The sequence below is a fragment of the Plantibacter sp. CFBP 8798 genome (assembly GCF_014841195.1).
Taxonomy (GTDB): Bacteria; Actinomycetota; Actinomycetes; order Actinomycetales; family Microbacteriaceae; genus Plantibacter; species Plantibacter auratus.
In genome coordinates this window covers 516,109-573,042 of record NZ_JACYTS010000002.1, presented here as the reverse complement: position 1 = coordinate 573,042, position 56,934 = coordinate 516,109, and the positions used below count along the sequence as shown (strand labels likewise).

Here is a 56,934-nt window from a genome sequence, read left to right as displayed (position 1 = left end):
GTACGAGGTCAGCAACTGGGCGACGGACGACACGCACCGCTCCCGGCACAACCTCTCCTACTGGACCGGCGAGGACTGGTGGGGTGTCGGCCCGGGCTCGCACAGTCACGTCGGCGGGGTGCGCTGGTGGAACGTCAAGCACCCGGCGGCGTACGCCCAGCGGATCGCGGCGGGGGAGTCGCCGGCCGCCGGCCGGGAGACCCTGGACGACGAGACGCGGGAACTCGAACGCATCCTGCTGCTCACCCGCACGCGGGACGGCATCCCGATCCGGACGCTCGCCCCCGAGGCTCGCACGGCCGTCGCCGGGCTCATCGCCGAGGAACTGGTCGACGCACGGCAGGCCCTGCTCGGACGGCTGGAGCTCACGCGCCGCGGACGGCTCCTCGCCGACGCGGTCGTCCGCCGTCTGGTCGGCGACTGACCCTGCCCGAGGCGCAGAACAGCCCCGCCCGGCGGACCGGACGGGGCTGTTCTCGTGCGGCTCGACGGATCAGGCCTTGATGAACTGGATCGTGAGCGGGTAGCTGTACAGCTCGCCCTTGTTCGCCTTGATCGCGGCGATGATGCTGAACACGATCACCACGACGTAGACGGCGATGATGATGAACAGACCCACGACGACGATCGTCAGGATCGAGCCGACCACGAGCGCGATCAGCATCGTCAGCTGGAAGTTCAGCGCGGTGAGCGTGTGCGCCTTGATGAACGGGCCGCGGTCCTTGAGGACCAGGTAGCCGATCAGCGGCGGGATGAATCCGAAGAAGATCCCACCGATGTGGATGAGCGTCGACCAGAGCTTCTCGTCCGACGGGCTCATGGGCTGAGCGGCGGCGTACGGCTGCTGGTACTGCGGGGCGCCTGCGGGCGGCGGCGGGTAGGAGCCGGCAGCGGGCGGCGGCGGCGCGTAGCCACCGGCGGGCGGGGGCGGGTAGGCGCCTGCGGGCGGCTGCTGCGGAGCTGCGGGAGGGGGCGTCGCGCCGTCTCCTGCAGGCGGAACCGACCCGCCCTTCGCTGGGTCGACGGGCGGCTGAGCGTTCGGATCGGACATCTTCGCACCTTTCACGGAGAGTGATATTCAATTGGTCCAGCTGAGCGTATCGCACCAGGTGTTGCTCATCAGGGACCCACGCCTGCGGCCAACGGTATTCCCGCGGCACGGGGCCGCGCAAGGGACGGCCGCGCGGAGGCCACGATATGATTGGCAGTCAGGGTCTTCGAGTGCTGATGGTCGGCGCTCCGAGGTGGATGACGGGAGGAGATCGAGATGGTGTCGGATCGCGGTCTCGAAGTGCTCCGCGTCATCGTGCAGGACTACGTCGCCTCGCGCGAGCCCGTCGGTTCCAAGACGATCGTCGACCGCCACTCCTTCGGGGTCTCCGCAGCCACCATCCGCAACGACATGGCGCAGCTCGAGGACGAAGAGCTCATCGCAGCTCCCCACACCTCTTCCGGCCGGGTGCCCACCGACAAGGGTTACCGGATGTTCGTCGACCACCTGGCCGACCGCCGTCCGCTGAACAACGCCCAACGGACGGCGATCGAGACCTTCCTCGGCGCGTCCGGCGACCTCGACGAGGTCCTGCACCGCACGGTGCGGCTGCTCTCGCAGCTGACGAACCAGGTCGCGCTCGTCCAGTACCCGATGTTCTCCCGGGCACGCGTCCGGCATCTCGAGTTGGTGAGCGTCACCTCGAACCGAGTGCTCGCGGTCATCATCCTCGACAACGGCCGCGTCGAGCAGCGGCTCATCGAGACGGAGAGCCCGGTCGACGACGATCTCATCTCGCGGCTCCGCTCGCTGTGCAACGAGGCGGTCGCGGGCCGTCCACTCCTCGACGCCCACGACGCGATCGGCGACGTCCCAGCCGACATCGCCGACCTCGATCGCGCGGCGGCCGTCCGCATCGTCGACGCGGTGCGCGAGCAACTCTCGGCGCAGCGCCAGGACCGCCTCGTCATGGCCGGCGCCGCCAACCTCGCCCGCACCGAGGACGACTTCCCCGGCAGCATCTATCCGGTCCTGGACGCCATCGAGCAGCAGGTCGTGCTGCTCCGGCTCTTCGGCGAGATGGAGTCCGAGCGCGACGGCGTGGTCGCCAGCATCGGGCGGGAGAACGCGTCGTTCGGCCTCGAGACCACGAGTGTCCTCGCCGGGAACTACCGTTCCTCTGGTGGCGAAATCGCCCGGCTCGGCGTCCTCGGCCCCACGAGAATGGACTACGCGAGCAACATGGCTGCGGTCCGCGCCGTCGCCAGGTACCTCTCGCGCATCCTCGACGCCGAGTGACGCATCCTCGTCGCGTCCCCCAACACCTTCCGCACCTCGAACGAAAGGCCCTCAGTGGCTGACTACCCCGACCACTACGCAGCACTCGGTGTCGCCAAGGAGGCGACGCCCGAAGAGATCAAGAAGGCGTACCGCCGCCTCGCACGCGAACTGCACCCCGACGTGAACCCGGGTTCCGACGCCTCGGAACGGTTCAAGGAGGTCACGCACGCCTACGACGTGCTGAGCGACCCCAAGCAGCGCCAGCAGTACGACCTCGGTCCGCAGGCTGGTGGGTTCGGTGGCGGCGACGCCGGGTTCGGCGGCTTCGGCGACATCTTCGACACCTTCTTCGGCGGTGGCGGCCAGCAGCGCGGACCCAAGTCCCGTCGCGCACGCGGGGAGGACGCCCTGTTGCGCGTCGAGCTCGACCTCGACGAGGTCATCTTCGGCACCCACCGCGACCTCGAGGTCGACACCGCCGTGCTCTGCAGCACCTGCAACGGCTCCTGCTGCCAGCCCGGCACCTCACCGGTGACCTGCGACATCTGTCACGGCACCGGCTCCATCCAGCGGGCCGTCCGCTCGCTGCTCGGCAACGTCATGACGTCGGCGCCCTGCGGCACCTGCCGCGGCTACGGCACGATCATCGCGACCCCGTGCGTCACCTGCCAGGGTCAGGGTCGGCTCCGTGCCCGCCGCACCGTCTCGGTCGACATCCCGGCCGGCGTCGACACCGGTCTGCGTCTGCAGATGCCGGGGAGCGGCGAGGTCGGCCCGGCCGGCGGCCCGAACGGCGACCTCTACCTCGAGATGAAGGTCAAGCACCACGACGTCTTCAGCCGCGACGGCGACGACCTGTTGTGCACGCTCGAAGTCCCGATGACCGACGCCATCCTCGGCCGCCAGGTCACCGTCCACGCGCTCGACGGCGACGTCGAGGTCGAGCTGCGGCCGGGCGTGCAGAGCTCCGAGGTCATCACGGTCAAGGACCGCGGTGTCACCCGTCTCCGCGGGAACAGCCGGGGCGACCTCAAGATCGGCGTCCAGGTCGTCACGCCGACGAAACTCGACCACCGCGAACGCGAGCTGATCAAGAGCTTCGCCTCGGGACGACGCCAGGGTGCTCCGGCGCTCGCGCAGTTCCAGCAGGGCCTGTTCGCGAAGATCCGCGACCGCTTCCACGGCGTCGGTTGAGATGAGTTCGCTGTACCTCCGTGAGGATCTCGAATCGACCGGTGTCGGCGACTCGGTGACCCTCCGCGGGCCCGAGGCGAAGCACGCCGTCGCCGTGAGTCGGCTGCGGGTCGGCGAGACGACGTCGATCGGCAACGGCCGGGGCCTGATCGCGACCGGACCGGTCGTGCGCAGCGAGCCGGGGGAGTTGGAGATCCGCGTCGAATCGGTCGTGGTGCATCCGGAGAACCGTCCCGGGCTCGTCCTCGTGCAGGCGCTGGCCAAGGGTGATCGCGACGAACTCGCCATCCAGGCGGCGACCGAGCTGGGTGTCGACCGGATCGTCCCGTGGGGCGCCGAGCGCAGCATCTCGAGATGGCAGGGCGACAAAGCGGTCAAGGGCCGTGCGCGCTGGCAGCTCATCGTGCGGGAGGCGTCGAAGCAGTCGATCCGCGCACGGGTCCCCGAGGTGGCCGAGGTCGTCGACACCCGCGGACTCGCGTCGATCGTCGCCGGCCGGACCGTCCTCGTGCTCGAACCCAGCGCGGCACTCGCTCTCTCGGAGCTCGACCCGTCGGCCCTGCTCGCCGAGGAACTCGTGCTCGTCGTCGGTCCGGAGGGCGGCATCTCGCCGGCGGAGCGCGAACGGCTCGAAGCGGCCGGCGCCGTCGAGGTCCGGATCGGCTCGGGCGTCCTGCGCACCTCGACGGCAGGACCGGCGGCGATCGCCGCGCTCAACCTGCTGCTCGGTCGGTGGTGACGATCCACCAGCCCGCGCATGAGGCCGCCACGAACCTTAGACTGGTGGACATGAGTGAAGCACCGTCGGTATTCAGCCGCATCGTGTCGGGGGAGATCCCGACGACCCTCCTCGCCGAGACCGATCGGGTGATCGCGTTCGCCGACATCGCACCGCAGGCGCCCGTGCACCTCCTCGTCGTCCCGAAGACCGCCGAGTACCGCGACGTCGTGGAGTTGGCCGCTGGCGACCCCTCCTTGCTCGCTGAGATGGTCGAGGTGGCGTCGTCGCTTGCGAAGGAGCACACGGGTGGCGAGTTCCGACTCGTCTTCAACACCGGCGAGTCCGCCGGGCAGACGGTCTTCCACGTGCACGCGCATGTCCTCGGCGGTTCCCTGCAGGAGGGCACCCTTGGCGGAGCCTGAGTCCTCGAACCCCGACCGCTCCGTCGCTGCGCGGACGGAGGAGGTCGAGCACGTCCTCCTGGTGGACGGGCTCGCCATGGTCCGTCTCCTCGGCCCACAGGACCGCCTCCTGACGACCGTCGAGCGCGAACACCCCGGTGTCTCGGTGCACGTGCGCGGCAATGAGATCACCATCACCGGCCCGGCGCCGCAGGCCGACGCCGCCAGACGACTCGTAGAGGAACTCATCACCATGGTCCGAGAAGGACACGACCCGGGGCCGGCGGAGGTCAGCACCTCCGCCCGCATGCTCGGGCAGGACGGCTCGGCCTCCCCGTCGGAGGTGCTCGGGCAGGTCATCCTCACCTCGCGTGGGAAGACGATCAAGGCGAAGACCGTCGGGCAGCGGGCGTACGTCGACGCGATCGACGAGAACACGATCGTGTTCGGTATCGGCCCGGCCGGTACCGGCAAGACCTACCTCGCGATGGCGAAGGCCGTGCAGGCTCTGCAGCGCAAGGAGGTCAACCGGATCATCCTGACGCGCCCGGCCGTCGAGGCCGGCGAGCGACTCGGGTACCTCCCGGGCACGCTGACGGACAAGATCGATCCGTACCTGCGTCCGCTCTACGACGCGCTCAACGAGATGATGGACCCCGAGATCGTCCCGAAGCTGCTCGCGGCCGGCACGATCGAGGTCGCACCGCTCGCCTACATGCGTGGCCGCACCCTCAACGACTCGTTCATCGTCCTCGACGAGGCGCAGAACACCACGCCCGAGCAGATGAAGATGTTCCTCACCCGGCTCGGGTTCGGGTCCAAGATCGTCGTGACCGGCGACGTCACGCAGATCGACCTGCCGACCGGTGCGTCCGGTCTGCGACTCGTCACCCGCGTGCTCAAGGACGTCGACGACATCCACTTCGCCCACCTCACGAGCGAGGACGTCGTCCGCCACACCCTCGTCGGTCGGATCGTCGACGCCTACGGCGAGTACGACGCCGTCCGACAGGCGCAGCGGTTCGAGCGCGAGCAGGCCGCCGAGTTCGCCAACCGTGCCGAGCGTCGCGGCGCAGCCAGAGACCACCAGCCGAAGCGAGGACGCTCATGACCATCGAGATCAACAACGAGTCAGGCGTCGCCGTCGACGAATCGCGCATCCTCGCCCTGGCGTCGTTCGCGCTCGACGCGATGCACGTGAGCCCCGATGCCGAGCTCGCCATCGTCCTGGTCGACGAGGGCGCCATGGAGCAGTTGCACGTCCAGTGGATGGACGAGCCGGGACCGACCGACGTCCTGAGCTTCCCCATGGACGAGCTCCGTCCCGGCACCGAGGAGAACCCGACGCCGCCCGGGCTGCTCGGCGACATCGTGCTCTGCCCGCAGGTCGCCGAGACGCAGGCGGCCGCCGCGAAGCACTCGACGATGGATGAACTCCAGCTCCTCACCTGCCACGGTGTGCTCCACCTGCTCGGGTACGACCACGCGGAGCCCGACGAGGAGAAGGAGATGTTCGGCATCCAGCGGGACATCCTCCTCGCCTTCGCGCTCCAGGAGAGACGACGCACCAGCTGATGTCCCTCGTCGCCGTCTTCGTCATCGTCGCGTTCCTGCTCGTCGCGTTCGCGGGTCTGATGGCCGCAGCCGACGCCGCGATCGGCGTCCAGTCGGGCGCGGACATCCTCGACCTGGCAGAGGGCGCCCGCTCGGGATCCGCGCTCCGCGCCATCGCAGCCGACCCGGGTGCGCACGTCAACGCGATCAACTTCATCCGGATCCTGGCCGAGACCACGGCCGCCGTCCTCGTCACCCTCGCACTGGCCTCGTCGATCGACGAGTTGTGGCTCGTCCTCGTCCTCGCGGTCGTCATCATGACCGGCACCTCCTTCGTGCTCGTCGGTGCGAGCCCGCGAGGCGTCGGCCGGACCCACGCGAGCGGCGTGCTGCGCTTCAGTGCTCCCGCCATCCGTGCCGCACGCGTGGTCCTCGGCCCGGTCGCGAACGTCCTCGTCTCCCTGGGCAACCGGGTGACCCCGGGGCTGCCCCGTTCGGTCTCCTTCACCTCGGAGGAGCAACTGCTGAGCATGGTCGACGAGGCCGCCGCGCACTCGGTCCTCGAAGAGGACGACCGCGAGCTCATCCACTCGATCTTCGAGTTCAACGAGACGCTCGTCCGCGAGGTGATGATCCCGCGCACCGACCTCGTGAGTCTGCAGCGCGATCTCAGCGTCCGCGAGGCGCTCGAGGTGTTCCTGGAGACGGGGATCTCGCGGGCGCCCGTCAGCGACGGCGACATCGACGACCTGGTCGGCATCCTGTACCTGAAGGACCTGGTGCGAGCGATGTTCGGTGGCGACGGCGTCACCGAGGTGGGCTCGATCGAGCCGCTCCTGCGACCGGCGAGCTTCGTACCCGAGTCCAAGAAGGCCGATTCGCTCCTGCAGCAGATGCAGAAGGAGTCCAACCACATCGCGATGGTCGTCGACGAGTACGGCGGCATCTCCGGTCTCGTCACCCTCGAGGACCTCATCGAGGAACTCGTCGGCGACATCTCCGACGAGTACGACACAGACACCCCCGAGATCACCGACCTGCACGACGGACGGTTCCGGGTCGACGCCCGGCTGCCGGTCGACGAGCTGGGGGAGTTGTTCGGCCTCGAACTCGACGACGACGACGTCGACTCCGTCGGCGGCCTCCTCGCGAAAGCCCTCGGTCGGCTGCCCGTCGTCGGATCGACGGTGTCGACCAACGGCCTCGAACTCACCGCCGAGCGCGTCGAGGGGCGGCGGGGACGCATCCTCACCGTCATCGCCCAGCGCGACGACCAGCTGCAGGACGCCCAGCAGGCGTCCAACGACCACCGGGAGCACCCATGAACGACACCACCCCTCCGTCCGACTTCCGAGCGGGGTTCGTGTCCTTCGTCGGGCGTCCGAACGTCGGCAAGTCCACGCTGACGAACGCCCTCGTCGGTGAGAAGGTCGCGATCACGAGCTCGAAGCCGCAGACCACGCGTCGCGCGATCCGCGGAGTCGTGCATCGCGACCACGGCCAACTCATCGTCGTCGACACCCCCGGCATCCACCGGCCGCGCACCCTGCTCGGCCAGCGGCTGAACGATCTCGTGCAGTCAACCCTCTCCGACGTCGACGTCATCGGGTTCTGCATCCCCGCCAACGAGAAGCTCGGGCCCGGCGACCGCTTCATCAACGAGTCGCTCGACGGCTTTCCGCGCGCCAAGAAGGTGGCGATCGTCACGAAGACCGACACCGCCAGCCGGACGACGATCGCCGAGCAGCTGCTCGCGATCTCGGAGCTCCGGGACTGGGACGCCGTCATCCCGCTGTCCGCGGTGACCGACGACCAGCTCGACATCCTCGTCACCGAGGTGACGAAGCTCATGCCGCTCTCGGAACGCCTCTACCCGGCCGAGGCCACCACGGACGAGACGGTCGTCGACCGCGTGTCGGAGCTCATCCGTGAAGCCGCACTCGAGGGCGTGCAGGACGAGCTGCCCCACTCGCTCGCCGTGACCATCGACGACATGATCCCGCGCGAGGGGACCGACCTGCTCGACATCTACGCGAACGTGTTCGTGGAGCGCGACAGCCAGAAGGCGATCATCATCGGGAAGGGCGGCTCCAGGCTCCGCGACGTCGGGGCCCGGGCCCGCGCCGGGATCGAGCCACTCGTCGGATCGAGGGTCTTCCTCTCCATCCGCGTCAAGGTCGCGAAGGATTGGCAGCGCGACCCGAAACTGCTCGGTCGCCTGGGATTCTGACCCGGATCCGGTCGACCGTCGGCGCCGTGGGCCCGCGCGGATCCGGGCGGGTGGTCTCCGTTACCTGAACGTGACTTGCATGTCTGCTTTGGGCCCGCTGTGGAACCCGTCATCTGGCCGACAGGCTCGCGAGCGCGCGGACATACTGGTCCTCGGGGTCGCGAGAAGGAGTCCGAGTGTTCGACTGGTTGCTGGCCATCAGGCTGGATCGTCCGGAGCTCCTCGTCTGGGTCGGCGGTGCCGCCGTCCTCCTGGCGATCATCCTGTTGACCGGGCGCCGAACGGTTCGCGGCTGGCTGACGATGCTGCTCGTGGCGAGCGGTGGGGCGCTCCTCGCCTATGCCACGGCCTGGTTGCTCGGTGACGTGCTCGACGTCTTCGGGATCGAACTGACGCCGGTCACCCGTGCGTGGGCGGCGGTCGGGTTCGCCGGTGCCGCCCTCGCGATCGCGGCGATCGTGCGGACCCGGGCGTGGCGGGTCGTCGTGGCGAGCCTCGCCATTCCCGCCTTCCTGCTCATCGGGGCGATCGGCGTGAACCAGGACTTCGGTGAGTTCGCGACGGTGCGGGCGGCGTTGGGGATCAGTCCGTACCAGTCGTTCTCGGCCCTGCCTGCCGCCCGGGGGACGACCACGTCGTGGCAGCGACCCGCCGACCTGCCGAGCGGCGGGCGGGTCGAACACGTGGACATCCCGGCGACGACCTCCGGGTTCGCTCACCGGGACGCGCTCGTCTACCTGCCACCGGCCGCCCTGACCGCACACCCGCCGGCACTGCCGGTCATCGAAGCGTTCAGCGGTCAGCCGGGAGAGCCGGCCGACCTGTTCGCCTCGGCGGGCATCGCGGGGATCCTCGACCGCTTCGCCGCCTCGCATGCGGGTCTCGCTCCCATCGTGGTCGTGCCTGATCAGCTCGGCGCTCCGGACCACAACCCGATGTGCGTCGACGGGCCGCTCGGCAACTCGGCGACGTACCTCACGGTCGACGTCCCCGCGTGGATCTCGGCGCACCTCCCGGTTTCCGCATCGCGGACGGACTGGTTCATCGCCGGGTTCTCGCAGGGCGGGACCTGTTCCATCCAGCTCGGCGCCGCGCACCCCGAACGCTACGGCGGCATCCTCGACATCTCGGGGGAGGTCGTCCCGTCCATCGGACCGACGACGATCGCACAGGGCTTCGGCGGGTCGGCGACGGCGTACGAGGCGGCGGCCCCCTCCGCGATCCTCGCCGCACACACCCCGTACGCGGACACCGTCGGCGTCTTCGGCTACGGCAGCGACGACAGCCGCTACGGTCCCGGCGTCCGGCGTGTCGCCGCGATGGCTTCGGCAGCCGGCATGCGGACGACGACCTTCGTCTCCGATGGGACGGCGCACGACTGGCACACCGTCCACACGGTGTTCGAGCGTGCGCTCCCCGTGATCGCCGCACGATTCGGGCTCGCCTGATGCGCGCGGGGAGGGCGACGCCCTTCGGTCGACTCGTGACCGGCGTGCTCCGGTCGGTGCCGATGAGCATCGGGATCACGGCGCTGGTGCTCGTGGTCAGTGCGTTCGTCTGGCGCACACCGCCGGCGGCGACCCCCGGCTGGCGGACGGCGATCCGTGAGGTGGCCGGCGTGGGGTACGAGCAGGTCGTGGTCGACGGACACTGGTGGGCGCTCCTGACCGGTGCTCTGGGAACCGACGGGGTGCTCGGGCTCCTCGCATTCCTGCTGATCGGTGTCCCCGCACTGGTGCTCGCCGAGCGACGGTTCGGCGCAGCCAAGACGCTCCTGGCGGTACTGGTGACCGCGGTCGTCGGGAACGCGCTCGCCATCGGGCTCCAACTCCTCGGCACGCTCGGCGGCGAGTTCTGGAGCGGCGAGGTCGCCCGCATCGTGGCATTCGACCCGGTGGCAGGCGCGCTCGGCGCCCTCGCCGCGTCGAGTGCGTTCCACGGGCCGCTCTGGCGTCGACGGATCCGCGCGTTCGTCGTCGTCGGTGCCTTGATCGTGCTGCTGTACTCGGGCCTTCCGCAGGATCTCGCACGACTGTTCGCAGCGCTGGTCGGCGTCCTGCTCGGGATCGTGCTCGCCGGGGTCACCCCGTCGGTGCGACGCGTGCGGAGCTCGCACCACGAGACCCGGGTGCTCCTGGCATCAGTCGTCGCGATGATGGGCGTCGGGCCGCTCATCACCTTCCTGTCCGGTCGGCACCTCGGTCCGCTCGCGCCGCTCGTGCTCCTGCTCGAACAGAACATCCCGGACGCCGGACGGGTCATCGGGCAATGCCGCACGGTCGGCGTGTCAGCGCAGTGCCTGCGCGACCTCACGCTGGTGCGCGTCGACGGCTTCGGAGCGGTGCTCCTGTCGGTGGTCCCCATGATCGCCCTGCTCTTCGCAGCGTGGGGCCTGCTCCGCGGCAGACGCTTCGCGGTCTGGTTCGCCACGGCGATCATGGTGTCCTTCGCCGTCTTGAGTGCGCTGTCGCTCGGGGCTGGGGTGCGACTCCACCCGACGGGACACCCCTCGTCGTTGCTCGGGACGGGACACGGCGCGCAGCAGCGGTCCGTCGAGATCGCGATCGCGCTGTGGGCGGCGATCCTGCTCCCGCTCGTCGTGGCGGCGCTCCTGGTCGTGCTCCGTCGTGGGTTCCCCGTGCGGGCCACCCGGCGCAGTGCCTGGGGGTACCTCGCCCTGGTCGGCACGTCGTGGGTCGTGCTCGCCGCGCTCTTCGTGGTGGTCGCACTGCTGCAGCCCGGAGGATTCTCGCCGAGGCCCGACGTGTGGGAGGTCCTCCGTGCGGCGCCGGAGCGTTTCGTCCCCGCCGCGTACCTGCGGAACATCCTCCCGGGCTTCGTGCCGGTCGCCCCGCTCACCGGCGTGGTGTTCCACGCCGTCGGACCCGTCTGGTGGAGCATCATCCTGCTCGGCGCGGTCTGGCCGCTGAGCCGGGTCGCGAACGCCATCGCGCCGGCAGACGAGCGCCGCCTGCGCGAGCTCCTGGCCGAGGGCAGCGACTCCATCGGGCACATGGCCACCTGGCCGGGCAACCTCACCTGGTTCGACCCGGAGCGCAGCGCCGGCATCGCCTACCGGATCGTCGCCGGGGTCGCGGTCACGGCGGGCGGCTTCTTCGGGAGGGACCGGCACGAGCAGGGGGTCCTCGAGCGGTTCATCGAGCACTGCGAGGACTCCGGCCTGACGGTGGCGTTGTACAGCGTGGACGAGGAGACCGCAGGAGCGCTCCACCGGATCGGTTGGCGCACCGTCCAGGTCGCCGAGGAGACGGTCCTGCACCCGCAGGGCTGGAGCATGGTCGGCAAGCGCTGGCAGGACATCAGATCCTCCGTCAACCGGGCCGACCGTGCGGGGATCACCGCCGTCTGGTCCACCTACGGGGCGCTCGGCGTCGGGCTGGCGGCGCAGATCGCCGAGATCTCCGAGGAGTGGGTCGCCGAACGGAAGCTGCCCGAGATGGGGTTCACCCTCGGCGGGATCGACGAGCTCGTCGACGAGGAGGTCCGGCTCCTGCTCGCGGTCGACGAGCAAGGACGGCTGCACGGCGTCACGAGCTGGCTGCCGGTGCGGCGCGATGGTGAGCTGGTGGGTTGGACCCTCGACTTCATGCGACGTCGGACGGACGGTATGAACGGCGTCATGGAGTTCCTCATCGCCGAGGCCGCCGCGCGGTTCAAGGAGGACGGCATCGAGGAGATGAGCCTCTCAGGGGCTCCACTCGCGCGCTCGAAGAGCACCGAGCAGCCGGAGACGGACGGGATCGACCGGGTCCTGACCTACCTCGGGAACGTGCTCGAACCTGTCTACGGGTTCCGCTCGCTCCTCGCCTTCAAGGGGAAGTTCCAGCCGGAGGAGCGTCCGCTCGTCCTCGGCTACGCGGACCCGCTGACCCTGCCGGCGATCGGCATCGCGGTCGGGCGCGCGTACCTCCCGGACGTGTCCGTGCGGGACCTCGCCTCATTGGTCACCTGATCGGCCGCGCGGGGGAGTGCTATGCTGACGACGTGTTCTCCGGTCTGCTCCTCCTTAGCTGCCGCGACGAGTCCTAGTTCCAGGCCTCCCTCGTCGCGGAGTTCGTCATTGGCTCACCCCCAATCCCACGAGGAGATCCCAGGATCATGAAGAACACCCAGACCCCATCAGGCATGCCGGTCCACCGCTACCGCGCATACCAGGACCAGTTCGACGTCTCGCTGCCCGATCGCACGTGGCCTGACCGTCGGATCACCGAGGCCCCGCGCTGGTGCGCCGTCGACCTCCGCGACGGCAACCAGGCCCTCATCGACCCGATGAGCCCGGAGCGCAAGCGCATCATGTTCGACCTGCTCGTGAAGATGGGCTACAAGGAGATCGAGGTCGGGTTCCCGAGCGCGAGCCAGACCGACTTCGACTTCGTCCGCAGCCTCATCGACGAGGGTGCGATCCCCGAGGACGTCACCATCCAGGTGCTGACCCAGGCACGCGACCACCTCATCGAACGCACCTACGAGTCGCTGCGCGGGGCGAAGCAGGCGATCGTGCACCTGTACAACTCGACGAGCATCCTGCAGCGCGACGTCGTGTTCCGCAGCGACAAGCAGGGCATCATCGACCTCGCCCTCCACGGCGCCCGGAAGTGTCGCGAGATGGAGTCGACGGTCCCCGGGACGCAGATCTACTACGAGTACTCGCCGGAGAGCTACACCGGTACCGAGCTCGAGTTCGCCGTCGACATCTGCAACCAGGTGGTCGAGGTCCTCGAGGCGACGCCCGACCGCAAGGTCATCATCAACCTGCCGTCGACGGTCGAGATGGCCTCGCCGAACGTCTACGCGGACTCGATCGAGTGGATGAGCCGCAACCTGTCCAACCGCGAGAACATCATCATCTCGCTGCACCCGCACAACGACCGCGGGACCGCGATCGCGGCAGCCGAGCTCGGCTACCTGGCCGGTGCCGACCGGATCGAAGGGTGCCTCTTCGGGAACGGTGAGCGCACCGGCAACGTCGACCTCGTCGCGCTCGGAATCAACATGTTCACGCAGGGTGTCGACCCGCAGATCGACTTCAGCGACATCGACGAGGTCAAGCGGACGGCCGAGCACTGCAACCAGCTGCCGGTGCACGAGCGGAGCCCGTGGGCGGGCGACCTCGTCTTCACGGCCTTCAGCGGTTCGCACCAGGACGCGATCAAGAAGGGCTTCGAGGCGATGTCCGTCGACGCCGTCTCCCAGGGAAAGGACGTCGCCGACCTCGAATGGGCCGTGCCGTACCTGCCGGTCGATCCGCAGGACCTGGGGCGCAGCTACGAGGCGGTCATCCGCGTGAACTCGCAGTCGGGCAAGGGCGGCGTCGCATACCTGCTCAAGACCGACCACGCGATCGACCTGCCGCGTCGCCTGCAGATCGAGTTCTCCGGCGTCGTCCAGGCGAAGACCGACGCCGAGGGCGGCGAGGTGACGAGCGGTCAGATCTGGTCGATCTTCCAGGACGAGTACCTTCCGGCCGCGGTCGCGGACGCCAAGTGGGGTCGGTTCGAACTCCAGTCCACGAAGACGTCGAGCGATCTCGCCGGCACCGTGGTCCTCGAGGTCGCCCTTCGCGACGGCGAGCAGGTCGAGGAGCGCACCTCGACCGGCAACGGCCCGATCGCGGCCTTCCTCAACCTGCTCTCCGGGCGCGGCATCGAGGTCACGCTGTACGACTACGTCGAGCACACGCTGAGCGCCGGAGGCGACGCCGAGGCGGCCGCCTACGTCGAGCTCCAGGTGAACGACCAGCGCCTCTGGGGCGTCGGCATCGACGGCGACATCGCGACAGCCTCGCTCAAGGCAGTGGTCTCGGCGGTCAACCGGGCCGTGCGCACGCAGGTCGGGGCGCGGGAACTGGCCTCCATCTGACGATCCCGCTGCGCCGGGCCGGCCTTCGGGTCGACCCGGCGCAGCGCTGTCCTCCGGCGTACACCCGGAGGATGATCTTCCCGCGCGAGGACGGAGTGACCGGCCGCCAGGTCGTACGGTTGGAGGATGTTCCGCACGCTCCGGCCCGGCCAGCTGGCCCTCGACATCGCGCTGCCGTCGGTGCTGTTCATCCTCACCGCAGCTGCGTACATGACGCGTCCAGCCGGATACACCATCGTCCTGCTCGGCATGTGCGGTGCACTGGCGCTCCGCCGACTCGCTCCGGCGCTCGCGCTGTCCGTGGCCTGGGCCGCGGCGCTGCTGCAGCTCATCCTCCTGCTCGCGCCGGATCCCGCGAACTTCGCGATCCCGGTCGTGCTCTACGCTGCGGCGAGTTACGGCGGCCGGGTGGTGCGATGGGTCTCCTTCGCTTCCGCGTTCGTCGGTGCCGCGCTCATCGCGTTCTACGTGATCGTCGTCCCGAGTTGGACCACGGCCATCGGCGCGGAGATCAGTACCTTCGGCCTCGCGAACGACATGACACCGGTAGCGCAGGTGACGGTCGGGCTGTTCATGTTCCTCGCGTTCGCCGCCTTCTTCGGCCTCGCTTGGACCGCAGGTGTCCTGATGCGCACCTGGCGGCTCGCCCGTGAGAGCCGACAGGCGCAGCTCCTGGCCGAGCGCGACGTCGCCGTCGAGCAGGAGCGCAACCGGATCGCGCGCGACATGCACGACGTGGTCGCGCACTCCCTCGCCGTCGTCATCGCGCAGGCCGACGGTGCCCGATATGCGCTGGCCGCGGACCCGGACTCGGCCGACCAGGCGTTGCGGACGATCTCGAGCATCTCCCGCGAGGCCCTCGCCGATGTCCGGGTGTTGCTCGCGCAATTACGGTTCCAACAGACCGAGGGCCCGCAGCCGGTCATGGCCGACCTCGACCGGCTCTACGAGCAGCTGCGAGGAGCCGGGTTGGACGTGGTGGTCCAGCGCCACGGCCAGGAACGACCGGTCGCGACCGGTTCGCAGCTGGCCGTGTACCGGATCATCCAGGAGGCGCTCACGAACGCGCTCCGACACGGCGACCATCGTGGGCCGATCGACGTCCATCTCGACTGGACCGGACCCGAGCTGCAGCTCTGGGTCGTCAACCGGGCTAAGGTCGAACCGCCGAAGGCCGGCACGGGGCACGGACTCGCCGGGATGAACGAGCGCGCTACGCTGGCAGGCGGCAGGTTCGGGACGACCCTGGTGGACGGTCTCTTCACCGTCTACGCATCGATCCCGTACGCGACGGTGGGAGTGACGAGATGACCGATCCGAGCGACGCGACGGCAGCGGGGGCGATCACGATCGCGCTGGTCGACGACCAGGCGCTGTTCCGAGGCGGGATCCGCATGCTCATCGGTTCGCAGCCGGACCTCCGCGTCGTCGGCGAGGCCTCCGACGGGCGTCAAGCGGTCGAGCTGGCCGCACGGACACGTCCGCAGGTCATCCTCATGGACGTCCGGATGCCGGTCATGGACGGGATCGAGGCGACGAAGACGATCCTGGCGGAGGCGGACGCGCGCGGGGGCGAGCGGCCTCGGATCGTCGTGCTGACCACCTTCGACCTCGACGAGGCGGCCGCGACGGCCATCCGAGCCGGGGCCAGCGGGTTCCTGCTCAAGGACGCGGAGCCCGAGTTCCTGCTCGCAGCGATCCGCACGGTCCATGCAGGGAACGCGGTCATCGCCGCGTCGGCCACCCGCGAGCTGTTCGAGCACTTCCAGCAGGCTCCGGCAGCTCCGGCCGCACCGCAGCGCTATGCCGAGCTCACGGCGCGAGAGCGCGAGATCTTCCTCCTCGCGGCGCGCGGGCTGAGCAACTCCGAGATCGCTGCCGCCGAGTTCCTCAGCGAGGCGACCGTGAAGACGCACATCAGCCGGATCTTCGCCAAGCTCGAGGTGCGCGACCGGGTCCAGCTCGTCGTGTTCGCCTTCGAGCACGGCTTGGTCTGACCGCGGTCCAGCACGCACCCGCGGAGTGATCGAGGATCATCCCCAGGATGTACCCGGGTCGCTCGTGCGCCCGACGCGCACCCGGCACCGCACTCCGTAGCTTCGGAGCATGACCACTTCAGCACAGCCGTCCGTCGTCGCCAGCGTCCACGGACTCCGGAAGAGCTACGGACCCGCCGACAACCAGGTCGTCGCCCTCGACGGCGTCGACCTTGAGATCGAGCGGGGCCGGTTCACCGCCATCATGGGCCCGAGCGGCTCGGGCAAGTCGACGCTCATGCACATCATGGCCGGCCTCGACCAGGCCACCGCGGGGCGGGTGCGCCTCGGTGACCAGGACATCACGGACCTCGACGACGGGCAGCTCACGATCCTCCGTCGGCGTCGTGTCGGCTTCGTGTTCCAGGCCTTCAACCTGGTCCCGACGCTCGACGTCGCGGCCAACATCCGGCTGCCCTTCGAACTCGACGCCCGCCGTCCGACCGGTGAGGAGCAGAGCTGGATCGACGTGCTCGTGAGCACGCTCGGACTCGCCTCCCGACTCGGGCACCGCCCGCACGAACTCTCGGGCGGACAGCAGCAGCGCGTCGCGATCGCGCGTGCCCTCGCGACGCGACCCGAGCTCCTCTTCGCGGACGAACCGACCGGCAACCTCGACTCCCGCACCGGGCGGAGCGTCCTGGCCCTACTGGCGGCGGCCAGCACCGAGTACGGGCAGAGCATCGCGATGGTGACGCACGACCCGATCGCCGCGAGCTACGCGGACCGGATCGTGTTCCTCGCGGATGGGCGGGTGGTCGAGGACCGTCCCCGATCGACCGCCGAGCAGATCTCAGCGCTCATGCTCGGCATGGAGCGTGCGGCATGAGCCGGGCGGATCTCGGGCCCCGGGCCCGCGAGCATCGCGCGAGCCTCCTCGTCGCGACGCTCAGCGCCTCGTTCGGCGTCCTGTTGCTCATGGTCACAAGTGTGCTCTCCACCTTCATCCTGGCCGACGACGTCACGGGGTCCAGCGGCACCGTGGTCATCATGCTCATCCTCGCGGCCGCCGTGTTCGTCTCGTTGGCGGTGTACGTCGGTGCAATCGTCACGGCGAACACGTTCGCGACGATCGTCGCCGGGCGGACGAGGACGATCGCGCTGCTCCGCCTGATCGGTTCGACGGCGCGATCGCAGCGTCGCGCCGTCGCGAAGGAGGGTGTCGTCGTCGGCCTGCTCGGCGGGGGAGCAGGGTTGCTCGTCGGACTCCTCGCGACCTTCGCGCTCGTGCGGATCGGGGTCGCGACCGGTGTGCTGCCCGAGCTGCCGTACGCGATCGTCGAACCGGCCGTGCTCCTGCCGGTCGTCGCGGTCGTCCTGACCACGTGGCTCGCGTCCTGGATCGGCGCGCGTCGCGTCCTGACGGTCACTCCGATGCAGGCGATCGGAGGATCGCAGGAGTTGAGCCGGGAGGAGGCCACCGCGCGGCCCGCCCGGAACGCTGTTGCGATCGGTCTCTTCGCGGTCGGTGTCCTGCTCCTGCTCGCCGGTGTCGGCGTCGGGCTCGTGTCGCCGCTCGGCGTGCTCATCGGCATCGTCGGCGGGATCGTCTCCTTCTCCGGCCTCGTGCTCGGTGCGCACCTCGTGATGCCGCCGGCGCTGCGGCTGGTCGGCCGACTGTTCGGCACCTCCGCGACGGCTCGACTCGCCGCCGAGAACGCCGTCCGCTACCCGGAGCGCAGTTCTCGCACGACGATCGGACTGGTGATCGGCGTGACCCTCGTGACGATGTTCGCGGTCGCCGCGGCCAACTTCCAGGAGTTCGTGCTGAACGCACAGGCTGCGAATCCGGAGGTCTACGAGGGCACGCAGGCCGTGGTCGCGACGACCGTCGGCGTCTTCTCCGCCCTCATCGGGCTGAGCGCGCTCATCGCCGCGGTCGGGATGGTCAACAACCTCTCGCTCAGCGTCCTGCAACGCACCCGCGAACTCGGACTGCTCCGCGCACTCGGATTCTCGGCGGCGCAGATCCGTCGCATGATCGTGATCGAGGCGGCGCAGCTCACCATCGCGGCCGTCGTCGTCGGCCTCGTCCTCGGGACGTTCTACGGCTGGGCCGGTGCCCAGTCGATGCTCGGCGCGATCAACGGTTCGCCCGGGCTCATCTTCCCGGTCATCCCGTGGGCCATCGTCGCCGTGATCGTCGTGCTCGCCGCACTCCTCACGGCTGCGGCCTCGGTGGCACCGTCCCGTCGGGCGACCCGGATCGCGCCCGTCGCGGCACTCGCGGTCGACTGAGACGACTCAGCCGCGGGTCGAGCGGCGCCAGATCCGCCACCCGCCGATCTGGCGCTGCTCCGGCAACGTCCACCCGAACCGGACGGCCAGGAGGCGGATCACCGCGGTCGAGGAGACGCCGACGATGGCCGCGATCCCGAGCGGTGCCCCGAAGGTCACGGCGAGGACGAGGAGGGCGGTCCCGACCGCGGCCGCCACGGCGTAGAGCGAGCCGACGTGCATGAGGGCGACGGGGACACCGAGCATGACGTCGCGGAGCACCGATCCGCCGACGGCTGAGACGGTTCCGACGAAGATCGCCGGGATGACCGGCAGGCCGGCCGCCAGGGCCTTGGTGGAGCCGATCGCTCCGAACATGCCGATCGTCAGGGCGTCGAGACCGATGATGACCGGCCCGAGCCTCGTGATGGTGCGCAGGAGGAGCATCCCGAGCAGGGCGGCTCCCGAGGCGACGGGGAGGTACCAGTTGTTCTGGAGGGACGCCGGCACCTGTCCGAGGAGGATGTCGCGGATGAGACCGCCACCGAGTCCGACGACGACGCCGATGATGGCGACGCCGAGCCAGTCGAGTTGACGATCCTGGAATCTGGCCGCGAACATCGCGCCCTGGACGGCGCCGATCGCGACCGCCGAGAGGTCGACCCACAGCGGAACGACGAAGAGGACCTCGTTCACGGCTTCATCTCTCCAGGCGCTCCTTCGATCCCCGACGGCGGTTCCCGGGTCACGTTGTCGGTGCGAGGCGGGATAATCGATGCGTGCCGGTATATCGAGACGAAGTGGTGGTGTTGCGGACCCACAAGCTCGGCGAGGCCGATCGCATCGTCACCATGCTCTCACGCAGCAGGGGCAAGATCCGGGCGGTCGCGAAGGGTGTCCGTCGCACGGGCTCGAAGTTCGGGTCCCGGCTCGAGCCGTTCATGGTCGCCGACGTCCAGTTCTACGAGGGCCGCAGCCTCGACACCATCACCCAGGCCGAGTCGCTCGGCTCGTACGGCGCCGAGATCAGCGCCGACTACGGGAGCTACACGGCCGCGAGCGCGATGGTCGAGGCGGCCGATCGGCTGACGGAGTCCGAGGGCTCCCTCCAGCAGTACCTGCTGCTCGTCGGCGCCCTGCGGTCGCTCTCGAAGCATGAGCACGGTCCGCGGCTCACCCTCGACTCCTACCTGCTCCGGGCGTTCTCGCTCGCCGGTTGGGCACCGAGCTTCGGCGCCTGCTCGAGGTGCGGCACGGAGGGTGAGTACTCGCACGTGGTCGTGCAGCTCGGCGGGGTCGTGTGCGACGACTGCGCGCCCTCGGGGAGCCCTCGGCTCGACGCCGACACCCTCTCGCTCCTCGGAGCACTGCTCTCCGGCGACTGGGAGTACGCGGAGGCCGCCGCCGAGCAGACGGCCTCACGGGCGAGCGGATTCACCGCCGCCTATGCGCAATGGCATCTGGAGCGCGGCCTGCGGTCGCTCGCGCACCTCGAACAGGATCGGAGCCGCGGGTGACCCCGAAGCCCTACACCCACCGCGACGCGGTGCCGTTCAAACCGATCGACTGGACAGGTGAGGTCCCGCCCGAGTTCGCGAAGGGTGAGGTGCCGTCGCACGTCGCGATCGTCATGGACGGCAACGGCCGGTGGGCGAACCGGCGCGGACTCACGCGTGTCGAAGGGCACAAGGCGGGCGAGGCCGCACTCCTCGACGTCGTGGCCGGTGCCCTGCAACTCGGGATCAAGCACCTGTCGGTGTACGCGTTCTCGACGGAGAACTGGAAGCGCTCACCCGATGAGGTCCGCTTCCTCATGGGGTTCAACCGCGAGGTGCTCCATCGACGCCGCGACCAACTGAACGAGTGGGGCGTGCGCGTGCGCTGGTCGGGGCGTCGGCCGCGGTTGTGGACCTCGGTCATCAAGGAGCTCCAGACGGCGGAGGAGCTGACGCGCGACAACGACCGCCTGACGCTCACCATGTGCGTCAACTACGGCGGTCGCAACGAGATCGTCGACGCGGTGCGCAGCATCGCCGACGACGTCGCCGCCGGCCGCATCAAGCCGTCGGCCGTCTCGGAGCGTCTCGTCCAGAGCCGGCTCTACCTGCCCGACCTCCCGGACGTCGACCTCTTCGTCCGGAGCTCCGGAGAGCAGCGCACCAGCAACTTCCAGCTGTGGCAGTCGGCCTACGCGGAGATGGTCTTTCTCGACACCCTCTGGCCCGACTTCGGGCGGCGTCAGCTCTGGGAGGCCGTCGAACGGTACGCCGGACGCGACCGTCGTTTCGGCGGGGCGCGCGACGTGCCAGACGCCCCGGCGCCCTCGGGGGAATGACCGACGGGTGTCGGTGGTTGGCCCTGACATGAGTGAACCCATCAAGATCGACATCTGGTCCGACATCGCCTGCCCGTGGTGCTACATCGGCAAGCGCAAGTTCGAGCGGGGTGCGGCGGAGTTCGCGCAGCTCGGCGACGGACGCGAGGTCGAGGTCGAGTACCACTCCTTCGAGCTGGCACCCGACACCCCGGTCGACTTCGACGGCACCGAGATCGACTTCCTCGTGAAGCACAAGGGCATGCCGGCCGACCAGGTGCAGCAGATGCTCGATCGGGTGACGGGGATCGCCTCGGACGCCGGTCTCGAGTACGACTTCGGCATCCTCCAGCACACGAACACGGTGAAGGCGCACGAACTGCTGCACTTCGCCAAGGTGGAGGGGAAGCAGCTCGAGATGACCGAGCGCCTCCTGCGGGCCTACTTCACCGAGGGCCGCCATGTCGGGCGCATCGAGGACCTCGCCGACCTCGCCGTCGAGGTGGGGCTCGACCGGTCCGCCGTGGTCTCGGCGCTGGAATCCGGCCAGTACACGCAAGCGGTCCGCGAGGACCAGGCGACGGCACAGGGGTACGGCATCCAGGGCGTCCCGTTCTTCGTCATCGACGGCGCCTACGGGGTGTCCGGCGCGCAGGAGGCGGCCGCGTTCACGCAGGTCCTCGAGCAGGTCTGGACGGAACGCGCGAGCACCGAGCCGGTGCAGGCGTGAGCACGGAGACGACGTCGCCTGAGCGCAGCGTCGATGATCAGCAGCCGGCGACGGTCCGGCCGGCGCTCCGACTCCTCGGGGGCGACGCCGTCGTCTGCGAGGGCGACAGTTGCCTCGTGCTCCCGCCGGAGCCGGCTCAGGACTGAGGGTCCTCCGGCTCGGTGAGGTCCGCGGTGACGGCGCCGATGGCGGTGAGGTACTCCGCCGCGTCGACGAAGGCGCTCCACCCGTGCTCGCCGGCGCCGATCGAGATGCGCCCACCGCGCTCGAGGATGCGCTCGTCCGCGTAGACGGGGAGTGGAGCGCTCGCACCGAGGACGGTGATGGTGCCGCGCTCGTAGCCGGTCGCCTGGAACGCGGTCGCCGCGTCCGGCATCGCGAGCTTATTCACCCCGAGCAGCGTGCGGAACGGCGGCCAGGCGATCTTGCGGCCGCCCGGCACGAGGGCGAAGAGGTAGTCGCCGCTGCGACGCTTCACGACGATCGTCTTGACGATGTCCGCGGGCTCGATGCCGAGCAGCTCCGCCGCCTCGTGGAGACTGCGCGCGGGCGGTCGCTCGACCAGCTCCACGTCGAGACCGAGTGCGGCGGCCGCTGCTCGGACGCGCTCGCGGCCGGACGGCTGGAGGTCGGCGGGCGGGACGGCGTCTGACATGTGGTCCTCACTGGGCGCGGGAGCGCCGATCATCTGGGAGAATCGAGGGTGATGTCTCTTCCTACCACGCTCTCGCAGCGCCCGAGCCTCGCGATCGGGCCCATCGTGCTCGACTCGCCGGTCGTGCTCGCCCCCATGGCCGGGATCACCAACACGGCGTTCCGTCGACTGTGCCGCGAATACGGTGCCGGACTGTACGTCAGCGAGATGATCACCTCCCGCGCGCTCGTCGAACGCACGCCGGAGACCATGCGGCTCATCCAGCACCACGAGAGCGAGACGCTCCGCTCCATCCAGCTCTACGGCGTCGACCCGAAGACGGTCGCCGAGGCCGTCACCATGCTCGTCGCCGAGGATCGCGCCGACCACATCGACCTCAACTTCGGCTGCCCGGTGCCCAAGGTCACCCGCAAGGGCGGGGGAGCGGCGCTGCCCTGGAAGACCGGGCTCTTCCGCGACATCGTCGAGGGCGCGGTCCGTGCCGCCGGCGACGTCCCGCTCACGATCAAGATGCGCAAGGGCATCGACTCCGACCACCTCACCTACCTCGAGGCCGGCCGGATCGCCGAGGGCGCCGGCGTGGCGTCGATCGCGCTGCACGCCAGGACCGCTGCCGAGTTCTACTCCGGTCACGCGGACTGGTCGGCGATCACGAAGCTCAAGGAGACGGTCACCTCGGTGCCGGTCCTCGGGAACGGCGACATCTGGTCGGGCGAGGACGCCCTCCGGATGGTCGACGAGACGGGCTGCGACGGCGTCGTCGTGGGCCGCGGTTGCCTCGGTCGCCCTTGGCTCTTCGGCGACCTCAGCTCGGCGTTCGCCGGCGAGGGCGGCAAGGCGGAGCCGTCCCTGGGCGACGTCGCGGCCGCGTTCCGGCGTCACGCCGAGCTCCTGGCCGAGTTCTTCGAGAGCGAGGAGCGCGGCTGCCGCGACATCCGGAAGCACGTCGCCTGGTACTTCAAGGGGTACCCCGTCGGCGGTGACCTCCGCGCGAGCCTTGCGACCGTGGAGTCGCTCGACCAGCTCGACGAGCTGCTCGCGACCCTCGACTGGACGGCCCCCTACCCGGGTGCCGCAGCGGAAGGGCAGCGCGGGCGCGCCGGTACGCCGAAACGACCGGCACTGCCGTACGGCTGGCTCGACTCGCAGTCGCTGGGTGCCGACGAGCAGACCGAGATCGCGGGAGCGGAACTGGACCACAGTGGCGGATAGCATCATCGAGCAGGGGAGCGTCTCCATGGACCGGGACGGCTACACCCTGCACGACGAAGAACGCTGGATGCCCGAGCACCACTCGACGCGACGCTCCGACTTCGCGCGCGATCGTGCACGGCTGTTGCACTCCAGCGCCCTGCGGCGACTCGCCGCCAAGACCCAGGTGCTCAGCCCGACGAGCGGTGTCGACTTCGCCCGGAACCGACTGACGCACTCCCTCGAGGTGGCGCAGGTCGGTCGCGAGCTGGCTGCCAGCCTGGACCTCGCTCCGGACGTCGTCGACACGGCGTGCCTCGCGCACGACCTCGGTCATCCGCCGTTCGGTCACAACGGCGAACGAGCGCTCAACGACTGGTCCGCCGCGATCGGCGGGTTCGAGGGCAACGCCCAGACCCTGCGGATCCTCACGCGCCTCGAATCCAAGGTCTTCGGCCCCGACGGCGAGCCGTACGGTCTGAACCTCACCCGCGCGAGCCTCGACGCCAGCTGCAAGTACCCGTGGCCGGCGGCGCAGTCGGTGCCGGATCCCGGTGGCCGGGCCAAGTTCGGGTTCTTCGACGAGGACTCTGCGGCCTTCCGCTGGTTGCGAGCCGGCGCTCCCGAGCGCGTCCGCTGCGTCGAGGCGCAGGTCATGGACCTCGCGGACGACATCGCCTACTCCGTGCACGACTTCGAGGACGCCGTCGTCGGGGAGTACATCGACCCGGCGTTCCTGAATGCGCGCGCAGGACACGACCGCCTCATCGACACCGCGCTGTCCTGGGCCGGCGACGACTTCACCCACGACGACCTCGCCGCCGCCTTCGACCGGCTGCAGTCCTCGCACACCTGGATCACCGCCTGGGACGGCTCCCGGCGCGACCTCGGTCGGCTCAAGAACTTCACGAGCCAGATGATCGGTCGGTTCGCCGGTGCGGCGACCGCGGCGACCCGGGAGGCCTTCCCACAGGCCAGCCTCGTGCGTTTCGGGGCTGACGTCGTGGTGCCCCACGGCATCCAGGCCGAGATCGCGCTTCTCAAGGGGATCGTGGCCGCGTTCGTGATGTACAGCGACTCCCGCCAGCCGCTGTACGTCCGGCAGCGGGAGATCCTCATCGAACTGTCGGACGCGGTGTTCGCGCTCGGCGAGTCGGCCCTCGACGTCGGCTTCGCGGCGGACTGGCGGGCAGCCGGGTCCGACGCGGAACGCCGTCGCGTCGTCGTCGACCAGATCGCGAGCCTGACCGATCAGAGCGCCCTCTCCTGGCACGAACGGCACGTCGGCGCCTGACGCTCCTCCACACGGGAGCGGGCCTCCGACTCCGCTGCGCGGAGGCCCTCAGGGATGGACGATGGACGCACGAGACTAGGATCGAAGCATGGCCGGACGGATTCGACAGAGCGATGTTGAAGAGGTCAAGGCACGCACCAACATCGGCGACGTCGTCGGCGACTACGTCTCGCTGAAGTCCGCCGGCGTCGGCTCGCTGAAGGGCTTGTGCCCCTTCCACGACGAACGCAGCCCGAGCTTCCACGTGCGCCCCACGGTCGGGCTGTACCACTGCTTCGGCTGTGGCGAGAGCGGCGACGTCTACAGCTTCCTGCAGAAGATGGACCACGTGACGTTCGCGGAGTCGGTGGAACGTCTCGCGCAGCGCATCGGGTACCCGCTCAGCTACGAGGAGGGTGGCGGCAAGGTCGACCACGGCAACCGGGCTCGCCTCTTCGCCGCCAACCAGGCTGCCGCCGAGTACTTCCAGCAGCAGCTCCATGACGGCGACGCCGACCTCGGGCGGCGGTTCCTCGGCGAACGCGGCTTCGATGCCGCCGCTGCCGACCACTTCGGGATCGGGTTCGCGCCTGCCGGCTGGGACCACCTCATGAAGGCGCTGCGGTCTCGCGGATTCTCCGACGAGGAGATGCTCGCGGCCGGGCTCGTGTCGAGCGGCGACCGCGGGGTCTACGACCGGTTCCGCGGACGCCTCATCTGGCCCATCCGCGACACGACCGGGCAGGTGCTCGGTTTCGGCGCCCGGCGCCTCCGCGACGACGACAAGGGGCCGAAGTACCTCAACACCCCCGAGACGGCGATCTACCACAAGGCACAGGTCCTCTATGGGCTCGACCTCGCCAAACGCGACATCTCGCGCGGCAAGCGCGTCGTCGTCGTCGAGGGGTACACCGACGTCATGGCCTGCCATCTGGCGGGGGAGACCACCGCGGTGGCGACCTGCGGGACCTCGTTCGGGGTCGATCACATCAAGATGATCCGCCGCGTCATGGGCGACGACTCCGCCACCGGCGAGGTCATCTTCACGTTCGACCCTGATGAGGCCGGGCAGAAGGCCGCGACGCGTGCGTTCGGCGAGGAGAAGCGCTTCTCGGCCCAGACGTACGTCGCCGTGTCCTCTGACGGCCTCGACCCCTGCGACCTCCGCCTCAACCGCGGCGACGGCGCCATCCGGAAACTCGTCGACGGCCGCGAGCCGATGTTCGAGTTCATCATCCGGCGGACGCTGGCGGGCTTCGATCTCGAGACGGTCGAGGGCCGCGTCGGCGCACTCCGCGCGGCCGCGCCGGTCGTCGCCGAGATCCGCGACCCCTCGCTCCGTCCCGGGTACACCCGGGTGCTCGCGAAGCAGCTCGGCATGGAACTCGACGAGGTGGCCCGCGCAGTGCGGGCCGCTGGCGGTGCCGCCGCAGGAGGCTCGCAGAACGCCGCACGAGACGCCCGCCAGCAGGGCCCTGGCGCACCCGCTGCCGAGCCGCCGCGCGAGCGGCAGGCCTCGCTCAACGACCTGCCCAAGGATCCGTCGACGCGCCTCGAGCAAGACGCCCTCCGTGCGATCCTGCAGCTGCCCCAGCACCTCGAACGCCCCATGTTGGAGCGCGCGGTCCAGAGCTCGGTCGCCAACAGCTCCCTCGCCGTGGTGCGCGACGCCATGAGTGTGAGCTTGGACCACCTCGGGACGAACGCCTGGCTCGAGACCGTCATCGCGCAGGTCCCACCCGGCTTCGACGGACTCGTCCGCGAACTCGGAGTCTCCCCACTGCCCGAGACGAACGAGGAGAAGCTGCCGAGCTACGTCCGAGACATCGCGCGGGCGCTGATCGACCGCGACCTCCTCGGTCGTAAGGCGGCGTTGCTCGGGTCGTTGCGTCGCACCGACCCCCGCGACGAGTCCCACCGGGAGATCACCCGGCAGCTCGCGGACGTCGAGGCGGAACGGCGTGCGCTCCGCGCCGAGGCCTGACGCGGTCGGCCTCCTCCGAGCGTGGCACGTGGCCCCGCCGGGATCGCCGGATACACTCGATGGCGATCCGGTGGCTCCCCGTGCACCGGAAGGAGAGGTCTCATGAAGCACCCAGAGCAGGACGGACCGGCGGTCCGGGCGAGTGATCTGAGCGTCGACTACGCCGCGCACGGCGTGAGTCCGAGCAATCGAGCGCTGGACGGCATCAGCTTCGAGCTGCCCGTCGGTGGCTCGCTCGGGGTCATCGGCAGCTCGGGCTCGGGGAAGAGCACGCTCCTGCGGGTGTTGTCCGGACGCCACCTGACCGGAGCGGACTCCCGTCCGTTCGTGTCCGGCGGCGACGCGAGCACGCTCGGTCGCTCCATGCGCAAGGTGGGTCGCAAAGAACTCACGAAACTCACGTTCGAGGTGTCGCTGCTCGAGCAGGAGGCCGGTGCGCACCTGAAGCCCGAACTCACCGTTACGGAGCTCATCTCCGAACCCGTCCTCGCTCGCGACAAGAAGTTCAGCGAGCAGGCGCTCGGCGTCCGGGTCGCCACACTGCTGGACGCCGTGCAGATGCCCCTCTCCAGCCTCGACAAGTACCCCTATGAACTGAGCGGCGGTCAGCGACAGCGCATCGCCATCGCGCGCGCCCTCGTCCTCGGCCCGAAGGTGTTCATCGCCGACGAACCGACGGCCGGCATCGACATCACGGTCCGGCACACGGTGACCGAGTTGCTCGACGGGTTCCGACGCGACGGCGGCACGGTCATCGTCGTGACACACGACCTCGCGATGCTCCGCGAGGTGACCGACGACGTCCTGGCGCTCCACCAGTCACGGGTCGTGGGCTACGGCCCGATCGACGCGATGCTCGCCGATCCGCCGCACGAGTTCCTCGCGGCGCTCGCTCAGTCGGGCGGCACCGAGACCCAGTACGAGACGCCCGAGGCCGTCGGCATCGATTGATCGCGTGTCGATTTGGAGTCTGCGAATCCTTTGCTACAGTAGATACGCGCTGCAACGCAGAGGCAGGATTCGTCCGGCCGGTCGAAGCACGTATTCCTCGATAGCTCAATTGGCAGAGCAATCGACTGTTAATCGATAGGTTGTTGGTTCGAGTCCAACTCGAGGAGCTGCACAGAATCCCTCGGTCCATACGGACCGGGGGATTCGTCGTTTGAGGCCGGTTTCACGAAACCGGCAGGGACGCCGTAGACTGGACCACGAGGCCCGAAGACTCCACTCTTCGGGCCTCGTTGCATGTCCGGACACCCTGCGCCTGTCGAGGTGATGCCGTGTCGATCATGCCGGCGTCCTGTCCGTCGAGGTGGTTCAGCCCTCGAGGTCGTCGCGACCCGGGAGCCAGGAGATCCCGGGGACGCCCCAGCCCGCCTTGCGGATCGCCTTCGCCGCTCGGCGCGAGTGCGGCAGTTCGAGGCGGTCCACGTAGAGCACGCCGTTGAGGTGGTCGAACTCGTGCTGCAGGATGCGTGCGCGCCAGCCGACGACCCGCAGCTCGACTGGGGCGCCCTCGAGGTCGGTCCCGATGAGCATGGCCGCTTCCGCTCGACGGAGCGGGTGCCGCTCGCCTGGGACGGAGAGGCAGCCCTCCGATTCGGCCTCCTCGTCGAGCTCGCCCACCGGCGGGGGACTGATCCACAGCACCGGGTTGATCGCGACGCCGCGCCATGGCTGGCCGTCGTCGTCCTCGTAGCTGTAGACGAAGAGGCGGAGCGGCACGCCGACCTGCGGAGCCGCGAGCCCGACGCCGGGAGCCAGATCCATGGTCTCGTACATGTCGGCGACAAGTCGTCGGAGGTCGTCGTCCACGGTGGCGACCGGCCGGGCGACGGAGTGGAGCACCGGGTCACCGGTCACGTGGATCTCGAGAATTGCCATTGCTCGAGCCTATCCGCTGGGCTCGGCCTGGCGCGCAGGGATCGGCGGGGCGGCGGGGTAGCCTCGACGGGTGATCCCCTCCGCCATCGACATCGCCGACCTCGCGGACGACTTCACCCGCAACCCCTCGCAGCTGCTCGGCATCCCGTTCGCACTCCTCGGCGCCGTCTTCCTCTCGCTCGGCGCGCAGCTGCAGCACCGGGGTGTGGCGAAGGTCGAGTCGTCGAGCGGCACCGACGCGACCTCGGGGCTCAACGTCGCCCAGCTGCTGGCCTTGCTCAGTCGGCCCTCCTGGGTGACCGGAACCGTCATGCTCGGGCTCGCGATCGTGCTCCAGCTCGGCAGCCTGTCCCTCGCACCGATCACCCTCGTCCAGCCGTTGGGCGCGGTCGCGCTCGTCATCACGGCGGTGGTGAACAGCAGGATCAGCGGCGTCCGGTTGAACCGTCGATCGGTCGTCGCGATCGTCGCCTGCGTCGGCGGCGTCGGCCTGTTCGTGACGATCGCCGCGGTCTTCACGGGCGAGCACCGGATCACCGAGGCCGAACTCGTCACGATCCTGGTGATGCTCGGTGTCGTGCTCGTCGTGTTCGGGCTCGGCTTCATGGTGTTCCGGTCACGCTTCACGGCCATCTTCTACATCGTCGGGACCGGGGTGCTCTACGGCTTCGTCGCGACGCTCGCCAAGGTCATCATCGGACGGCTGCAGCAGGGCGAGTTCGACTGGCTCACGGTCCTCTGCGGGCTCGGCCTCGCCGCCGCGAGTGCGCTCGGCGGCTACTTCGTGCAGACCGCCTACTCCTCGGGGCCTCCCGACCTGGTCATCGCGGGCCTCACCGTCATCGATCCGATGATCGCGGTCGGCATCGGCATCATCGTGCTGGGGGAGGCGAGCAACGCCCCGTTCTGGGCGGGCTTCGGCTTCGTCGTGGCCGGCGCGATCGCCGTCTGGGGTGTCTTCCAGCTCGCCCGCCATCACCCGCAGGTGAGCCAGACGCCGGCGGCCGCGGCAGCCGCGAAGGCCCTCGCGACCGGCGACGCGCCCGCCTGAGCCCTGGAGCCCGAACGGGCTGCAGGTATGCTTGAGCATGGCGTTCCGCGCCGCATCAGGGTCGTGAGCGACCGCCCGCACCCCCTCACATCACTGGCCAAGCACAGAGGAATCACCGATACCTTGACTTCTCCCGACGACCAGCACCTCGCGAAGGCGTCCAGCACGACGCCGAGCGCCGACACCCACAAGCCGCTGCGGGTGGTGATCGGTGCCGACACCTTCTCGCCCGACGTGAACGGCGCCGCACGCTTCGCCGAACGCCTCGCGGCCGGACTCGTCCGCCGAGGCCACGACGTCCACATCGTGGCGCCCGCCGGCTCGCGCAAGTTCGGCACGTGGAAGGAGACCCACGAGGGTCAGACGATGACGGCGCACCGCCTCTTCAGCCTCCGGTGGTACCCGCACGACTGGCTGCGCTTCGCGATGCCGTGGTCGATGCGACGGAACGCCCGGAAGATCCTCGACCGCGTGAAGCCCGACGTCGTGCATCTGCAGTCGCACATCGTGGTGGGCCGTGGTCTCTCGATCGAGGCCGAGCGACGCGGCATCCGCATGGTGGCGACGAACCACATCATGCCCGACAACATCCTCGACTTCACCGTCATCCCCAAGCGCACCCAGGAGTGGCTCGTCCGGACGCAGTGGGCTGCCGCCCGTCGCGTCTTCGATCGTGCCTTCGCCGTGACGACCCCGACGCGCAAGGCCGCCGACTTCCTGGAGCAGTTCACGGGCCTGACCGGTGTGCACGCGATCTCCTGCGGGATCGAGGCCGGACAGTACACGCCGTCGTTCGAACCGCGGAGGCGCAACACCATCCTCTTCGTGGGTCGCATCACGAGCGAGAAGCAGATCGACGTGCTCCTGCGCGCGCTCACGAAACTCCCGAAGGAACTCGACGCCCACGTCGACGTCATCGGTGGCGGCGACCAGGCGAAGAACCTCGAGCAGCTGACCCAGCAGCTCGACATCGGCGACCGCGTCCGATTCCTCGGCAAGGTGTCCGACGATGAGGTGAAGCAGGCCTACACGAACGCCACCGTCTTCGCGATGCCGTCCATCGCGGAGCTGCAGAGCATCGCGACGATGGAGGCCATGGCCTCCGGTCTCCCGGTGGTCGCGGCCGACGCCATGGCGCTGCCCCACCTCGTGCACGATCAGGTCAACGGATACCTGTTCGAGCCGGGCAACGTCGACGCCCTGGCCGAGCGGCTCGCGACGGTACTCAGCGCCTCGCCCGAGGAGTACCGCCGGATGCAGGACGCCTCGTTGGAGCTCGTCTCCGCACACGACATCGAGCGCACGCTCGACACCTTCGAAGCGCTCTACCGCGGCGAGCAGGTCGTCGACCCGACGACCGAGCGTCACACGGCGACCGCAGACCGCCAGGAATCCCGCGACTGACTCCCGCCCGGCGGGCCACTCGGTACACTGGGTTCCGCACGGGGCGGTAGCCAAGCTGGTGAAGGCATTCGGCTCATAACCGAACGATGCGTGGGTTCAAGTCCCACCCGCCCTACCGAGATCCGGCCCATGAGCCTTGGTTCCGGTCCCTGAGCTTGTCGAAGGGCGCCCTTCGATAGGCTCAGGGACCGGGACGGGGCGGCTCAGGGACCGGGATGGGGTGGGGCTCAGGGGTGCAGGGTTGCTCAGGGACCGGTCAGTCCGCGAGGACGAGGGCGGCAGCACCGATGAGCGGGCCGTCGGCGTCGAGGCCGGCCGGGACCACGCGCAGCTCACGGGCGTAGGCGTGCAGTGCAGCCGCGGTCGCAGCCTTCTGGACGAGGTCGAGGTAGTCGGGGGAGACCCGCGAGAAGCCGCCTCCGATCGCGACGCGTTCCAGGTCGAGCAGGGTCGTGATGCTGCAGAGGGCTTCGCCGACGGCCTCGGCGGAACGTCGGACGGCGCGGATCGCGATCTCCGTTCCGGCTGCGTAGTCGGCCCCGAGCTGTTCGCCCGTCGTGCCGGTCCATCCTTGCGTGCGGGCCCAGGCGACCGTCGCGGTTCCCGACGCGATGCCCTCCAATGTCCAGGGTGTGCCGACGGCATCCGGTTCGCGTCGGCGGAGCTGCATCTGTCCGAGGTGGCCGGCGTTGCCCGAGGTGCCCGGGACGAGTCGGGATCCGAGAATGATCCCGCCACCGATCCCGGTCGAGACGACGATGCCCATGCTGTTCTCGGTTCCGCGGAGCGCGCCCTGCCAGTGTTCGGCCAGGGCGATGCAGGTGCCGTCGAGACGGAGTTCCACCGGACCGGACGTGAAGCGCCGGAGCTCCGCCACGACGGGGAAGTCGGCGAGTCGGGGGAGGTTGATCGGCGAGACGGTGCCGTCGGCCCTGCCGATGGGGCCCGCCGAACCGATTCCGACACCGGACACCGGCCCGCCATGGGCCGCGACGCTCCGTTCGGCGGTCTGGAGGATCGACGCCACGAGCTCCTCGCGGGTGGCCGCGGCGCCCGTCGGACCGCGGAACCGGGTGCCGGGCAGGATCCGTCCCTCAGCGTCGACGACGGCCGCTTCGACCTTCGTGCCGCCGATGTCGATCGCGAGGGCCTCGTGCATCACCGCTCCATCCTGGAGGGCCGTCAGTCCGGGACGGCTCCCGATCCAGCGTACTGGGAACGACACGGTTGTCATTCCTCCAGGTCATGGGGCATAATGCTCCTATCGGCGCGAGTCGAACAACTGCATACACGGAGGTCCGGTCAGCCGGACACCGACACGGATCACACTGCATGGGTCGTTGGGGAAGACGCACCCGGACGCAGTGGAGGAATCATGTCGACACCGATGACGAAGGGTGTGCTGTTCGTGCACTCGTCGCCTCGCGCGCTCTGCCCGCACCTCGAATGGGCGGCAGGTCGCGCTCTTGGTCGTGCCATCAGTTTCGACTGGGAAGATCAGCCGATCCTCCGCGGTGCGCAGCGCGCCGAGGTCTTCTGGGAAGGCCCGCACGGCACCGGAGCCGCACTCGCCTCAGCCCTGCGCGGCTGGGAGCACCTCCGCTACGAGGTGAGTGAAGACCCGGCCCAGGGCGTCGACGGTGCCCGATGGATGCACACGCCCGACCTCGGGATCTTCTACGCACAGACCGACAGCATCGGCAACGTCGTCGTCCCGGAGGATCGCATCCGCTACGCCATGGAGGTCGGCGCCGGGAACGCCGCCGAACTCCAGCGCGAACTCCGCGTCGCGCTCGGACAGCCGTGGGACGACGAACTCGAGCCGTTCCGTCACGCCGGCGACGGGTCCTCCGTCATCTGGCTGCACAACGTGGGCTGATCCGGCCCCGCCGGCGCGGCGGCACCGCGCACGCGAGACAACTTCACAGACGACAGGGTGCCCACGTGGCGTGGACCGTGCGAGGTCGGTGACACTCCCGGCAGACACGAGGTGACGAAACGGCGGCACCCTGGTCAGTAGACGACGACGGGTCGTGGTGCATGCACCACGACCCGTCGTCGTCTCCGTCGCGAGGGGCTCAGTAGCTCCGGAACGCGACGACCGCGTTGTGGCCGCCGAACCCGAACGAGTTGCTGATGGCGAGCAGGTCGCCGGACCCGAGCTCGCGCGGCGTCGTGACGACGTCGAGCGGGATCTCCGGGTCCTGGTTGTCGAGGTTGATGGTCGGCGGGATGATCCGGTGGTGCAGGGCGAGCGCCGTGTAGGCCGCTTCGATGGCACCCGCGCCGCCGAGGAGGTGGCCGGTCGACGCCTTCGTGGCCGTCACGGCGATGTCGTCGAGGTGGGCGCCGAAGACCCGACGCAGCGCGTTGTACTCCGCGATGTCGCCGACGGGCGTGCTCGTGGCGTGTGCGTTGACGTGCACGACGTCGTCGAGCGACGCGCCACCGTTCTCGACGGCTGCACGCATGGCGCGGGCAGCTGCCGAACCCTCGGGATCGGGAGCCGTGATGTGGTACGCGTCGCTCGTCACCGCACCACCGAGGAGCTCGGCGTAGATGCGGGCGCCACGGGCCTTGGCGTGCTCCTCGGTCTCGACGATGAGCGCTGCCGCGCCCTCACCGAGGACGAATCCGTCGCGGTCGACGTCGTAGGGACGCGAGGCGATGGCGGGGTCGTCGTTGCGCTTGGACAACGCCTGCATCGCTGCGAAGGACGCGAGCGGGAGCGGGTGGATGGCGGCTTCGGAGCCACCGGCCACGACGATGTCGGCGAGGCCGGCCTGGAGGTGGTCGTAGGCGTTGGCGAGCGACTCGGTGCTTGACGCACAAGCGGAGACGACGGTGCGCTCTCCGCCTCGGGCACCGAGGTCCATGCCGATCGCCGCTGCCGGGCCGTTCGGCATGAGCATCGGGACGGTCATGGGGAGGACGCGGCGGGGGCCCTTCTCGCGCAGGGTGTCCCAGGCGTCGAGGAGCGTCCACACGCCGCCGATGCCGGTGGCCCAGTCGACGAGGAGTCGCTCCGGGTCGACCTCGGGGGCGCCGGCGTCCTGCCAGGCCTCGCGCGCGGCGATCAGGGCGAACTGGCTCGACGGGTCCAGGCGCTTGACCTCACGACGGTCGAGGATGTCCGCGGTGGGGACGGCGGCCTGCGCGGCGAAGCGTACGGGCAGCTCGAGTTCTTCAGCCCATGGCTGCTCGAGACGGCTCGCACCGCTCTTGCCGGCGAGGAGGTTGTCCCAGGAGTCGGTGGCGTTGCCGCCGAGGGGAGTGGTGGCACCGATGCCGGTGATGACGATGCGTTTGGTGGTCATTCAGTCAAACCTTCTGTGGAGACGACGAGGGGGTCCGAGCCCTGCGGCGGTCGAGCCCGTGTCCGGACGGACGAGCCGCCTCGAACGCTGAAGGGCCGGTCGGCCAACTGCCGGCCGACCCTTCAGCACTGCGCTGGGACTAGCCCTGAGCCTTGACGATGAAGTCGACGGCGTCGCCGACGGTCTTCAGGTTCTTGACTTCTTCGTCCGGGATCTTCACGTCGAACTTCTCCTCCGCGTTGACGACGATGGTCATCATGGAGATCGAGTCGATGTCGAGGTCGTCGGTGAACGACTTGTCCAGCTCGACGGTGTCGGTCGCGATGCCGGTCTCGTCGTTGATCAGCTCGGCCAGGCCGGCGAGGACTTCTTCGGTGGACAGTGCCATTGTTCTACTCCTTGGGTGAGGTTTGACCGTAGTCGAGTGTAGTCGCGTCGGGCGTCCTGCTACGGCAGGACGACGACCTGAGCGCCGAAGACCAGTCCGGCACCGAACCCGATCTGCAGGGCGAGGCCGCCGCTGAGCTCGGGGTGCCCCTGGAGGAGCCGGTGGGTGGCGAGCGGGATGGACGCCGCCGAGGTGTTGCCGGTGGTCTCGATGTCGCGCGCGATGACGACGGTCTCCGGCAGCTTGAGCTGCTTGGCGAACTCGTCGACGATGCGCATGTTCGCCTGGTGGGGGATGAAGGCCGCGAGGTCGGAGGCTTCGACGCCCGCTTCCTCCAGGGCCTGCTTGGCGACCTTGGCCATCTCCCAGACCGCCCACCGGAAGACCGTCTGGCCCTCCTGGCGCAGGGTCGGCCAGGCGGCGGTGCCGTCGCGGAACTCGGTGAGCGTGCCGCTCATGCCGACGGCGTCGGCCTTCGAGCCGTCGGATCCCCACACGGTGGGGGAGATGCCGGGGAAGTCGCTCGGACCGACGACGGCCGCGCCTGCACCGTCGCCGAGGAGGAACGAGATCGACCGGTCGGTCGGGTCGACGATGTCGGACAGCTTCTCGGCGCCGATGACGAGCGCGTAGTGGGCCGCGCCCGATCGGATGAGGGCATCGGCCTGGGCGATCGCGTAGGCGTATCCGGCACATGCGGCGTTGAGGTCGTAGGCGGCAGCGGGGTTCGCTCCGACGCGGTCGGCCACGACGGCCGCCATCGACGGGGACTGCTGGACGTTGCTGATCGTCGCGATGAGGACGAGGTCGACCTGTTCGGGCGAGATGCCCGCGGCCGCGATGGCCTCGGCGCCGGCTTCGGCTGCGAGGTCGACGGCGCTGACGTCGGCCGACGCCCGCGTGCGGGTGACGATTCCGGTGCGCTGCTGGATCCACTCGTCGGACGAGTTGATCGGACCGACGAGGTCGTCGTTCGGGACGCTGAGGTCTCCGCGAGCTGCGCCGAGGCCGAGGATGCGGGTGAACTCGGGACCGCGCGACTGCTTGAGGGTGGGGGTGGTCATTGACTGGTTCTCCGTCTGCGCTACTGCTGGGCGATGAGGTCGAGGGCTGCCGGCAGGTCGTCGGGGGTCTTGATGGCGACCGTCGGCACGCCCTTCAGGCCGCGACGTGCGAGTCCGGTGAGCGCCCCGGCGGGGGCGAGCTCGATGAGTCCGGTGATCCCTGCGGCGCTGAACGCGTCCATGCACAGGTCCCAGCGTACCGGGGAGGCGACCTGACCGATGAGGAGGTCGAAGAACGCCGTACCCGAGGTGACCTCGGTGCCGTCGTGGTTCGTCCAGATGCGGAGCGTCGGGTCCTGGGGCTCGACCGTGCGGCTCGCCCCGGCCAGCCAGTCGCGGGCCGACTGCATGTAGCTCGTGTGGAAGGCGCCTGCGACCTGCAGCGGGATCACCCGCGTGCCCTTGAGCGGCTCGTCAGCGAGGCGGGCGAGGGCGTCATGCGCGCCGGCGACGACGATCTGGCCGCCGCCGTTGTAGTTGGCGGGCTCCAGCCCGAAGGAACGGACGTGCGCGACGACGGCCTCCTGGTCGCCACCGAGGACGGCACTCATACCCGTCGGGGTGGTGGCTGCGGCTTCGGCCATTGCCACGGCGCGTTCGCTCACGAAGCTCATCGCGTCGCTGTCCGAGAGGATGCCGGCGCCGTAGGCCGCGGTGATCTCGCCGACGGAGTGTCCGGCGATGCCGCCGAACGGCGCGGCGTCGGCGGGGAGGGCCTTCCGCAGGGCGTCCAAGGCGACGAGGCCGGCCGCGACGATGAGCGGCTGGGCCACCGCGGTGTCGCGGATGGTGTCCGCGTCGGAGACGGTGCCGTGCTTGACGAGGTCGAGTCCGGCTTCGTCGGAGAAGCGCGCGAGCGCGTCCTTCGCGGAGGCGTCCTGCAACCAGGGGTCGAGGAAGCCGGGGGTTTGGGAGCCCTGTCCAGGGCAGGCGATGACGATCACCGCTCTAGTCTGCCAACCGGAGGACGCCCAGCAGTGGAGCAACACCACGAACCTTTGGAAAATGTGTTGTGTGGAGTCCACAAAACCGACCGGTCGGACGGCCCTGCGAGCGTCAGGAGGTCAGCCGACGTCGGGACGGCTCGGGCTCAGCGATGGCACCGAGGATGAGGGCCGCCTGCAGGATGAGCGACTCGCGGGCACCGGTCGCGTCCCAGCCGATGACCTCGGAGACCCGCTTGAGGCGGTACCGGACCGTGTTGGGGTGCACGAAGAGCTCGCGCGCGGTCGCTTCGAGCGAGCGGCCGTTGTCGAGGTAGCACCAGAGCGTCGTCACGAGCTCGCCGGAGTAGTCCTTGAGCGGGCGGTAGACCCGCTCGATGAGCGTGGTCTTCGCCAGGTTGTCGCCGGCGAGGGCGCGTTCCGGAAGGAGGTCGTCCGCGGCGACCGGTCGTGGCGCGTGTCGCCAGGACTTCGCCACGGCGAAGCCGGCCAGTGCGGCCTTCGCGCTGCGCGACGCCTCGATGAGGGATGGCACGGCGTGACCGAGTACCAGGTGTCCCGGCCCGAAGCCGTGCTCGAGCTTGGCGGCGATGTCGAGGAAGGTGAGTTGCGAGCTGGTGCGGGAGTCCGCGGCGGCCTGTTCGGCCTCGTCGACGGGCTCACCGTCTCCGGGCTCGGTGCTGGGCAGCTCGGCGCGACCCAGGACGAGCACGAGCCGGTTGCCCTGGACGCCGATGAGGACGTCGGCGTCGAGGTGTCGGGCGGTCCGGCGGAGCATGTCGACATCGAGCACCCGTGGGGTCGTACCGACCAGGACGCAGGCCTCGCCGTGACCGTGCCACCCGAGGGCGGCGATCCGGCTCGGTAGCTCGTCGTCGGCCTCGCCACTGAGGATCGAGTCGACGACGAGGGCCTCGAGGCGGGCGTCCCAGAGTCCGCGGGCTTCGGCCGCACGTGCGTACACGTCGGCTGACGCGAACGCGATGTCGCGTGAGTAGAGGAGGATCGCCTCGCGGAGGTCGACGCTTCCGGACGCGACGCGTTCCTCGACGACCTCGACGGTGACCTTGATGAGTTGCAGCGTCTGCTGCAGGCTGACGGAACGGAGCAGCTCGCGAGGAGCCGCCCCGAACACGTCGGCGGCGATCCACGGCGTCGACCGGGGATCGTCGAACCACGAGATGAACGAACTGATGCCCGCCTGGGCCACCAGGCCGACCGCTGAGCGGCGGCCTGGTGGCATCTCGGCGTACCAGGGAAGGGTGTCCTCGAGGCGTTTGAGCGTCGCGGTCGCGAGCTCACCCGAGATCCGGCGGAGCCAGTCGAGTGTCTCGGCCTTCGTCTTGGTCTTCGTCACCGTGGTAGCGATGGAATCAGCTCTCGCCACCCGCGTTACCGGTGTTGCCGGCGTTCACGTCGTGGAGGCGGTAGCGGTCGATCGCCTGCTGCGGGAGGCTCGCATCGACCTCACCCCGAGCAGCGAGCTGCTGGAGGGTGCGGACGACGAGCGACGGGCCGTCGATCTTGAAGAAGCGACGGGCAGCGGCGCGCGTGTCGGAGAAGCCGAAGTCGTCGGCCCCCAACGTCGCGAAGTCGCCCGGCACGAACTGACGGATCTGGTCCGGCACGGCGTGCATGTGGTCGGTCACGGCGACGAACGGGCCTGCGGCACCGCTCAGCTTCTCCGTGACGTAAGGCACACGACGCTCCTCCTGCGGGTACAGGAAGTTGTGCTGGTCGGCGGCGAGACCGTCGCGACGGAGCTCGGTCCAGCTCGTGACGCTCCAGACGTCTGCGGAGACGCCCCAGTCGTCGGCGAGCAGCTGCTGCGCCTCGATCGCCCACGGGACCGCGACACCGGAGGCCATGAGCTGAGCCTTCGGGCCCTGCTTGTCGCTCGTGCTGATGCGGTGGATACCACGCACGATGCCGTCGACGTCCACGCCCTCGGGCTCGACGGGCATGACCATCGGCTCGTTGTACACCGTGAGGTAGTACATGACGTTCGGGTCCTCGTGCTCGCCGCCGTACATGCGCTGGATACCGCTGCGCACGATGTGCGCGATCTCGTAGCCGTAGGCCGGGTCGTAGCTGACGACCGCGGGGTTCGACGACGAGAGCAGCAGCGAGTGGCCGTCGGCGTGCTGGAGGCCCTCACCCGTGAGCGTCGTGCGACCGGCCGTGGCGCCGATCATGAAACCACGGGTCATCTGGTCTCCGGCCGCCCAGATGGCGTCGGCGGTGCGCTGGAAGCCGAACATCGAGTAGAAGACGTAGACCGGGATGAGTGGCTCGCCCTGCACCGAGTACGAGGTTCCGATCGCGGAGAAGGCCGCGACGGCGCCCGCCTCGTTGATGCCCACGTGCACGATCTGACCCTGCGGGCTCTCCTTGTAGGCGAGCAGCAGTTCGCGGTCCACCGAGGTGTAGTGCTGACCGTTCGGGTTGTAGATCTTCGCGCTCGGGAAGAACGCGTCCATACCGAAGGTGCGTGCCTCGTCGGGGATGATCGGGACGATCCGGTTACCGAAGTCCTTGGCGCGGAGGAGGTCCTTCAGCAGTCGGACGAACGCCATGGTTGTGGCGATCTCCTGCGTGCCGGAGCCCTTCTTCGCTGCCGCGTACGCGGAGTCGTCGGGCAGGTTCAGCTGCGTGTACTTGCTGCGACGCTCGGGGACGTAGCCGCCGAGCGCGCGGCGACGCTCGTGCAGGTACTGGATCGCCTCGTCGTCCTCGCCCGGGTGGTAGTACGGCGGGAGGTAGGGGTTCTCTTCGAGCTGCGAGTCGGTGATCGGGATGCGCATCGTGTCCCTGAAGGTCTTCAGGTTGTCGAGCGTCATCTTCTTCATCTGGTGGGTCGCGTTGCGGCCCTCGAAGCTCGGGCCGAGGCCGTAGCCCTTGATCGTGTGCGCGAGGATGACCGTCGGCTGGCCCTTGTGCTCGCTGGCCGCCTTGAACGCCGCGTAGACCTTGCGGTAGTCGTGGCCGCCGCGCTTGAGGTTCCAGACCTCGTCGTCGGTGTAGCCCTCGACGAGCTTCAGGGCGCGCTCGTCGCGGCCGAAGAAGTTCTCGCGGACGTAGGCGCCGTCCTCCGTCTTGTACGTCTGGAAGTCGCCGTCGGGCGTGACGTTCATGAGGTTGAGGAGCGCGCCGTCGGTGTCGCGGTTGAGGAGGTCGTCCCACTCGCGGCCCCAGATGACCTTGATGACGTTCCAGCCGGCGCCGCGGAAGAAGCTCTCGAGCTCCTGGATGATCTTGCCGTTGCCGCGGACGGGGCCGTCGAGGCGCTGCAGGTTGCAGTTGATCACGAAGTTGAGGTTGTCGAGGCCCTCGTTCGCGGCGACCTGGAGCTGACCGCGGCTCTCGACCTCGTCCATCTCGCCGTCGCCGAGGAACGCCCAGACCTGCTGGTCGCTGGCGTCCTTGATGCCACGGTTCGTGACGTACTTGGCGAGGTGCGCCTGGTAGATCGCGTTGATCGGGCCGAGACCCATGGAGACCGTCGGGAACTGCCAGAAGTCCGGCATCAGGCGCGGGTGGGGGTATGAGGAGAGCCCGTGCGGCGCGTGCGACTTCTCCTGGCGGAAGCCGTCGAGCTGGTCGGTGCTGAGGCGGCCCTCGAGGAAGGCGCGGGCGTAGGTGCCGGGGGAGGCGTGGCCCTGGATGTAGATCTGGTCTCCACCGCCCGGGGCGTCCTGGCCGCGGAAGAAGTGGTTGAAGCCGACCTCGTAGAGCGCGGCCGACGACGCGTAGGTGGAGATGTGTCCGCCGACACCGATGCCGGGGCGCTGCGCGCGGTGCACGGTCATGGCCGCGTTCCAGCGGATCCAGGCGCGGTAGCGGCGTTCGATGTCCTCGTCGCCCGGGAAGTCGGGCTCGTTCTCCGAGGCGATGGTGTTGATGTAGTCGGTGGTCGGCACCATCGGCACGCCGAGGTGCAGCTCCTTCGAGCGCTTGAGGAGGCTCAGCATGATGTCGCGGCCGCGACCGCGGCCACGTTCGTCGACGAGGGCGTCGAGGGACTCATTCCACTCGGACGTCTCCTCAGGATCGGCGTCTACGTGGTTGGACGAGTATGGATCCTGGTCGTGAACAGTCACCGTCGACCTTTCTCTCGTGGCAGATCGTGCCTGGGTTGTGATGGTGAACTCCATGCGTCCTGATGGGTATGGACGCGGGCGCCACCTTTCACCCTATCCGGTCACCCCAGGGAACGGTGACCGAGCGGCGCACCCCTCCGGGTTTGTGCAGCTGCGGTGCGGGGTTAGGATGTGTGACCGGATCGGACCCGTCCACCGCTCGGGCGATCCGGAGCAGGCGAACCCGCCTGAAAGGACCCTCATGGCACTCGAGAACGACACCCTGGCACCCGACTTCGAACTGGCGAACCAGTTCGGTGAACTCGTCAGGTTGAGTCAGTTCCGCGGCAGTTCGGCTGTCGCCCTCGTCTTCTTCCCGCTGGCGTTCTCCGGCACCTGCACGGGGGAGCTGTGCGAGTTGCGCGACAACCTCAGCCTGTTCACGGACGACCAGGTCACGCTCGTCGGCATCTCCGTCGACTCGAAGCACACACTGCGCGCGTGGGCGGAGCAGGAGCAGTACGGCTTCCAGCTGCTCGCCGACTTCTGGCCGCACGGCCAGGTCGCCAAGGAGTACGGGGTGTTCCTGCAGGAGAAGGGGTTCGCGAACCGTGCGACCTTCCTCATCGACCAGCAGGGCATCATCCGTGAGAGCTTCATCACGGCACCGGGCGAGGCCCGCTCGCTCGCCGCCTACCGCGCCGCGCTCGAAGAGCTGCGTCAGCCGGCCTGAGCCGCGGCTCGCTCTGGTCGATCCGGATCGCCGGGCGTCTCAGCCGGTGATCGTGACCTCGGGTGCGCGCTCGTAGCGGATGAACCGGTAGGGGACACCCGTGCGGGATTCCGACCAGCCGTGCGCCGGATCGATCGTGACCGGCACCCACTCCTCGCCGATGGTCGGCGCGAAGGTGTCGCCGGCGACGTCGAGGTCGAGTTCGGTCACCTCGAGCCGGTCCGCGAGCGCGAGCGCCTCGGTGAAGAGACCCGCGCCGCCGGTGACCCAGGCCTGGCCGTTGCCGGCGAGCTGTGCCGCTTCGAACGCGTCCTCCAGGGAGTGCGCGACGATCGCGCCGTCGGCGGACCACGCGTGATCGCGGGTGACGACGATGTTCGGGCGTCCTGGGAGCGGACGGAACCGCGGGGGGAGTGAATCCCAGGTGCGGCGTCCCATGATCACCGCGTCGGATCCGGTGAGCGCCTTGAAATGCGCCAGGTCTTCGGGGACGTGCCAGGGCATGTCGCCGTCGGCGCCGATGACGCCGTCGTGGGCCTGGGCCCAGATGAGTGCCAGGCTCATACGGCGACGGCCGCGCGGATGGCGGGGTGGTGCTGGTAGTCGACGATCTCGAGGTCGTCGTACTCCACGTCGAAGATGCTGTCGCGCTTCGTGTTGATGCGCAGCTTCGGGTAGGGGAACGGTGCGCGCGTGAGCTGCTCCGTCACCTGCTCGACGTGGTTGTCGTAGATGTGGCAGTCGCCGCCCGTCCACACGAAGTCGCCGACCTCGAGGCCGACCTGCTCGGCGACGAGGTGGGTGAGGAGCGCATAGCTGGCGATGTTGAACGGAACGCCGAGGAAGAGGTCTGCGCTGCGCTGGTAGAGCTGGCAGGAGAGCTTGCCGTCGGCGACGTAGAACTGGAAGAAGGCGTGGCACGGGGCGAGCGCCATGTTGGGGATGTCGGCGACGTTCCAGGCGGAGACGATGATGCGGCGCGAGTTCGGATCGGTGCGCAGCTGGTCGATGACCTGCGAGATCTGGTCGATGTGCGAGCCGTCGGGGGTCGGCCAGGACCGCCACTGCACGCCGTACACGGGACCGAGTTCGCCCTGGTCGTCGGCCCATTCGTCCCAGATGGAGACGCCGTGCTCCTGCAGCCAGCGGACGTTGCCGTCGCCGCGGAGGAACCAGAGGAGTTCGTAGGCGATGGACTTCCAGTGCACCCGCTTGGTGGTGATGAGCGGGAAGCCCTCGGAGAGGTCGAAACGGAGCTGGCGGCCGAACACACTGCGCGTGCCGGTTCCGGTGCGGTCGCCTTTGGTGGCGCCATGCTCGAGCGTGTCGCGCAGGAGGTCTTCGTACGGGGTGGGGATCGTCGTATCCATCCCCTCGATCGTACGGCCAGCGACCGTCACCGCGCCCGACCGATCGTCCGGTGTCGCGACGGATGCGCGCGGACCAGGGTTGTGGAGCGTTCCGGCTCCGACGGGGACTCCGGCTAGACTCGACGAGTCGCATCGGATGGTTCCATCCGATCGCGGGCCTTTAGCTCAGCTGGTAGAGCGCCACGTTTACACCGTGGATGTCGTCGGTTCGATCCCGGCAGGGCCCACCGGACAAGAAGCCCCGAGATCATGCGGATCTCGGGGCTTCTTCGTATCCACGGACCGCCGGCAGGGCTTGGCTCCCCCTGTCGGCCGGTTCCCATGGCGTCCCCGCGGTTTGACGGGCGTGTGATCAAGATCCTCGAGTCATGTTCATTTGTTAAGACATTCTGTGTATGCTGGTTCTGGCCGCATCGAACAGCTCACAGAAAGTTGTACAGAGACGTATGACCGCTCCATCAGCCATCACGTACGACGTCGTCACCATGGGACGCGTCGGCGTCGACATCTACCCATTGCAGGACGGCATCGGCCTCGAGGACGTCGACACTTTCGGCAAGTACCTCGGGGGGAGCGCCGCCAACGTCGCTGTCGCCGCCGCCCAGCACGGGCACCCGACGGCGCTCATCAGCAGGACGGGTGACGACCCCTTCGGTCGATACGTCCACCGCGAACTTGGACGCCTCGGCGTCGCTGACGAGTTCGTCGGTTGGGAGACGGACTTGCAGACACCGGTCACCTTCTGCGAGATCTTCCCGCCGGACGACTTCCCGTTGTACTTCTACCGGAAGCCGAAGGCCCCCGACCTGACGATCACGTCGAAATCCCTCGACCTCGACGCGATCTACCGCGCCAAGGTGTTCTGGGCGACGGTGACGGGGCTCAGTGAGGAACCGAGCCGCTCGGCCCACTTCACCGCGTGGGAAGCCCGCGCCCGCCGGCCGCTGACGATCCTCGACCTCGACTACCGTCCGATGTTCTGGAACTCGGCCGAGCAGGCTTCCGCCCAGGTCGGGCGAGCGCTCGAACACGTCACGGTCGCGGTCGGCAACCGTGAGGAATGCGAGGTGGCTGTCGGCGAGACGGATCCACACCGCGCTGCAGACGCCTTGCTGGAACGCGGCGTCGAACTCGCCATCGTCAAACAGGGTCCGAAGGGGGTCCTCGCCAAGACGCGCGACGAGACCGTGGAGGTCCCGCCGTACTTCGTGGACGTCGTGAACGGACTCGGCGCGGGGGACAGCTTCGGTGGCGCCCTCTGCCACGGACTCATCGAAGGGTGGGGTCTTGAGAAGATCCTGCGGTTCGCCAACATCGCCGGGGCGATCGTCGCGTCGCGGCGTGAGTGCTCGACGGCCATGCCGAACTCCGCCGAGGTGCTCGAGATCCTCGACACCATCAGCGCCGTCGGTGCAGCAGACCTCGGAGGTGCCCGATGACCATCGTGAACAACGCCAGGACATCGCGGTTCCTCCGCGAAAGTGAATTCGAGCGCCTGCGCGAGGTCCGCGCATCCGACCCGGCCGCCATCGCCCGCGCCCATGCCGGCCGACGTCGGCGCGAGCTGATCCGCGGCGACGGCCGACTCTTCATCGTCGCTGCCGACCACCCGGCGCGCGGAGCCCTCGGTGTGCGCGACGAGTCGATGGCCATGGCCGACCGGTACGAACTCCTGGACCGCCTTGCGCTCGCGCTCTCGCGTCCGGGTGTCGACGGCGTGCTGGGCACCCCGGACATCATCGACGACCTCGCCCTCCTCGGTCTGCTCGACGACAAGGTCGTGGTCGGATCGATGAACCGGGGTGGGCTGCGCGGCGCCGCGTTCGAGATGGACGACCGGTTCACCGGCTACGACATTCCCGGGATCGTCCGAGACGGTCTCGACTTCGCCAAGACACTCCTCCGAGTGAACCTCGGCGATGCCGGATCGGTCGCGACCATTGAAGCGAACGCCCGTGCCGTCGATCAGGCGGTCGAAGCTCGCGTGCCGATCATGCTCGAACCGTTCATGAGCGAGTGGCGCGAGGGACGGATCGTCAACGACCTCTCAGTCGAGGCGGTCATCACCTCGATCGCCATCGCGTCCGGCCTCGGATCGAGTTCGGCCTACACCTGGATGAAACTGCCGGTCGTCGAGGACATGGAACGCGTCATGGCTGCCACCTCGATGCCGACACTCCTGCTCGGTGGCGAGCCGAACGGCCATCAGGACGACGTCTACTCGTCCTGGGAACGAGCCCTCGAATTGCCCGGTGTCCGCGGGCTGGTCGTCGGACGCACCTTGATCTACCCCGCCGACGGCGACGTCTCCGCTGCAGTCGACACCGCGGCGGGGCTCGTCCACGCCGACCTCCCCTCCTGAGCCTCCCGATCCGCCGCGATCGCTGATCCTTCACAGATTGGAACCACCCGCATCATGAGCACTGACTCCCTCCCCGTCGTCCCGCACTGGATCGACGGAGCCGAAGCCCCCTCCAGTTCCGGTCGGACCGCCCCGGTCTACGACCCCGCGCTCGGTGTCGCGACGAAGCACGTCGCGCTCGCCGATCAGGACGAGATCGCCGCAGCTGTCGCATCGGCTGCCAAGGCCTTCCCCGCCTGGCGCGACTTGTCCCTGGCGAAGCGTCAGCAGGTCGTGTTCAAGTTCCGTGAGCTGCTGGACGCGAAGAAGGGTGAGTTGGCGGAGATCATCACGGCGGAGCACGGCAAGGTCGTCTCCGACGCGCTGGGCGAGATCACGCGCGGGCAGGAGGTCGTGGAGTTCGCGACCGGTCTCGCGCACCACCTCAAGGGTGAGTTCTCCGAGCAGGTCTCCACCGGTGTCGACGTGTACTCCACGAAGCAGCCCCTCGGGGTCGTGGGCATCATCTCGCCGTTCAACTTCCCCGCGATGGTGCCGATGTGGTTCTTCCCGATCGCGATCGCCGCCGGGAACACGGTCGTGCTGAAGCCGAGCGAGAAGGACCCGTCCGCGGCGATCTGGCTCGCGAAGCTCTGGAAGGAAGCAGGGCTCCCCGACGGGGTGTTCACGGTGCTGAACGGTGACAAGGAGGCCGTCGACGGGCTCCTCACCCACCCCGACGTCCGCGCGATCTCCTTCGTGGGTTCCACCCCGATCGCGAAGTACGTGTACGAGACCGGCACCGCACACGGCAAGCGCGTCCAGGCGCTCGGCGGGGCGAAGAACCACATGCTCGTGCTGCCCGACGCCGACCTCGACCTCGTCGCCGACTCCGCCATCAACGCCGGCTTCGGCTCCGCCGGTGAGCGCTGCATGGCGATCAGCGTGGTCGTCGCGGTCGAGCCCGTCGCGGACGAGCTCATCGCCAAGATCGCCGAACGCGCAGCGACCCTGCGGATCGGTGACGGACGCCGGAACTGCGACATGGGCCCGCTGGTCACGAAGGTGCACCGCGACAAGGTCGCGTCCTACCTCGACATCGCCGAAGCCGACGGCGCGACGATCGTCGTCGACGGCCGCAACACGCCCATCGACGGCGACCCGAACGGGTTCTGGCTCGGCCCGACCCTCATCGACAACGTCCCGACGACGTCGAAGGTGTACACGGAGGAGATCTTCGGCCCCGTCCTCGCCGTCGTCCGCGTGCAGTCCTACGAAGAGGGTGTCGCGCTGATCAACGGTGGTGCGTTCGGGAACGGGACCGCGATCTTCACCAACGACGGCGGTGCCGCCCGACGGTTCCAGAACGAGATCCAGGTCGGGATGATCGGCATCAACGTGCCGATCCCCGTGCCGGTCGCGACGTTCTCCTTCGGCGGGTGGAAGGACTCCCTGTTCGGCGACACCAAGGCCCACGGCGCCGAGGGCGTCCGGTTCTTCACCCAGCAGAAGGCCATCACCTCCCGCTGGCTCGACCCCTCCCACGGCGGCATCAACCTCGGCTTCCCCCAGAACTGAGTTCTCACGGACGGCCCTTCGACAGGCCCAGGGAATGGCGCGGTGCCCGAGCCGACATCGTTCCGCACTCCTGTCGAAGGGCATGATCGAATCACACACACGACGGAGTGACCAACATGCAGTGGATGTACGAGCGAGGTGACCTCGCCCGAGACGGCTGGGAGAGTGTCGTCGACGGCTCGATCGACGGGTGGGCGCACACGGGTCTCCGCGTCGCGGTCCTCGTCGACGGTGATGCCATCGACCTCCCGGCGGGCGATGTGGAACGCATCGTCGTGCCGCTCGCCGGTTCCTTCAGCATCAGCTGGACGGACGCTGAGCAGCGGGACGGCACCACGGCTCTCTCCGGCCGTCGATCCGTCTTCGACGGACCGACCGACGTCCTCTACATGGGTGCGGGGACAGCAGGCGTCCTCCGCGGAGGCGGTCGAGTCGCTGTGGCCGAGGCCCCGACGACGGCGGTCCACCCGACGCGTCATGTCGCTGCGGAGGAGATCCCCGTCGAACTGCGCGGCGCGGGCCGGTCGAGTCGTCAGGTCCACAACTTCGGCACGCCTGACGCGCTCGACGCCGCGAAGCTCATCGTGTGCGAGGTCGTGACGCCCGCAGAGAACTGGTCGTCCTACCCCGCCCACAAGCACGACGAGCACCTGCCTGGGGCGGAATCGCGCCTCGAGGAGATCTACTACTTCGAGTCCGCCGTCTCAAAGGGTCTGGAAGCACCGACGGCCGCGGATCCTTTCGGGATGTTCGCGACCTACTCCTCACCCGCCGGGGAGATCGACATCAACGCGATGGTCCGCACCGGCGACATCGCGCTCGTCCCGTTCGGCTACCACGGTCCTGCCGTCGCCGCGCCCGGGTACGACCTCTACTACCTGAACGTCATGGCCGGACCCGACCACGAACGGGTCTGGAGCATCAGCGACGACCCCGCACACGCGTGGATCCGGCAGAGCTGGGAGGGCCAGGACATCGACCCGCGGCTGCCCTATGTCAGCCCCACAGCATCTCAAACGAACACCCGCACCGATGGCGAAGGACAGCAGTGATGGCAACGAACTCCAGGACGAAGCGGATGACGGTGAGCCAGGCGCTTGTCGAATTCCTCGGTCACCAGTGGACCGTGGACGGCGACCACCGTGAGCGGACCATCCCCGGTATGTTCGGCATCTTCGGGCATGGCAACGTCGCGGGTCTCGGGCAGGCGCTCAAGCAGGCGAACGCGCTCGACCCCGACCTCATGCCCTACTTCCAGGCGCGCAACGAGCAGGCGATGGTGCACCAGTCCGTCGGCTACGCCCGCATGCACCGACGCCTCGGCACCTTCGCGAGTGCGGCCTCGGTCGGGCCTGGCGCCGCCAACATGCTGACGGGTGCCGCCCTCGCCACCACCAACCGGCTTCCGGCGCTCCTGTTGCCCAGCGACACCTTCGCGACGCGCGTCACCGACCCGGTCCTCCAGCAACTCGAACTGCCCCACGACATCGGCATCACCGTCAACGACGCGTTCCGTCCGCTGTCCCGGTTCTTCGACCGGGTGCAGCGGCCCGAGCAGCTGTTCTCGATCGCCCTCGCCGCCATGCGTGTGCTCACCGACCCCGCCGAGACGGGTGCGGTCACGATCGCCCTGCCGGAGGATGTGCAGGCGGAGACCGTCGACGTCCCCCTCGAATTCCTGCAGAACCGTGAATGGCACCTGCGCCGTCCGCTGCCGGAACGAGCTGCGCTTGCCCGCGCCGTCGCGGCGATCCGCGGGGCGAAGCGTCCGATCATCATCGCCGGCGGGGGAGTGATCTATTCGAACGCGGAGGAGGCGCTGCGTCTGCTCGTCGAGGCGACCGGCATCCCCGTCGGTACTTCGCAGGCCGGAGGCGGTTCGCTCGTCTGGGACCACCCGCAGAATGTCGGCGCGATCGGCGCCACCGGCACGACGGCGGCCAACCGTCTCGCCGCGGAAGCGGACGTCGTGATCGGTGTCGGGACGCGCTACAGCGACTTCACCACGGCGAGCCGCACGGCGTTCCGGGCCGAAGGCGTGACCTTCGTCAACATCAACGTCGCGAGCTTCGACGCGTACAAGCACGGCACGCAGATCGCCGTCGTCGCGGACGCGCGGGAGACGGTCGAAGCGCTCCACGATGAGCTCGCTCGCTTCCGAGTCGCTGCCGACTACGCCGAGACCGTCCGCCGCGAGAAGACGGCGTGGGACGCGACGGTCGACACCGCTTTCGAGCCGTCCGGACTCGCCCTCCCCGGCCAGGCCGAGATCATCGGCGCCGTGCAGTCGAGCACCGACCCGGAGGACGTCATCGTCCAGGCGGCGGGATCACTCCCCGGTGACCTCCACAAGTTGTGGCGCGTGCGGGACGCCCTCGGGTACCACGTCGAGTACGCCTTCTCCTGCATGGGGTACGAGATCGCCGGTGGGCTCGGCGTGAAGCGCGGTGCCGAGGCGAGTGGATCCGACCGCGACGTGGTCGTCATGGTGGGCGACGGGTCGTACCTCATGCTCCACACGGAGCTCGTGACCGCGGTCGCCGAGGGCATCAAGCTCATCGTCGTCCTCATCCAGAACCACGGCTACGCCTCGATCGGACACCTGTCGGAGACGGTCGGTTCCGAACGCTTCGGCACCTGGTACCGCAGCCTCGACCCCGAGGCCCGTAACTTCCAGGGTGAGCAGATCCTGCCCGTCGACCTCGCCGCCAACGCCCGCAGCTACGGCGTCGACGTGATCGAGGTCGAGCCCGGCGCCTCGTCGATCGACGACCTCAGGGTGGCCATGGCGACCGCGAAGGCGTCCGACCGGACGACGCTCATCCACATCAACAGCGACCCGCTGCTGTACGCGCCCGACGGCGAGGGCTGGTGGGACGTCCCCGTGCCGGCGGTCTCGGAGTTGCCGAGCACGCAGCGTGCCTACGAGGAGTACGCCGAGATCAAAGCCACCCAGAAGCCGCTGCTCGGCTGAGCGCCGGACAGACACACGAACGAGTATCGAAGGAACCCGATGTCAGAACCCACCACCACTCCGTCGATCCGCATCGGCACCGCTCCCGACTCCTGGGGCGTCTGGTTCCCCGACGACCCGAAGCAGGTCCCGTGGGAGCGATTCCTGGATGAGGTCGTCGCCTCCGGATACGAGTGGATCGAACTCGGTCCGTACGGCTACCTCCCCACGGACCCGAACCAGCTCGCCGATGAACTCGGCTCCCGTGGTCTCAAGCTGTCGGCCGGAACGGTCTTCACCGGCTTCCACAAGGGCGACGACCAGTGGAAGCGGGCCTGGGACCAGGCGCTCGACATCGCCGGCCTCGTCTCGAAGCTCGGGGCCGAGCACCTCGTCGTGATCCCGGACCTGTGGCGGAGCGACGCGACGAGTGAGGTCCTCGAGGCGCGCACACTGGACGACGAGCAGTGGGCGAAGCTCGCCGCTGGTCACGATCGCCTCGGCAAGGCCCTCCTCGAGGAGTTCGGGATCAAGCAGCAGTTCCACTCGCACGCCGACAGCCACGTCGGGACGACCAGGGAGGTCGAGCGCTTCCTCGCCGAGACCGACGAGCGGTACACGAACCTCTGCCTCGACACCGGCCACTTCTCCTACTACGGCGGCGACAACCTCAAGCTCATCGACGACCACCCGTCGCGGATCGGCTACCTGCATCTGAAGCAGGTCGATACAAGCCTGCTGTTCGACGTCCTGAAGAACGACGTGCCGTTCGCCGAGGCCGTCACCCAGGACATCATGGTCGAGCCGCCGTTCGGCGTACCGGAGCTCGGCCCGATCATCGAGCGCGTCGCGGCACTCGACCCGCAGATCTTCGGGATCGTCGAGCAGGACATGTACGGCTGCTCGATCGATCGCCCGTTCCCCATCGCCAAGCGCACACGCGAGCACATCTTCGGCGAGACCGCCGCTGCACGCGTCAGCTGAACCCACTTCGACCAGTCAGACTCCACGGAAGGCACCGACGCCATGAGCACCACCACCCAGACCACCGACCGTCCCACCGGGACCGACGCCCGGACGGGCGACCTCCGGGTCGGCATCGTCGGAGCCGGCCTGATGGGAGCCGACCACGTCGGACGGATCACCGAGCGGGTGAGTGGTGCGGTCGTCGCTGCGATCATCGAACCCGACGCCGGACGTGCCGCAGCCGCGGCTGCCAATGCGCCCGGTGCCCAGGCGTTCACCCGGATCGAGGACGCGATCGCGGCCGGGGCCGTGGACGCGGTCCTCATCGCGACCCCCGGCCAGTTCCACGAGCCGGTACTCCTGCCGGCACTCGCCGCCGGACTCCCGATCCTCTGCGAGAAGCCGCTGACGCCCGACTCCACGTCGTCGTGGCGGGTGCTCGAGGCAGAACAGCAGCTCGACCGTCCGCACATCCAGGTCGGGTTCATGCGTCGCTTCGACGCCGAGTACCAGCAGCTGCGCGCCCTCGTCGAGTCGGGCGACGCCGGCGAGCTCCTCATGCTCCGCGGCGTCCACCGCAACGCGGTCGTCCCTGACACCTACACGCAGACGATGCTCATCACCGATTCGGTCGTGCACGAGTTCGACGTGCTGCCGTGGGTGGCCGGCTCGACCGTCGCGAGCGTCGAGGTGAAGTACCCGCGTCGCAACCGGCTGAGCCCTGACCACCTGCGCGAGCCGATCCTCGTCATCATCGAGCTCGCGAACGGAGTCCTCGTCGACGTCGAGATGAACGTGAGCGTCCAGTTCGGCTATCAGGTCGCGACTGAGGCGGTCTTCGCCGAGAGCATCGCGAGGATCGGTCAGCCCTCCGGTCTCCAGCAGTGGAAGGACGGCCGCTTCAGCGTCGCCGACCACACGAGCTTCGTGACGCGGTTCGCCGCGGCCTACGACGAGCAGGTCCAGCGCTGGGTGAACGCGGTCCGCGCGGGCACGCTCGTCGACGGGCCGAACGCCTGGGACGGCTACAAGGTGGCACTCGCGTGTGAGGCGGGAGTCGCGGCCCTCACCACCGACGGCCCGGTGCCGGTCGCCGTTCCCGAGCGCCCCGCGTTCTACGCTTGATCCGCGTCCGGCCGGGGTCCCACGCGGCACCGGCCGGCCGCACTGACGAAGGAGTTCCCCGATGGTCCGCATCGCTCTCGACCCGACCCCGTACCACCACGACCACGGGCTGCTCGACTTCCCAGACAGAGCCGCACGGCTCGGGTACGACCACCTGCAGCTGACGCCGCACGCCGACTTCGGGCCGTTCTTCCGCTACCCCAAGGCCGACGACGCCCTCGTCGCCGCCCTGCGCAAGCGCGTCGCGGACGCCGGGATCACCATCCCTGCGCTCCTGCCGGTGCAACGTGTCTCCTCGCCCGAGGAGCCGCAGCGGGAGGCTGCCGTCCGCAACTTCTCGCGCATCATCCACCTCGCCGTGGAACTCGGCGTCGACACCCTCAACACCGAGTTCAGCGGACGCCCGGAGCGCAGCGAGGACTCGGAGGCCGCCTTCTACCGCTCGATGGAGACCCTGTTGCCGCTCGCCGAGCGCGAGGGCGTCCGCATCAACTTCGATCCGCACCCCGACGACTTCGTCGAGGACGGGCTCGAGGCCTGGCGGATCATCCGGGGCTTGAACTCGTCATCCGTCGGCTTCGTCTACGTCGCCTCGCACACCTTCCACTACGGCGACCGCGCAGCCACCCTGCTGCCCGAGATCGGCGCGCGTCTCGGCGCGGTCTACGCGGCCGACACCTTCGACCACCACCGTTCGCACGGACTCCGGTACATCAGCAACCCGCCGGGCAACGCGGCACGGGTGCACCAGCACCTCGCGATCGGCGACGGCGACGTCGACTGGGCGGGACTGTTCGCGACGCTCGGAGGCACGGGCTTCCTCGATCGCGAGGACGCGATCGTCGTCTCCAATGTCTTCGCAGAGGACGAGCGCGCCGACGAGGTCTCGCGGTCCCAGCTCGAGCGCCTGCGCGCGCTCGTCGACGCCGGCCGCGCGGCCGCTTCGGGTGAGGGAGCGGGAGCCGGCGCGTGAGACTCGGCCTCGTCGGGTACGGATTCGGCGGACGCACGTTCCACGCCCCGTTCGTCGCTGCTCTCGGTGACGGGGTCCTCGCCGGGGTCATGACCCGTTCGCCGGTCCGCCGGGCGGAGCTCGCCGTCGACCATCCCGGGGTGCCCGTGTACGACACCGTCGGAGATCTGCTCGCATCGGGTGTGGACATCGTGACGATCTCGACGCCGCCGTCGGGTCGGCTCGACATCGCCAAGCGCGTGATCGACGCCGGAGTACCGGTGATCGTCGACAAGCCGATGGCGAGCAGTCTTGCCGAGGCGCGAGAACTCGTCGCCTACGCGGCTGACCGAGGCGTCCTGCTCAGCGTCTTCCAGAACCGGCGTTGGGACTCCGAGGCCCGCACGCTGCGGGCGATCGTGCGCTCGGGCGCCGTCGGTGACATCCGCCTCGTCGAGAACGTCCTCGACCGGTGGGAACCTCACGCGACCGGAGACGGATCCGGCGGCGGTCAGCTCTTGGATCTGGGCAGTCACATCGTGGACCAGGTTCGTGACGCGCTCGGACCTGTCCAGCGGGTGTTCGCAACGATCGACCGCCGGCCGGGTGACGAGTACGAGTACGCCTTCGACCTGCTTCTCGAGCACGAGGATGGTATCCGGTCGATCGTCGCTTCCGACGTCCTGCAACCCGACGGGCGCCCACGCCTGCGGGTGACCGGACGCACCGGGACCGTCACCGTACGTGGGCTCGACCTCCAGACGGATCAAGTGCTAGCCGGCCTTCGGCCCGCCGATGAGGGCTGGGGCGTCGAGCCGCACGAGCGGTGGGGCACGCTCACGACGACGGACGGTGAGCGGCGGCCGTATCCACGCGCAGACGGTCGCTGGCAGGATTTCTACGCAGGGGTGCGTGACGCGATCGACACCGGGTCCGGCGTCCTCCCTGTCGCCGTCGAGGGCTCCCTCGACACATTCGCGATCCTCGAGGCCGCTCGCCGGAGCGCTCAGCTCGGCACCTGGGTGGACGTCTCGTCCGTCTGACATTCCTCGGTGCGTGTTCCCGGCACAGCAGAACGGCCCGTCCTCTCGATGAGGGCGGGCCGTTCGACGGTGTGGCGCGGACCAGGATCAGAAGGTCTTGTACTGCTCCTTGAAGTGGTCCTCGAGCGACTCGAGGCTCTTGCCCTTCGTCTCCGGGACACTCGTCGCGACGAAGAGGATGGCGAGGAGACCGACCGCGGCGAAGAGGAGGAAGGTGGCGAAGCCGAGGGACTCGACGAGCGAGGGGAACACGAGCGAGATGATCGCGTTCGTGGTCCAGAGCACCAGGACGGTGATGCCGATCATGACGCCGCGCATCTTGAGTGGGAAGATCTCGGCGATCATGAGCCAGGCGAGGGGTCCGATGGTGCCCTGCATGATCCCGATGAAGAGCAGGATCGCGATGAGGAGCAGCCACGGGCGGACGGGGTTGTCCTCGGGCAGGCCGAGGCCGATGGCGCCGACGAGCAGGTGCATGGTCGTGGTGCCGATGAACCCGAACAACATCAGCGAGCGGCGGTTGAACCGGTTGATGATCGACAGCGCGACGAGCATCGCGGTCACGGACATGACGCCGTTCAACACGTTGAAGCTGAGCGCCGCGTTGCGGGTGAACCCGGCCGCCTCGAGCACCTGGGTGCCGTAGTACATCATCGAGTTGATACCGGTGAGTTGCTGGTAGGCGGCGATGCCGATGCCGATGAACAAAAGGCGACGGATCCACGGCGTGCGGACGATGTCGCGGAACGTGCCCGACTGCTCGTCCTTCTCGATCTCGGAGAGCTGCCGGACCTCCTCCATCTCGGCGACCGCGCGCTCCTCGGAGCGCACCTGCCGGAGCACCTCGAGGGCCTCGTCGTCTCGTCCGCGGGCGATGAGCCAGCGCGGGCTCTCGGGCATCCGGAGCATGCCGAAGAACAGGACGAACGCCGGGATCACGGCGATGGCGAGCATGTAGCGCCAGACGTGGTCGTTGGAGCCCCAGACGTTGCCGATGATCGCGTTGATCGCGAAGGCGAGGAACTGCCCGCCGACGATCATGAGCTCGTTCCGCGACACGAGGCTGCCGCGCTTCTCGAACGGCGCGACCTCGGCGAGGTAGACCGGCACCGTGACCGAGGCGCCGCCGACGGCGAGGCCGAGGATGAAGCGGAAGACGAGCAGGATCTCGTAGGTCGGGGCGATGACGCAGCCGCCGGCGCCGATGAAGAACAGGACGGCGATGATGAGGATGTTGCGCTTGCGACCGAGGCGGTCCGACAGACGCCCACCGAAGAAGGCGCCGACGGCGGCACCGATCAGCAGGGTGAAGGTGATGAGTCCTTCTTGGAAGGAGTCGAGGCCGAAGTACTCCATCATGAACGACAGAGCGCCGTTGAGGACGCCGGTGTCGTAGCCGAAGAGCAGCCCGCCGAAGGTCGCGATGACGGCGACGAGGCCGAGGCGTCGGTTGTAGGGGCCGTTGCCGAGTGGCGGCAGGGCCACCTTCACGGCATTGGTGATCGTTCCACCATGAGACACGTTGTTCGCTCCTTTGCGTGTTCCCGCCTCCGGCCCCGATGGGCCGGTTGTCGACGCTGAACCGGGTGAGAATGTGTCCTAATGTTAGGACATTCTGCCACGGACCGCTAGTGCGTCGAGAACTCGACGTGAATGCTCGCTCAGAATCGATCCAGCTGCGGCCTGAACCGCACGGTCCCCATCGATGTCAGGATCAGAGTGTCTCGCCCGCATCCGCCAGGAGGGTGCTCCCCGTCATGATCATGGACAGGTCGCTCGCCGCGAAGAGGACGACGCGGGCGATGTCGTCTGGGGTGCCGAAGCGTCCGATGAGGCTCTGGTTCATGACGTCGAGTCTCGGGAGCTCGACGCCGGCTGCAGCGGCGGCCTCGGCGGCGGCGGCCGCGACGGCGAGGTTCCCCTCCGTGGGCACGAAGCTCGGCGCGACACCGAGGACCCGGACGCCGAGCGGGGCGAGGTCGACCGCGAGCGACTTCGTGAGTCCGAGCGCCGCATGCTTCGAGCTCACGTAGGCGGACATGCCCGGGAAGGCGACCTGGACTCCGGCGGTCGAGACGATGTTCACGATGACGCCGCCGGACCCGTCCGCCGTCATGCGTCGTGCCGCTTCGCGCGCCCCGAGGAACACGCCGCGGGCGTTGACGGCGAAGACCCGGTCCCAGGTCTCGTCGTCCATCTCGAGCACGGGGGCGTTGGGGAAGACGCCGGCGTTGTTCACCCAGACGTCGATCCCCCCGAGCTCGGTGACGGCGAGGTCTGCGGCGGCCGCGACGGTTGCGGCGTCGCTCACGTCGGCGCGGGTTCCGAGGGCCGTGACACCGAACCGCGCGTGGAGCTCGTCGGCCGCGGTGCGCGCGGCGTCCTCATGCAGGTCGACGATGAGGAGGTCGGCGCCGGCCTCCGCGAGTCGGACGGCGATGGCCTTGCCCAGTCCTTGCGCGCCTCCGGTGACGACGGCGCGTCGCCCGGCGAGGGAGAGGAGGTCTGCGAGCGGGGTCTCGGAGACATCGGGGAAGGGGTAGGGCATGACGACCTCCATGTCGTGGCAACGGTATTGGCAGAGTATGTCATAAAACGACCTGCGCGCGGGCGCTAGCGTGGGTGCATGACCGCCAAACGGGGCCCAGGCCGCCCGCCCGTCTCCGAGCCGGACGAACTCCGGTCGCGAGCGCTCGACGTGCTCTACCGCCGTGGGTATCAGGGCACGACCATGGGCGCACTGGCGGACGAGGTCGGCGTGAGCGTCCGCACCCTGCACCGGTACTTCCCGACGAAGGCCGACATCGTCTGGGGCGGCATCGAGGGGGCGATCGACGCGCTGGCCCATGGCTTCGCGACGGCCGACGAGTCACTCCCGATCACCGAGGCCATCACCTCCGTCGTCCTCGACGTGTTCGATCAGGACGCCGACGCCCTCGCCGTCGGCCGCGCCCGGATGCGCCTCATCGCGACGACCCCGGAGCTGCGTGAGACGAGGCCGGAGACCTATCGACGCTGGCGCGAACAGACGATCGAGTTCGTCGCGCGGCGTCTCGGCGCCTCGTCCTCCGACATCGTGCCGCGAGCCGT

53 protein-coding genes and 3 tRNA genes (2 of these 56 cut by a window edge) are annotated in these 56,934 nt (G+C 69.0%); 41 read left to right on the top strand and 15 right to left on the bottom strand.

Annotation, left to right across the window (positions count from 1 at the left end):
• On the top strand, positions 1-424 hold the 3' end of the coding sequence (gene hemW, locus IFU30_RS09705; RefSeq protein ID WP_079705747.1) for a radical SAM family heme chaperone HemW. The gene continues 803 nt to the left of window position 1, outside the view; 424 of the gene's 1,227 nt are visible here — the last part of the coding sequence; the start codon falls outside the window, past its left edge; its stop codon occupies positions 422-424.
• 69 nt (positions 425-493) lie between these two features.
• Here the strand turns inward: hemW and IFU30_RS20375 are convergent, their stop codons facing one another.
• On the bottom strand, positions 494-1,051 hold the full coding sequence (locus IFU30_RS20375) for a DUF4870 domain-containing protein (RefSeq protein ID WP_234993956.1): 558 nt from the start codon (positions 1,049-1,051) through the stop codon (positions 494-496).
• A 216-nt stretch (positions 1,052-1,267) separates the two neighbouring features.
• Here IFU30_RS20375 and hrcA point away from each other — a divergent pair, with 216 nt between their 5' ends.
• The 15 genes from hrcA to IFU30_RS09625 all read left to right on the top strand — a co-directional run bounded on the left by hrcA (position 1,268) and on the right by IFU30_RS09625 (position 18,526).
• Positions 1,268-2,290 carry a heat-inducible transcriptional repressor HrcA gene (gene hrcA, locus IFU30_RS09695; RefSeq protein ID WP_192005055.1) on the top strand — a complete coding sequence of 341 codons (1,023 nt, stop codon included), beginning with the start codon at positions 1,268-1,270 and terminating at the stop codon, positions 2,288-2,290.
• Between the two features lie 54 nt (positions 2,291-2,344).
• Positions 2,345-3,466 (top strand): molecular chaperone DnaJ, encoded by a 1,122-nt coding sequence (dnaJ, locus tag IFU30_RS09690; RefSeq protein ID WP_064293629.1) that lies wholly within the window; start codon positions 2,345-2,347, stop codon positions 3,464-3,466.
• Position 3,467: 1 nt separating this feature from the next.
• Positions 3,468-4,205: a 16S rRNA (uracil(1498)-N(3))-methyltransferase gene (locus IFU30_RS09685; protein WP_192005054.1), complete on the top strand. Its 738-nt coding sequence runs from the start codon at positions 3,468-3,470 to the stop codon at positions 4,203-4,205.
• 50 nt (positions 4,206-4,255) lie between these two features.
• The gene (locus IFU30_RS09680; RefSeq protein WP_064293856.1) at positions 4,256-4,609 is read left to right on the top strand and encodes an HIT domain-containing protein; all 354 of its coding nucleotides are present in this window, start codon (positions 4,256-4,258) and stop codon (positions 4,607-4,609) included.
• A gap of 76 nt (positions 4,610-4,685) precedes the next feature.
• The gene (locus IFU30_RS09675) at positions 4,686-5,699 is read left to right on the top strand and encodes a PhoH family protein (RefSeq protein ID WP_228498304.1); all 1,014 of its coding nucleotides are present in this window, start codon (positions 4,686-4,688) and stop codon (positions 5,697-5,699) included.
• Positions 5,696-6,163: an rRNA maturation RNase YbeY gene (gene ybeY, locus IFU30_RS09670; RefSeq protein WP_079705750.1), complete on the top strand. Its 468-nt coding sequence runs from the start codon at positions 5,696-5,698 to the stop codon at positions 6,161-6,163. Before IFU30_RS09675 ends, ybeY begins: the two co-directional genes overlap by 4 nt.
• The gene (locus tag IFU30_RS09665; protein ID WP_079705751.1) at positions 6,163-7,467 is read left to right on the top strand and encodes a hemolysin family protein; all 1,305 of its coding nucleotides are present in this window, start codon (positions 6,163-6,165) and stop codon (positions 7,465-7,467) included. The genes ybeY and IFU30_RS09665 overlap by 1 nt, the downstream gene beginning before the upstream one ends.
• Complete coding sequence (gene era, locus IFU30_RS09660; protein ID WP_079705752.1) at positions 7,464-8,372, top strand: GTPase Era; 909 nt, start codon at positions 7,464-7,466, stop codon at positions 8,370-8,372. Before IFU30_RS09665 ends, era begins: the two co-directional genes overlap by 4 nt.
• A 176-nt stretch (positions 8,373-8,548) precedes the next feature.
• Complete coding sequence (locus IFU30_RS09655) at positions 8,549-9,820, top strand: alpha/beta hydrolase (RefSeq protein WP_124769213.1); 1,272 nt, start codon at positions 8,549-8,551, stop codon at positions 9,818-9,820.
• A gap of 35 nt (positions 9,821-9,855) precedes the next feature.
• The gene (locus IFU30_RS20875) at positions 9,856-12,345 is read left to right on the top strand and encodes a bifunctional lysylphosphatidylglycerol flippase/synthetase MprF (RefSeq protein WP_192005053.1); all 2,490 of its coding nucleotides are present in this window, start codon (positions 9,856-9,858) and stop codon (positions 12,343-12,345) included.
• 146 nt (positions 12,346-12,491) lie between these two features.
• On the top strand, positions 12,492-14,252 hold the full coding sequence (gene leuA / locus IFU30_RS09645) for a 2-isopropylmalate synthase (RefSeq protein WP_192005052.1): 1,761 nt from the start codon (positions 12,492-12,494) through the stop codon (positions 14,250-14,252).
• Between the two features lie 126 nt (positions 14,253-14,378).
• Entirely contained in the window at positions 14,379-15,563 is a 1,185-nt protein-coding gene (locus IFU30_RS09640; protein ID WP_192005051.1) for a sensor histidine kinase, read from the top strand.
• Entirely contained in the window at positions 15,560-16,249 is a 690-nt protein-coding gene (locus tag IFU30_RS09635) for a response regulator (protein WP_079705757.1), read from the top strand. The genes IFU30_RS09640 and IFU30_RS09635 overlap by 4 nt, the downstream gene beginning before the upstream one ends.
• Positions 16,250-16,358: 109 nt before the next feature.
• Positions 16,359-17,117, top strand: a complete 759-nt coding sequence (locus tag IFU30_RS09630; RefSeq protein ID WP_079705758.1) for an ABC transporter ATP-binding protein — start codon at positions 16,359-16,361, stop codon at positions 17,115-17,117.
• A complete protein-coding gene (locus IFU30_RS09625) occupies positions 17,114-18,526 on the top strand; it encodes an ABC transporter permease (protein WP_192005050.1) in 1,413 nt (470 codons plus the stop codon). Before IFU30_RS09630 ends, IFU30_RS09625 begins: the two co-directional genes overlap by 4 nt.
• Positions 18,527-18,532: 6 nt before the next feature.
• Here IFU30_RS09625 and IFU30_RS09620 read toward each other — a convergent pair whose 3' ends face one another.
• Positions 18,533-19,201, bottom strand: a complete 669-nt coding sequence (locus tag IFU30_RS09620; protein WP_192005049.1) for a TRIC cation channel family protein — start codon at positions 19,199-19,201, stop codon at positions 18,533-18,535.
• 83 nt (positions 19,202-19,284) lie between these two features.
• Between IFU30_RS09620 and recO the strand changes: the two genes are divergently transcribed.
• Genes recO through IFU30_RS09600 form a run of 4 tightly spaced genes read left to right on the top strand, consistent with a single transcriptional unit; the run spans position 19,285 to position 21,695 of the window.
• On the top strand, positions 19,285-20,022 hold the full coding sequence (gene recO / locus IFU30_RS09615) for a DNA repair protein RecO (RefSeq protein WP_079705761.1): 738 nt from the start codon (positions 19,285-19,287) through the stop codon (positions 20,020-20,022).
• Positions 20,019-20,840, top strand: coding sequence for an isoprenyl transferase (locus IFU30_RS09610; protein WP_124769218.1), 822 nt, complete (start codon positions 20,019-20,021; stop codon positions 20,838-20,840). The genes recO and IFU30_RS09610 overlap by 4 nt, the downstream gene beginning before the upstream one ends.
• 28 nt (positions 20,841-20,868) lie before the next feature.
• A complete protein-coding gene (locus IFU30_RS09605; protein WP_192005048.1) occupies positions 20,869-21,549 on the top strand; it encodes a DsbA family oxidoreductase in 681 nt (226 codons plus the stop codon).
• The gene (locus IFU30_RS09600; RefSeq protein WP_192005047.1) at positions 21,546-21,695 is read left to right on the top strand and encodes a hypothetical protein; all 150 of its coding nucleotides are present in this window, start codon (positions 21,546-21,548) and stop codon (positions 21,693-21,695) included. The genes IFU30_RS09605 and IFU30_RS09600 overlap by 4 nt, the downstream gene beginning before the upstream one ends.
• On the opposite strand, the gene IFU30_RS09595 is transcribed toward IFU30_RS09600, so the two are convergent.
• The gene (locus IFU30_RS09595) at positions 21,686-22,204 is read right to left on the bottom strand and encodes an aminoacyl-tRNA deacylase (protein ID WP_192005046.1); all 519 of its coding nucleotides are present in this window, start codon (positions 22,202-22,204) and stop codon (positions 21,686-21,688) included. The genes IFU30_RS09600 and IFU30_RS09595 overlap by 10 nt on opposite strands.
• A 51-nt stretch (positions 22,205-22,255) precedes the next feature.
• On the opposite strand from IFU30_RS09595, the gene dusB reads away from it, so the two are divergent.
• The 5 genes from dusB (at position 22,256) to IFU30_RS09570 (ending at position 27,770) form a co-directional block, all read left to right on the top strand.
• Positions 22,256-23,416 carry a tRNA dihydrouridine synthase DusB gene (gene dusB, locus IFU30_RS09590; protein WP_079705764.1) on the top strand — a complete coding sequence of 387 codons (1,161 nt, stop codon included), beginning with the start codon at positions 22,256-22,258 and terminating at the stop codon, positions 23,414-23,416.
• A 25-nt stretch (positions 23,417-23,441) separates the two neighbouring features.
• Complete coding sequence (locus tag IFU30_RS09585) at positions 23,442-24,689, top strand: deoxyguanosinetriphosphate triphosphohydrolase (protein WP_085511054.1); 1,248 nt, start codon at positions 23,442-23,444, stop codon at positions 24,687-24,689.
• Between the two features lie 88 nt (positions 24,690-24,777).
• Positions 24,778-26,652 carry a DNA primase gene (dnaG, locus tag IFU30_RS09580; protein ID WP_192005045.1) on the top strand — a complete coding sequence of 625 codons (1,875 nt, stop codon included), beginning with the start codon at positions 24,778-24,780 and terminating at the stop codon, positions 26,650-26,652.
• Positions 26,653-26,754: 102 nt separating this feature from the next.
• On the top strand, positions 26,755-27,603 hold the full coding sequence (locus tag IFU30_RS09575) for an ATP-binding cassette domain-containing protein (RefSeq protein ID WP_079705766.1): 849 nt from the start codon (positions 26,755-26,757) through the stop codon (positions 27,601-27,603).
• A 94-nt stretch (positions 27,604-27,697) separates the two neighbouring features.
• Positions 27,698-27,770: transfer RNA gene (locus tag IFU30_RS09570), tRNA-Asn, on the top strand.
• A 199-nt stretch (positions 27,771-27,969) separates the two neighbouring features.
• Here IFU30_RS09570 and def read toward each other — a convergent pair.
• Entirely contained in the window at positions 27,970-28,536 is a 567-nt protein-coding gene (gene def, locus IFU30_RS09565; RefSeq protein ID WP_192005044.1) for a peptide deformylase, read from the bottom strand.
• Between the two features lie 70 nt (positions 28,537-28,606).
• Here def and IFU30_RS09560 point away from each other — a divergent pair, with 70 nt between their 5' ends.
• The 3 genes from IFU30_RS09560 (at position 28,607) to IFU30_RS09550 (ending at position 31,106) form a co-directional block, all read left to right on the top strand.
• The gene (locus tag IFU30_RS09560) at positions 28,607-29,587 is read left to right on the top strand and encodes a DMT family transporter (protein WP_079705768.1); all 981 of its coding nucleotides are present in this window, start codon (positions 28,607-28,609) and stop codon (positions 29,585-29,587) included.
• Between the two features lie 123 nt (positions 29,588-29,710).
• Positions 29,711-30,991: a glycosyltransferase gene (locus IFU30_RS09555; protein WP_441005548.1), complete on the top strand. Its 1,281-nt coding sequence runs from the start codon at positions 29,711-29,713 to the stop codon at positions 30,989-30,991.
• A 40-nt stretch (positions 30,992-31,031) separates the two neighbouring features.
• A tRNA-Ile gene (locus IFU30_RS09550) sits at positions 31,032-31,106 on the top strand.
• Between the two features lie 141 nt (positions 31,107-31,247).
• On the opposite strand, the gene IFU30_RS09545 is transcribed toward IFU30_RS09550, so the two are convergent.
• Entirely contained in the window at positions 31,248-32,216 is a 969-nt protein-coding gene (locus IFU30_RS09545) for an ROK family protein (RefSeq protein ID WP_342450843.1), read from the bottom strand.
• Between the two features lie 150 nt (positions 32,217-32,366).
• Here IFU30_RS09545 and IFU30_RS09540 point away from each other — a divergent pair, with 150 nt between their 5' ends.
• Positions 32,367-32,870: a DUF3145 domain-containing protein gene (locus IFU30_RS09540; RefSeq protein ID WP_064293650.1), complete on the top strand. Its 504-nt coding sequence runs from the start codon at positions 32,367-32,369 to the stop codon at positions 32,868-32,870.
• 199 nt (positions 32,871-33,069) lie between these two features.
• Here the strand turns inward: IFU30_RS09540 and IFU30_RS09535 are convergent, their stop codons facing one another.
• The 6 genes from IFU30_RS09535 to aceE all read right to left on the bottom strand — a co-directional run bounded on the left by IFU30_RS09535 (position 33,070) and on the right by aceE (position 40,804).
• Positions 33,070-34,308 (bottom strand): beta-ketoacyl-[acyl-carrier-protein] synthase family protein, encoded by a 1,239-nt coding sequence (locus IFU30_RS09535; protein WP_192005042.1) that lies wholly within the window; start codon positions 34,306-34,308, stop codon positions 33,070-33,072.
• Between the two features lie 139 nt (positions 34,309-34,447).
• Positions 34,448-34,696, bottom strand: coding sequence for an acyl carrier protein (locus IFU30_RS09530; RefSeq protein ID WP_056006457.1), 249 nt, complete (start codon positions 34,694-34,696; stop codon positions 34,448-34,450).
• A 59-nt stretch (positions 34,697-34,755) separates the two neighbouring features.
• Complete coding sequence (locus IFU30_RS09525; protein ID WP_079705772.1) at positions 34,756-35,760, bottom strand: beta-ketoacyl-ACP synthase III; 1,005 nt, start codon at positions 35,758-35,760, stop codon at positions 34,756-34,758.
• A 20-nt stretch (positions 35,761-35,780) separates the two neighbouring features.
• On the bottom strand, positions 35,781-36,704 hold the full coding sequence (locus tag IFU30_RS09520) for an ACP S-malonyltransferase (protein WP_137241786.1): 924 nt from the start codon (positions 36,702-36,704) through the stop codon (positions 35,781-35,783).
• Positions 36,705-36,816: 112 nt separating this feature from the next.
• Positions 36,817-38,061, bottom strand: a complete 1,245-nt coding sequence (locus IFU30_RS09515; RefSeq protein WP_192005041.1) for a helix-turn-helix domain-containing protein — start codon at positions 38,059-38,061, stop codon at positions 36,817-36,819.
• Positions 38,062-38,077: 16 nt separating this feature from the next.
• The gene (gene aceE / locus IFU30_RS09510; protein ID WP_192005040.1) at positions 38,078-40,804 is read right to left on the bottom strand and encodes a pyruvate dehydrogenase (acetyl-transferring), homodimeric type; all 2,727 of its coding nucleotides are present in this window, start codon (positions 40,802-40,804) and stop codon (positions 38,078-38,080) included.
• Positions 40,805-41,045: 241 nt separating this feature from the next.
• Here aceE and IFU30_RS09505 point away from each other — a divergent pair, with 241 nt between their 5' ends.
• Positions 41,046-41,516, top strand: coding sequence for a peroxiredoxin (locus IFU30_RS09505; RefSeq protein ID WP_064293656.1), 471 nt, complete (start codon positions 41,046-41,048; stop codon positions 41,514-41,516).
• Positions 41,517-41,555: 39 nt separating this feature from the next.
• Here the strand turns inward: IFU30_RS09505 and IFU30_RS09500 are convergent, their stop codons facing one another.
• Together IFU30_RS09500 and IFU30_RS09495 are read right to left on the bottom strand one after the other, a co-directional pair.
• Positions 41,556-42,080, bottom strand: a complete 525-nt coding sequence (locus IFU30_RS09500) for a dihydrofolate reductase (protein WP_137241785.1) — start codon at positions 42,078-42,080, stop codon at positions 41,556-41,558.
• Entirely contained in the window at positions 42,077-42,886 is an 810-nt protein-coding gene (locus IFU30_RS09495) for a thymidylate synthase (protein ID WP_124769225.1), read from the bottom strand. The genes IFU30_RS09500 and IFU30_RS09495 overlap by 4 nt, the downstream gene beginning before the upstream one ends.
• 154 nt (positions 42,887-43,040) lie before the next feature.
• Here IFU30_RS09495 and IFU30_RS09490 point away from each other — a divergent pair.
• From IFU30_RS09490 to IFU30_RS09445, 10 genes are all read left to right on the top strand, one after another.
• A tRNA-Val gene (locus IFU30_RS09490) sits at positions 43,041-43,113 on the top strand.
• A 219-nt stretch (positions 43,114-43,332) separates the two neighbouring features.
• Positions 43,333-44,325 carry a 5-dehydro-2-deoxygluconokinase gene (iolC, locus tag IFU30_RS09485; protein ID WP_192005039.1) on the top strand — a complete coding sequence of 331 codons (993 nt, stop codon included), beginning with the start codon at positions 43,333-43,335 and terminating at the stop codon, positions 44,323-44,325.
• Entirely contained in the window at positions 44,322-45,248 is a 927-nt protein-coding gene (locus IFU30_RS09480) for a class I fructose-bisphosphate aldolase (RefSeq protein ID WP_192005038.1), read from the top strand. Before iolC ends, IFU30_RS09480 begins: the two co-directional genes overlap by 4 nt.
• A 54-nt stretch (positions 45,249-45,302) precedes the next feature.
• Positions 45,303-46,805, top strand: a complete 1,503-nt coding sequence (locus tag IFU30_RS09475) for a CoA-acylating methylmalonate-semialdehyde dehydrogenase (protein ID WP_192005037.1) — start codon at positions 45,303-45,305, stop codon at positions 46,803-46,805.
• 116 nt (positions 46,806-46,921) lie between these two features.
• On the top strand, positions 46,922-47,857 hold the full coding sequence (iolB, locus tag IFU30_RS09470; RefSeq protein WP_192005453.1) for a 5-deoxy-glucuronate isomerase: 936 nt from the start codon (positions 46,922-46,924) through the stop codon (positions 47,855-47,857).
• On the top strand, positions 47,857-49,779 hold the full coding sequence (gene iolD, locus IFU30_RS09465; RefSeq protein ID WP_249404745.1) for a 3D-(3,5/4)-trihydroxycyclohexane-1,2-dione acylhydrolase (decyclizing): 1,923 nt from the start codon (positions 47,857-47,859) through the stop codon (positions 49,777-49,779). Before iolB ends, iolD begins: the two co-directional genes overlap by 1 nt.
• Before the next feature lie 39 nt (positions 49,780-49,818).
• Positions 49,819-50,742 (top strand): sugar phosphate isomerase/epimerase family protein, encoded by a 924-nt coding sequence (locus IFU30_RS09460; RefSeq protein ID WP_191940976.1) that lies wholly within the window; start codon positions 49,819-49,821, stop codon positions 50,740-50,742.
• A 42-nt stretch (positions 50,743-50,784) separates the two neighbouring features.
• A complete protein-coding gene (locus tag IFU30_RS09455) occupies positions 50,785-51,849 on the top strand; it encodes a Gfo/Idh/MocA family protein (RefSeq protein ID WP_192005036.1) in 1,065 nt (354 codons plus the stop codon).
• Positions 51,850-51,910: 61 nt separating this feature from the next.
• Complete coding sequence (locus tag IFU30_RS09450) at positions 51,911-52,822, top strand: sugar phosphate isomerase/epimerase family protein (RefSeq protein WP_192005035.1); 912 nt, start codon at positions 51,911-51,913, stop codon at positions 52,820-52,822.
• Complete coding sequence (locus IFU30_RS09445) at positions 52,819-53,844, top strand: Gfo/Idh/MocA family protein (protein ID WP_192005034.1); 1,026 nt, start codon at positions 52,819-52,821, stop codon at positions 53,842-53,844. Before IFU30_RS09450 ends, IFU30_RS09445 begins: the two co-directional genes overlap by 4 nt.
• 87 nt (positions 53,845-53,931) lie before the next feature.
• Here IFU30_RS09445 and IFU30_RS09440 read toward each other — a convergent pair whose 3' ends face one another.
• Together IFU30_RS09440 and IFU30_RS09435 are read right to left on the bottom strand one after the other, a co-directional pair.
• On the bottom strand, positions 53,932-55,365 hold the full coding sequence (locus tag IFU30_RS09440) for a sugar porter family MFS transporter (protein WP_192005033.1): 1,434 nt from the start codon (positions 55,363-55,365) through the stop codon (positions 53,932-53,934).
• Between the two features lie 193 nt (positions 55,366-55,558).
• Positions 55,559-56,392, bottom strand: a complete 834-nt coding sequence (locus IFU30_RS09435; RefSeq protein ID WP_192005032.1) for an SDR family NAD(P)-dependent oxidoreductase — start codon at positions 56,390-56,392, stop codon at positions 55,559-55,561.
• A gap of 78 nt (positions 56,393-56,470) precedes the next feature.
• Between IFU30_RS09435 and IFU30_RS09430 the strand changes: the two genes are divergently transcribed.
• Positions 56,471-56,934: the 5' portion of an acyl-CoA-like ligand-binding transcription factor gene (locus IFU30_RS09430; protein WP_192005031.1), read on the top strand. 148 nt of this gene lie beyond the right edge of the window; the window shows 464 of its 612 coding nt (coding positions 1-464); its start codon is at positions 56,471-56,473; its stop codon lies off the right edge, out of view.

What these genes read in the sequence shown, in the direction of transcription:
- IFU30_RS20375 (WP_234993956.1), bottom strand. Translation starts at nt 1,051, where the DNA reads ATGTCCGATCCGAACGCTCAGCCGCCCGTCGACCCAGCGAAGGGCGGG.
- hrcA (WP_192005055.1), top strand. Translation starts at nt 1,268, where the DNA reads ATGGTGTCGGATCGCGGTCTCGAAGTGCTCCGCGTCATCGTGCAGGAC.
- IFU30_RS09685 (WP_192005054.1), top strand. Translation starts at nt 3,468, where the DNA reads ATGAGTTCGCTGTACCTCCGTGAGGATCTCGAATCGACCGGTGTCGGC.
- IFU30_RS09680 (WP_064293856.1), top strand. Translation starts at nt 4,256, where the DNA reads ATGAGTGAAGCACCGTCGGTATTCAGCCGCATCGTGTCGGGGGAGATC.
- IFU30_RS09675 (WP_228498304.1), top strand. Translation starts at nt 4,686, where the DNA reads ATGGTCCGTCTCCTCGGCCCACAGGACCGCCTCCTGACGACCGTCGAG.
- ybeY (WP_079705750.1), top strand. Translation starts at nt 5,696, where the DNA reads ATGACCATCGAGATCAACAACGAGTCAGGCGTCGCCGTCGACGAATCG.
- IFU30_RS09665 (WP_079705751.1), top strand. Translation starts at nt 6,163, where the DNA reads ATGTCCCTCGTCGCCGTCTTCGTCATCGTCGCGTTCCTGCTCGTCGCG.
- era (WP_079705752.1), top strand. Translation starts at nt 7,464, where the DNA reads ATGAACGACACCACCCCTCCGTCCGACTTCCGAGCGGGGTTCGTGTCC.
- leuA (WP_192005052.1), top strand. Translation starts at nt 12,492, where the DNA reads ATGAAGAACACCCAGACCCCATCAGGCATGCCGGTCCACCGCTACCGC.
- IFU30_RS09640 (WP_192005051.1), top strand. Translation starts at nt 14,379, where the DNA reads ATGTTCCGCACGCTCCGGCCCGGCCAGCTGGCCCTCGACATCGCGCTG.
- IFU30_RS09635 (WP_079705757.1), top strand. Translation starts at nt 15,560, where the DNA reads ATGACCGATCCGAGCGACGCGACGGCAGCGGGGGCGATCACGATCGCG.
- IFU30_RS09630 (WP_079705758.1), top strand. Translation starts at nt 16,359, where the DNA reads ATGACCACTTCAGCACAGCCGTCCGTCGTCGCCAGCGTCCACGGACTC.
- IFU30_RS09625 (WP_192005050.1), top strand. Translation starts at nt 17,114, where the DNA reads ATGAGCCGGGCGGATCTCGGGCCCCGGGCCCGCGAGCATCGCGCGAGC.
- IFU30_RS09605 (WP_192005048.1), top strand. Translation starts at nt 20,869, where the DNA reads ATGAGTGAACCCATCAAGATCGACATCTGGTCCGACATCGCCTGCCCG.
- IFU30_RS09595 (WP_192005046.1), bottom strand. Translation starts at nt 22,204, where the DNA reads ATGTCAGACGCCGTCCCGCCCGCCGACCTCCAGCCGTCCGGCCGCGAG.
- dusB (WP_079705764.1), top strand. Translation starts at nt 22,256, where the DNA reads ATGTCTCTTCCTACCACGCTCTCGCAGCGCCCGAGCCTCGCGATCGGG.
- IFU30_RS09585 (WP_085511054.1), top strand. Translation starts at nt 23,442, where the DNA reads ATGGACCGGGACGGCTACACCCTGCACGACGAAGAACGCTGGATGCCC.
- dnaG (WP_192005045.1), top strand. Translation starts at nt 24,778, where the DNA reads ATGGCCGGACGGATTCGACAGAGCGATGTTGAAGAGGTCAAGGCACGC.
- IFU30_RS09575 (WP_079705766.1), top strand. Translation starts at nt 26,755, where the DNA reads ATGAAGCACCCAGAGCAGGACGGACCGGCGGTCCGGGCGAGTGATCTG.
- def (WP_192005044.1), bottom strand. Translation starts at nt 28,536, where the DNA reads ATGGCAATTCTCGAGATCCACGTGACCGGTGACCCGGTGCTCCACTCC.
- IFU30_RS09540 (WP_064293650.1), top strand. Translation starts at nt 32,367, where the DNA reads ATGTCGACACCGATGACGAAGGGTGTGCTGTTCGTGCACTCGTCGCCT.
- IFU30_RS09535 (WP_192005042.1), bottom strand. Translation starts at nt 34,308, where the DNA reads ATGACCACCAAACGCATCGTCATCACCGGCATCGGTGCCACCACTCCC.
- IFU30_RS09530 (WP_056006457.1), bottom strand. Translation starts at nt 34,696, where the DNA reads ATGGCACTGTCCACCGAAGAAGTCCTCGCCGGCCTGGCCGAGCTGATC.
- IFU30_RS09525 (WP_079705772.1), bottom strand. Translation starts at nt 35,760, where the DNA reads ATGACCACCCCCACCCTCAAGCAGTCGCGCGGTCCCGAGTTCACCCGC.
- IFU30_RS09505 (WP_064293656.1), top strand. Translation starts at nt 41,046, where the DNA reads ATGGCACTCGAGAACGACACCCTGGCACCCGACTTCGAACTGGCGAAC.
- IFU30_RS09500 (WP_137241785.1), bottom strand. Translation starts at nt 42,080, where the DNA reads ATGAGCCTGGCACTCATCTGGGCCCAGGCCCACGACGGCGTCATCGGC.
- IFU30_RS09495 (WP_124769225.1), bottom strand. Translation starts at nt 42,886, where the DNA reads ATGGATACGACGATCCCCACCCCGTACGAAGACCTCCTGCGCGACACG.
- iolC (WP_192005039.1), top strand. Translation starts at nt 43,333, where the DNA reads ATGACCGCTCCATCAGCCATCACGTACGACGTCGTCACCATGGGACGC.
- IFU30_RS09480 (WP_192005038.1), top strand. Translation starts at nt 44,322, where the DNA reads ATGACCATCGTGAACAACGCCAGGACATCGCGGTTCCTCCGCGAAAGT.
- IFU30_RS09475 (WP_192005037.1), top strand. Translation starts at nt 45,303, where the DNA reads ATGAGCACTGACTCCCTCCCCGTCGTCCCGCACTGGATCGACGGAGCC.
- iolB (WP_192005453.1), top strand. Translation starts at nt 46,922, where the DNA reads ATGCAGTGGATGTACGAGCGAGGTGACCTCGCCCGAGACGGCTGGGAG.
- iolD (WP_249404745.1), top strand. Translation starts at nt 47,857, where the DNA reads ATGGCAACGAACTCCAGGACGAAGCGGATGACGGTGAGCCAGGCGCTT.
- IFU30_RS09460 (WP_191940976.1), top strand. Translation starts at nt 49,819, where the DNA reads ATGTCAGAACCCACCACCACTCCGTCGATCCGCATCGGCACCGCTCCC.
- IFU30_RS09455 (WP_192005036.1), top strand. Translation starts at nt 50,785, where the DNA reads ATGAGCACCACCACCCAGACCACCGACCGTCCCACCGGGACCGACGCC.
- IFU30_RS09450 (WP_192005035.1), top strand. Translation starts at nt 51,911, where the DNA reads ATGGTCCGCATCGCTCTCGACCCGACCCCGTACCACCACGACCACGGG.
- IFU30_RS09435 (WP_192005032.1), bottom strand. Translation starts at nt 56,392, where the DNA reads ATGCCCTACCCCTTCCCCGATGTCTCCGAGACCCCGCTCGCAGACCTC.